This window comes from Halobiforma lacisalsi AJ5 (assembly GCF_000226975.2).
Taxonomy (GTDB): domain Archaea; phylum Halobacteriota; class Halobacteria; order Halobacteriales; family Natrialbaceae; genus Natronobacterium; species Natronobacterium lacisalsi.
This window is the reverse complement of sequence record NZ_CP019285.1, coordinates 3,883,075-3,938,927: the sequence shown is the minus strand read 5'-3', so window position 1 is coordinate 3,938,927 and position 55,853 is coordinate 3,883,075. Positions and strand designations below refer to the sequence as shown.

The window sequence follows — 55,853 nt, the reverse complement described above, 5'->3', positions numbered from 1 at the left end:
GTACGTCCTCGAGGGCAGCAAGCTCTGGATCTCGAACGGCTCGGTCGCCGACACGGTCACGGTGTTCGCCAAGACCGACCCCGAAGCCGGGAACAAGGGTATCTCCTCGTTCGTCGTCCGGCCCGAGGAGGACGACGGGTTCATCGTCGAGAACACGGAGGAGAAACTCGGCGACAAGGGGTGTCCGACCGCCGAACTCCGGTTCGACGACCTTCGGATTCCCGAAGACCGCCTGCTGGGCGCCGAAGGTGACGGCTTCGTCCAGGCACTGAAGACCCTGAACGGCGGCCGCATCACCATCGCGGCCCGCGGCGTCGGCATCGCCCGCGCGGCCTTCGAGAACGCCCGCGACTACGCCAACGAGCGCGAGCAGTTCGGCCAGCCGATCGGCGAGTTCCAGTCGATCAAACACAAGCTCGCGGACATGGACACGAAGATCCAGGCCGCGAAGATGTTGATGCACAAGGCCGCGGACAAGAAGATCCGCGGCGAGAACTACATCAAGGACGCCGCTCAGGCGAAACTGTACGCGAGCGAGGTCAGCCGCGAGGTCGCCAACGAGGGCATCCAGATCCACGGCGGCTACGGCTACACGAAGGACTTCCCGGCGGAGCGGTTCTACCGCGACGCCAAACTCAACGAGATCTACGAGGGCACCAGCGAAGTGCTCCGGAACACGATCGGCGACCAGTTGCTCGAGGAGTGATCGTCCCCGCGTTCGGCTCCGTGAGGTCTACGCGGAGCCGAACGGCGTGACGAACCCTCGAGGGGGCGTTGTGTCCCCCGATCGGAATCGCTTTTTCGACCGCAAGCGGCTATTCTGACCCAGCGTCGTCCTCGAGACAGCCCTGTACCCACTCGTAGTGGTCCTCGACGCGTCGCTGCCCGGCGTCGGTCAGCGCGTACGCGTCGTGGATCCCCTCCGTTCGCTCCTCGACGAACCCCGAATCGACCAGCGCGGACAGCGAGCCGTAGAACGACTTCGGATCGATCCGCTCGTCGTAGTGGGCCTCGAGCCGGGACTTGAGTTGCTGTCCGCGCAGTTCGCCGTCCGCGGCGAGCAGGAAACAGACGTCCCGTCGCCGGCCGCTCTGGAGCCACTTCGTCATAGATAGAGGGCCGTCGCGCAACCCGTCGTTCGTTACGGTTTCCGGGCGGTCACTCGAACTCGAGGGCGAATCCGTCCCGCACGGCGGCGACGACCGTCCAGCCGACCCCGCCCAGCGTCGCGCAAGCGAGGACGAGCGGGGCCCGAACCTCGAGGACGGCGCTCCCGTCGCCACGGAGTTCGTGATAGAAGAGGAACCAGCCGTTCGGATCGCCGAAGGCCACGGTGCCGGACCCGAACGCCAGCGAGGCGAAGACGGCGACGATCGTGACGCCGACGATCGCAGCCAGCGTCCCGACCGCGCCCGCGAGACCTCTCGAGAGTACCGCCACACTCACGCGTCGTTTTCCATCCGAACCGGAGTCGGCCGGTGAACCGTAGATCGCGAACCCCTGCTGGTCGGGAGTGGAGTCGTCCTCGAGTCCGAGTTCCGTCACCTGAACGTCCGCGGGATACTGCAACAGCGTCGCGGCCATCCAGAAGTCACCGATCGAGCCGGCGGCGTTGGCCGCGAGCGGGACGAGCAGTACCGGCGAGGGGTAGACGACCATCGCGCCGAGGCCGATCACCGTGATGCCGGCGAAGGGTGCGAGCAGGACGACGAGCATCTCTCTGCGGGTGAACCGGGTGCCTTCGGTCCCGGCGTAGGCGTACGGCAACACGAAGTGGGAGAGCCCGATCCCGAAGGCAGGGCGGCTCCCGCCGTCGGTCCCATACCGGGCCATACAGAGCCCGTGAAGCAGTTCGTGGAGGACGACGACGGGCGCTACCAGCGCGAGCGCGAGCACGAACAGTTCCGGAAAGAGCGGCGAGGGATCGACGACGATCGGCTCGAGCGCCACCCCCCGGACGGCGGCCAGCACGTGGCCGAACGCGTACGCGAACGCGAAGAAGCCGACGACCGCGGTGACGAGCCACTGGACGGCAACCGCGCGCGTGAGACGGAACTCGGCGAGCGGGCGTCGACCGGACGGCTCCGTTCGGCTCACGACAGTCCGTCCCGCGGGCGGGGAAAAATCGGTATCGGTCTTCCTTCCCTCGAGCGCCCAACCCCACCTGTCTCCCCGGAACCGATAGATTCCCGGTCCTCGATTCCCGAGGTGAGCGTATGACGGCAGACGGTTCCCCCGCCGACGATGCGGACGACGCCGACACGGGTGACGACCGAACCGCAGCAAACGACGGCATCGAGGCCACGTATACGGAAACCGACGAGGAGCGTGTTCTCGAGTTTGTGCGTGCCGGGACCGGGACCGGACCCGGAGCCGAGACCGGCGCCACTACGGCAGCCAGCGCAGCCATCGCCCAGAACATCGAGGGCTACGCCATGCTGAAGGTCCGCCCGACAGCCGAGGGCGACGAACTCGAGCGCTACTACGGGTTCGACATGGCGCTCGACCACGCGGCGGAACTGCTCGGGGTCTCGCCGCACGAACTCCCGGTTCCGGATGCGGCCGAAGACATGGGGATGTAGTGGCGGTACTGCCCTAAACGACCTCCAGATAGGGGGAAAAAGCGGGACGCATAAATACGCGGAGTCGAACGGTTCAGACGAGAATAGCCGTGGCAACAGAGTCGTTCCCCCGTCCGATCGGGACTCACCGACGCTTCTCCGCACTGCTCGCAGCGACCGCGCTCGGCGTGTACCTGCTGTTGATCGTCGGTGCGACGACGTCGATCACGAACGCGACCGCGGCGTGTTCGACGTGGCCGACCTGTCACGCGCCGACCGATCCCCTGAGCCAGACGCAACTCGTGATCGCCTGGGGGCACCGCATCGCCGCGTTCCTGGTCGGCGGGCTCGTCGCGGCGTCGGCGTTCGTCGCCGTCCGGGGCGACGCCGCCGTTCGAGTCCGCTCGACGCTGGTGGTTTCGGCCGCCCTCTACGCCGTCCAGGTGGGCGTCGGTGCCGCAACCGCCACGCTCGGTCCCGCCGCCGTCGCTCCCGGACTCCATCTCGGGCTCGGCGTCGTCATTTTCGGCGGCGTCGTCCTCGCGCTCGCCTGGGACCTCGAGCTCGCGACCGGCGAAGAGGACGACGCGATCGATCTCGAGCCCGACGCGGCACCAGCTTCCGCCCCCGCCACCGCCACCGCCCCCGAACCCGTGGAAGCCGAGAAACGGACGCTGCCCTCGGGGGGACTGGCCCGCGCCAGGCTCACCGCGTTCGCCTATTTCAAGATGATGAAACCGCGGCTGATGTGGCTGCTCTGTCTCGTCGCGGCCGCCGGCATGGCCCTGGCCGCGGGGCCGGCGCTCGACGTCTACACCATCGTCGCCACGCTCGGCGGCGGCGTCCTCTCCATCGGCGCCTCCGGAACGTTCAACCACGTCCTCGAGCGCGACGTCGACCGGAAGATGTCCCGGACGTCGGATCGCCCGCTGGCGACTGACCTGATCCCGGTCCGCAACGCGATGGCGTTCGGCGGGCTGCTGACCGTCGCCTCGATCGGCGTCTTTCTGACCATCAACACGCTCGCGGCAGCGCTGGGTCTCGCGGCGATCCTGTTTTACAGCGTCGTCTACACCCTCTTGCTCAAGCCCAACACGGTCCAAAACACCGTGATCGGCGGCCTGGCGGGCGCGCTCCCGGCGCTGATCGGCTGGGCGGCCGTCACCAACGAGATCGGTCTGCCGGGACTGGCGCTTGCCGGCGTCATCTTCCTGTGGACCCCGGCGCACTTCTACAACCTCGCCCTGGCGTACAAGGACGACTACGCCCGCGGCGGGTTCCCGATGATGCCCGTGGTGCGCGGCGAAACCGAAACTCGCAAACACATCGTCTACTACCTCGCTGCGACGCTCGTGGGGACGGTCGCGCTGGCCTGGATCACCGAACTCGGAGCTATCTACGCGGCGACGGTCGCCATCTTCGGCGCCGTGTTTCTCTGGACCGCCGTCGTGCTTCACTTCGAACAGACCGAGTCTGCGGCGTTCCGGTCGTTCCACGCCTCGAACGCCTTCCTCGGCGCAGTGCTGGTCGCCGTCCTCGTCGACGCGCTCGTGCTCTAACCTGTCCGGCGAGTTGAACAAAACTGTTAATCCAGCCCGTTCGAATGCTCAATTATGAGTCGGTACCGCGGTATGGATTACGCTGCGTTGACCAAGACCGGATTCCTGCTCGGTATCGGGCTGCTCACGCTCGGTGCTGGCGGCGAACTGTTCGGCCAGTTCGTTCTCGGGGGAGTACCAGGCTGGGAGGACCGGCTGTTCACCTACGCCGAAGGACTCGGTATCCTCGTCAGTTTCGTCTCGGTCTGGACGTTCGGCGTGTTCCTCCCACTCACGGAATGACCCGCGAGGGACATCGGAAACGACGGCTCGATGAACGCTATCGCAACCCGAATCGAACCGAACTCTCAGTCGCATCCGGTCCGCTAACGTCCTGATTGCCCGGACGCGCTTTCCCTCTCCTCGAGTCTTCCAGGCGTGTCGACACCGATAACCCCGTTCGAACGCTACGGTGGTCCATGCACCGTCGCTCGTTTCTCGCCGCCGCGGGCGTTTCGTCGGTCGCCCTCGCCGGTTGTGCCACGCTGTTCGATGCTTCGATGCCCGCCGCACTCGAGGACGTCGATCCCGACCGTCAGGTGCCGACGCCGACGCTGGGCGACGGCCAGGTGACCGTCGCAGTGTACGAGGACCTCGGCTGCTCGCACTGTCTGGACTTCGAGACTGACGTGTTCCCGATCCTCGAGGACGAGTACGTCGCGACCGACGAGATCGAGTTCCGCCACTACGACTTTCCCGTGATGGCCGCCGACGAGTCGATTGCGATGGCGAACGCCGCGCGGGCGGTGCAGGACGGGACCCGAGGCGACGGGCAGGACGAGGACGAGGACGGCTCCGGGGATCCGAACGGGCTGTTTTTCGACTACAAGCAGGCGGTGATGACCGGCGACGACGAGGACTGGACCGACGACGGGCTGGTGACGCTTGCGGAATCGCTCGAGAGTGATGCTGCCGGTGGTCCCGACTCCGACCCCGACAACGACCCGGACGCAGTCGCCACCGCCCTCGAGAACGAGACCTACTACCCGACGCTCGCCGCGGACTGGGAACGGGGCGACGAACGGGACGTTACCGGAACGCCGACGGTGTTCGTCGACGGCGAGAGCGTCGACCGGGCGACGGATCCCGACGCGGTCGTCGAGACGATCGAGGACGCGCTGTAATTCGAGCAGGCGGTCGGCGCTACTCGGTATCGGCTCGCGCCGCGTCGATGTGCTCGAACTGCTCGTCGGTCAGGTCGATCTCGACCGCGCCGACGTTTTCCTCGAGTTGCTCCGGTGTCCGCGCGCCGACGATCGGGACGCAGGTAAACCGGTCCTGCTCGATGAGCCAGCGCAGCGAGACCTGGGCCGGCGTCGCGCCGACCTCGTCGGCGACGGATTCGACGGCGTCGAGGACGTCCCAGGCGCGTTCGGTGACGTAGTACTCGTCGAACATGTCGTCGAGGCTACCCCGCGAGCCGTCGGGCGCTTCGAATCCACCCTCGTCGGTTCGCTCGTACTTCCCGGTGAGGAAGCCGCCAGCCAGCGGCGAGTACGGACAGACGGCGACGTCCTGGTCCGCACAGACGTCGAGGTAGTCGCTCACGTCGTCGTACTCGACGGCGTTGACCATCGGCTGGGTGACGTCGAACCGCTCGAGACCCTCGACGTCGCTCGTCCACAGCGCCTTCGTGAGTTTCCAGGCGGCCATCGAACTCGCACCGAGGTAGTGGACCTTCCCCTCGCGGACGAGTTCGGTGAGCACCGAGAGGGTCTCCCTGATCGGCGTGTCGTCGTCCCAGCGGTGGATGTAGTAGAGGTCGAGGTAGTCCGTCCCGAGTCGCTCGAGCGTCCCTTCGACCTGTGCGCGAATGTGCTTGCGGCCGAGTCCGGAGTCGTTCGGCCCGGGTTCGCCCCAGCCGTCGAACGGGAAGTAGACCTTCGAGGCGATCACGAAGTCCTCGCGGTCGTACTCGTCGAGCCACTCGCCGATCCACTCCTCGCTGGTGCCGTCCGGATCGCCGTAGACGTTGGCGGTGTCGATGAAGTTGATGCCGTTCTCCCAGACGGTATCGAGGAGTTCGTGGGCCTCCTCGCGGTCGGTTTCGACGGTGTCGCCGTGTGTCTTCCCGAACCGCCAGGTGCCGAAACAGAGCTTCGAGACGGTCGTCCCGGTGTTACCGAGGGTGGTGTACTCCATGTCGCCGGGTTCGCCCGCGGGACCCAAAACCGATTGGGAAGCGGCCAACGTGTGGGCGACCGGCGGCCCGCTCGTTCGAGCGCCTCGCCTGCGAATGCATCCCCAGCCGTCTTTCCGGCTGGAGGGGTACGGTCCACGATGAACGCGACGAACCCAGCCGTCCGCGAACTCGGCACGGACTCCAGTCCGGACGCGATCGAGTACGAGTACGACGCGGAGACGCCGGCCAGCATCGCCGTCGTCCACGCGATCTGTGCCGTCGCCGACGTCGACCCGCTCGAGGCCCCGACGGCACTCGGCTTCGTCCTCCACGAACACGTCGACCCGGGCGCGATCGACACGCTGCTCGGCGACGGAACTGGCGACGGTAACGTCGTGGTCTCGTTCGATGTGTCGGACGACCAGGGCCAGGTCTACGCGGTCGAAATTTCCGACGACGGCCGGATCGGGGTCCGGGCGCTCGATTCGGCGGGATAACGACCACGTCGCCCGCACACCGCTCGGGCTCACCCCCGCAGCGGATCACTCCACGGTCGGTACCTCGAATGCAAACGAGAGAGCCTCGTCGGTTCGGGCGATCTCGAGGACACGTTCGACGAAGGCAGTCTTCCCCACGGAGTACTCCGTCAGGTCGTCGGTGCCGCCGGCGAGGTCGCGTTTCAGCGCCGCGTACTCCTCGCGAAGGTCGGGACGGGACGCCAGCACGTCCCGTGTGACGACGCTGATCCGCCAGCCGTCGGCCGAGGCAGCGAACACGTGGTCGTTGAACCGCTGGCCGTTCTCCCGCCGGAAGAGCGGGTGCCACTCGTCGCTGTTCTCCATTCTGGTGCCGCCGAGTTCGGTCTCGAGGGTGCGCGACACCGACGCGACCGCGTCGTCGGCGACGACCACGTCCAGGTCCACGATGTCCTTCGCCGGGAGTCCGGGCACGGCCGTCGAGCCGACGTGTTCGACGCGCTCGAGAGCGGACTCGAGGGCCGCGTCGTGCAGCGTCTCGCGAACACGGTCGCGCTCGGCGGCGAAGCGCTCGCGCCAGGCGTCGTGTCCCGACGAAACGAGTTCGATCGGGTCGTCGTTCGGATCGACCATTGTTCGGCGGACTCGCGTCTCCCACTTGAAGCTTCGGCTCCGGTCACCGGAACGACGGCAACACCTCCGCCTCGTAGAACTCGAGCATCCGCTCCTGTTCGGGCCCGATCTGGTGGACGTAGACGTGATCGTAGCCGGCGTCGATCGCCTCCTGGATACTGTCGATGTGGGCCTGGGCGTCCTGCTCCGTCGTCGTCCCCGACTCGGCGACATCCTCGCGCTCGACCATCTCCGCGGCCTGTTCGAAGTGGGCCGGCGTCGGCAGGACCTGGGCGAGTTCTCCCGGCAGCGAGCCGTTGGGCCAGTACTCGTGGACCGTATCGATCGCCTCGTCCTCGCTCTCGGCACAGCAGACGTGCATCTGGGTGAGCATCGGCCCGTCGCCGCCGGCGTCCTCGTATGCGTCGACGACCTCACCCTGCGGGCCGGAACACCAGAGCCCGTCGCCGTGGTCGGCCGCCCACTCGGCGGTCTGAGGGCCGAACGCGCTGGCGACCGTCGTCGGCTGCTCGTCGGGAACCGTGTAGAGACGGGCGTTCTCGACGGTGTAGTGCTCGCCGTGGTGGCTCGTCGTCTCGCCGGTCCACAGTTTCCGCATCACTTCCATCGCCTCCTCGAGCATCTCGAGCCGAACGTCGTGTTCCGGCCAACGCTCGCCCGTGACGTGTTCGTTCAGGTTCTCGCCGGTGCCGACGCCGAACGTGAAGCGGTCGCCGAACATTTCGTCGACCGTCGCGACCGCGTGGGCGACGTTGACCGGGTGGATCCGGATCGTCGGGCAGGTGACGCCGACGCCGACGTCGATCTCGTCCGTCTCGGCCGCGATGCCGCCCAGCGTCGACCAGACGAACGGCGACTCGCCCTGCGCCGACACCCAGGGGTGGAAGTGGTCCGAGATCGAACAGAAGTCGAAGCCGGCGTCTTCGGCACGGGCAGCGTTCGCGACGAGTTCCATCGGGTCGTGCTCCTCGCTTGACAGGGCGTATCCAACGGCGGTCACGGCGGCCGCTACCACGAACGGGTGGATAACGCTCGAGCCTGCGAGTGCGAGCACGGGAGCCCGTCGCCCCAGAGCCCCGGAACCGAACCCCTTACCCGGGACCGGTCGCTACCGAACCTCATGGAAGCCGTAGTCGAAGCGACCGAGCTGCGGAAATCCTACGGCGAGACGACCGCGCTGTCGGGGGCCTCGCTGTCGGTCGACCGCGGTGAAGTCTTCGCACTTATCGGCCCGAACGGGGCCGGCAAGACGACGCTCGTCCGGGCGCTGACCGGGACGACGGAACCCGACGCGGGATCCGCTCGCGTCTTCGGCGAACCGCCGACCGCCGTCGACCGGGACCGGCTCGGCGTACTCCCGCAGGACTTCGCCCCGCCGGACAGGCTCACCGCCCACGAACTGATCGACTACTACGCAGGCCTGTACGACGACGCCAGGGGGCCCGACGAGGTCCTGTCCGACGTCGGGCTCGTCGACGCCGGCGACACGTGGTACGAGAACCTCTCGGGCGGCCAGCAGCGCCGCGTCTGCGTCGGCTCGACGCTGGTCAACGACCCGGACGTGCTCTTTCTGGACGAGCCCACGACCGGGATCGACCCCGCCGGCCGCCGAACCGTCTGGCGGCTGATCGAGGACCTCGCGGCCGGCGGGACGACCGTCGTACTGACCACCCACGACATGGCCGAGGCCGAGCGACTGGCCGATCGGGTCGGCCTGCTCGCCGACGGCTCGCTGATCGCCCAGGGGTCCCCCGACGAGCTCGTCGCCGAGCACGGCGGCGGGAGCCGAGTCCTCGTCGAGACCGACGCCGACCCCGAGGCGTTCGCCGACCTCGAGTATCCGGTCGAGCGGGCGAGTCGCGTCTCCAGCCGTGGTCGCGGGGGCGGAACGCCCGCCGGCGTCGTCGTCCGCGACGTCACGCCCGTCGAGATCGGTACCATCGTCGACTACCTCGAGGATCGCGGCCTCGAGTACACGGGCCTGACCTGGGCCGAACCCGACCTCGAGGACGTCTACCTCGCGCTGGCCGACGAAACCGAGCGGGAACGGACACAACGGGAGCCGATCGATTCGCCGACGGAGACGGACGCGGCGACGCCGGGTGAGACGGCATGAGCCGGTTCGGTCGCGTTCGCTCGGAGGTCGACGCCGGCTGGCGGTCGTTCGTCCGCCGCCGGACCGCGGTCTTCTTCACGTTCTTCTTCCCGGTGATCCTGATCGTCATCTTCGGCGCGCTCGTCCGGACCGACCCCGCAGGCGGCGGGCTGTTCGCCGAGCCGGCAGCCTACTACGTCCCGGGGTACCTGGCCACCGTTGTCCTCTTCACGCCGCTTTCCCGGATGGGCAGCGAGGTCGCCCGCCACCGCGAGGGCAACCGCTTCGAGAAACTCGCGACGACGCCGCTGACCCGAAGCGAGTGGCTTCTGGCCCAGACGGCCGTCAACGCCGTCATCATCGGGCTGGCTGGCCTGCTCATTCTCGGGCTCGTGATCGCGCTGACAGGGGCCGAGATCGTCTTCTCGCCGCTGCTCGTCCCCTACGTCCTCGTCGGCGTGATCGCCTTCTGTGGAATCGGCGCGATGCTCGGCAGCTACACCGGTTCGCGCGACGGTGCCGTCGCGGCCAGCAACACGATCGCGCTCCCCCTGCTTTTCCTCTCGGAGACGTTCATCACGCTCGAGCAACTGCCCGGCTGGTTCGAGCCGCTGGTGAATCTCTCGCCGCTGACGTACTTCGCTCGCGGCGTCCGGGCGGTGGCCTACCCGGCGGCCGAACCGGCGTCGGTCGCCGGAACCGGGATCGACCCCGCGCTGGCGAACCTGGCGATCCTCGCCGTGCTGGCGGTCGTCGCGTTCGCGCTCGGCGCGCGCTCGATCCCGCGGACGGACTGACGGCGCCGATCTATTCGGGATTGCCCATTCGGTCGGAGTAGTCCCAGCCGTAGACGACCGCTGGCTCGATCGCGATCGTCACCTCATCGCGCTCCTCCCGGAGCAGCGTTCGTGCCAGTTGCGAGTCCGTTCCACCCAGGTATTGCTCGAGCAGGTCCCTGAGTACCTCCTTCTCGGGGTCGGGGGCGACGGACGCTGTACCGCGGCCACGGACGCCCCTGTACGGCGGGCGATTCGTCGAGACTTCGAACGCGACCTCGGCCTCGGGATCGGTCGCGGAGCCGTCGTCGCGTTTCAAGTAGTCGACGACGGTCGCGTCCGCCGCGGTGGAACACTCGAGGAGCCAGGGCTCGGACTCCTCGTCGCCATGCAGAAACCGATACCACAGCGACAGCATCCAGAGGTGGCCGGACGGCGTCCGACAGGCGATCCGAACCGGAATATCCCGATCCTCGAGGAAATCGGCCAGTTCCTCACGGGTCAACGCGCCGCGAACGGTCGTGGTCACGGGCGAACCTTGGACGGCCCTCGACATAACGTGTGACCCCGGACCCCGTTCCGCCCCGGTTGCGGCTCTTGGCCCGGTCCCCATTCCAGTTCCAGTTCCAGTTCCAGTTCCAGTTCCAGTTCCAGTTCCAGCCCTGGTCCCGGCCCCGATCCCGGCCAGCCCCGGTTCTGCCGGCTCCCCCACTACAGTCGGTCTTCCCTCGCGTTTTCGATCAGCGACTGCACGTCGATCCGCCGTTTCTCACGGTCCGCCCGGTACGCCGCCTCCGTCAAGGCAGTCACCTGGAGGCCGACGTCGCCGGGGACTTCGGGTTCGGAGTCCCCGGCGATCGTCTCGAGGAAATTCTCTAACTTCGCGCCCGTGAGCGTCGTAAAGTCGGTCGGCGCTTCGATCGTGCTCTCGTAGACCGTCGCGCCGCGTTCCTCGAGCCGGATCCGCTCGCCGTCGAACGTGACCCGGCCGTCGGTCCCCCAGATCGCGTACCCCTCCGACGGCGAGAGGTTGACGCCGTCGCCGCTGACGGTGACGCCCGCGAGTATCGACCGGCCGTCGTCCTGGTTCTCTCCGTCGGCCTCGAGTCGCACCGAGAGCGAACTGTTGACGTCGATCCGGTCGTCTTCGTCCTCGTCGGCGTACTCCATGTGTCCGGCGACGCTCCTCGGCGTCCCGCCCGTGATCCACAGCAAGGCATCGAGCAGGTGTGAACCCGAATCGTACAGCTGTCCGCCCCCCGAAAGGGAGGGATCGACTCGCCAGGTTCCTTCGTGGAGGTCGATCCAGTTCTGCCCCAGGTACGCGTTCGCAGTGTGAACGTCACCGATACGGCCGCTGTCGACCAGCCGTTTGATCTCGGCGAACCCTGGATGGAAGTGGCGCTGGTAGCCGACCTGGATTTCGAGCCCCTCGCGGTCGGCCGTCTCGAGGAGGTCGACCGCGTCCCCGACGTCTGTCACCATCGGTTTCTCGAGGTAGACGTGGGTGCCGGCCTCGAGACAGGTCCGGGCCTGTTCGTAGTGGAGTGTGTGGGGCGTGACGATCACCGCGACGTCGATCTCGTCGCCGTGCGCCTCGAGCAGCGACTCGTGATCGGCGTACGCCGGTGCATCGAACTCCCGTTCGAAGACGTCCCGTGCGTCGGCAGCCACGTCGGCACCGGCGACGAGTTCTACCCCCTCGAGATCGACGAGTACCTCGAGGGCGAGTTGGCCGAGTCCGCCGAGTCCGATCGCCGCAGCGCCGAACTGCATACCCTAACGGCCATGTCCGACCCGAAAAGGGCTTCCCCGTTTTTCGGTTACAGCGACTCTCGCTTCCGGTGGCCGTTCTTTCTTTCCGACCGACGAGAGGCGAGCGCCACCGGAAGCTACTCTCCGCTCGCCGGCGTCCGTATCAGTATGCCTACGTGCCCCGGTTGCAGTCGGCAGTTATCCCACGAGAACTGTATCGAACACTTACGATACTGCAAGTGGGTCTGGAGCGATCGCCCGGAGCAGGAGTCCCGCTGGGGCGAACGCGTCGTTCGGTACGTTCGCGACGGAGAGCGCTAGAACAGCGGGACGATAATCGCCGCGAACTCGTAGTCGTAGACGTGATTGAGCAACACGTAGGTCACGACCCCGAGGACGAGACTCAGGATCCAGGTCGCGGCCGCGATCCGGCCGACTCGAGCGTGTGCCGTCTCGCGCAGTTCCGACGGCGTGTGCGTCAGCCCGAGCAGCAACGCGTAGAGGACGATCGGCACCGCCACGATCGAGAGCACGATGTGGATCGCCAGCATGATCAGATACGCGTAGTAGACCCGTTGCGGGCCGACGAACAGCTTCTCGCCGCCCCCGCCGACCCTGATCAGGTAGACGACCAGGAACAGCAGGATCAGGGAGAACGCGCCGACCATCGCCGCCCGGTGTTTCTCGACGTCGCCCGTACGGATCCAGTACCAGCCGGCGATCAACAGCGCGACCGTGGCCGTGTTGATGACCGCGATCACGTGGGTGAGCAGGTTGATCTGTGCCTGGGTCAGGTCGGGATACAGCGGTACGTCGAGCAGGAACGTCCCGACGACCAGGGCGTACCCGACGATCGTCAACGCCACCGTTGCGCCGATCGGCCGCTCTCGGAGTCGACGTTTCGCGTCCGCAGTTGCCATCGTCGATAGTTAGGAGAGGTCCCGTATCTGTCTTGCCGTTCCGGCCGTCCGGACGGCGTAATCCGCTAGCGAAGGTCGTGTGGTCGACGTGGCGTATGGTGTGGGGTGAGAGGTGTGGGGTGTGGGGCGTTGGGCTGCCGTTACGGTTCGCTCCCCCCGTCCTCGAGCGAGACCGCCCCGCGTTCGTCGACCGTGACCTCGTATCCACAAAATTCGAAAGTGACGGCCCCACCGGGACGGGGTTGCCCGTCGGCGTGACTCGCAAACAGCGAGTCGAGGGCGTCGGGATCGACGACCGCGTGTAACGGTTCGTACTCGGGTGGTCGTAGCTCCTCGGACGAGATCCCTTCCGCGGCCGCGACGGCTTCGACGACCGCCTGACTCGGCTGCTGCCTGACCGTTCCGTCGATACTGTCGCCGCCACCCTTCATGATGTCTCGACCCTTTCGAATCCGGTCGAATAAAGCTGTCCTTGTCGTTCGCCGTTCCGCCGCGTTAGGCTCTGCTTTCCTTCGACATCGAAGGTCGGGGCCGCGACGGAACGGGGTAGACGGGTACGCTCGAGTCGCCCCGGCGTCAGTCGATCCGGATCGCGGGTTTCCCAGGTCTTGCTTTCCCGCCGGCCGCGCCGTCGTCGGCGCGTTGCACCCGCACGTCGGCGTCGAACTCGTCCCGGACGAGCCAGGCCGCCCGCTCGAGCAGCGCGTGCTCGCGGTCGGGGCCGAGAGCGGCCGCCCCGGAGTCGGATCCCGACGAGGACCCGCCTCGAGCGTCCGCCGCGTCGCTTCGCTCGAGGAATCGGGCGATAGCTTCGCGAGTCGGCGTGTCGAGTTCGGGATCGTTCTCGAGGGCGTCGGCGACGCGTTCGACCGCCGACTGCGGGTCATCGCCGGGGCGGTCGCTGTCCGCGTTCGCGTCGCCTTCTCGGAGGAACTCCATCGTCCGGTACTTCCACTCGTCGGCGACGATCAGGTCGATCCGCTCGGGGTCGTCGATCGCGGCGACGTCGACGATGTCCCTGACGTCCTCGAGGGTGGTCTCCACGAGGCGGCGCTCGCGGCGGTAGTCGGGCGCGTGTGCGCTTTCTGTGTCGTCCGCGAACTCGCCGGCGTCCGGCCAGTCGGCCTCGGCCACCAGCCCGTCGCCCCGGAGCTTGTTCCACAGTTCCTCGCCGAGGTGAGGGGCCATCGGGGCGATCAGCGCGGAAAGCGTCAGCAGGCCACGCCGGTTGACCTCCTCGTGGGGAGGACCGAACCCCCGGTAGCGGCGCAACAGCCCCGCGAGTTCCCGAATCTCGGTCGCCGCCCGGTGGAACCGGAACCGCTCGTACTCCTCGGTCGTCGCCGCGATCGTCCGGTCGATCTCCCGGTCGACGTACTCGTCCCGCGGGAGCCGCTCGCTCCGCCCGGACTCGCCCTCGACGAACGCGGTGACCATCCCGTAGAGGGTTTGCTGGAGGTCGTAGGCCCCGCGGACGTCGTTCGCGGTCCACTCGAAGTCCTGTTCGGGGTGGGCCGCCGAGAGGACGAACAGCCGCGTCGTCTCCGCGCCGTACTCCTCGGGAGCGACGGCGTTGCCCTTCGAACTGGACATCTTCTCGCCCTCGTACAGCACCGTCCCCTGACTCTCGAGTTCCCGGAACGGTTCGCGACAGTCCAACAGCCCGATGTCGGTCAGTGCCTTCGCGAAGAACCGGGCGTACAGCAAGTGTAGCGTGGCGTGTTCGTCACCGCCGACGTAGACGTCGACCGGGAGCCACTCCTCGGCCCGATCCGAGTCGAACGGAGCGTCCTCGAGGTCGGGCGAGAGGAATCGCAGGAAGTACCACGAGGAGTCGACGAAGGTGTCCATCGTGTCGGTCTCCCGGCGCGCGGGCCCGCCACACTCCGGACACTCCGTCTCGCGGAAGGAGGCGTGTTCCTCGAGCGGGTTGCCCGTGGTCCGGACGAACTCGGGGAGTTCGACCGGCAGGTCCTCGTCGGGCACGAGGACGGGCCCGCAGTCGTCGCAGTGGACGACCGGGATCGGGGTTCCCCAGTACCGCTGCCGGGAGATCAGCCAGTCCCGCAGCCGGTAGGTGACGTCTTCCTCGAGGGCGTCGTAGTCCTCGAGCAGTCGCTCGCGGGCGGTTTCGGTCCCGATACCGGTGTAGTCGCCGCTCTCAGTCAGGGTACCGTGGCCGGTGTAGGGGGGTTCGCCGTCCGCGTCGTCCGCGTCGTCCGCGTTGCCTCCGTCGCCCCCGTCGTCGGCCGGTTCGATCACCCGCTTGATCGGCAGGTCGTGCTCGCGGGCGAACGCGTAGTCGCGCTCGTTGTGGCCCGGCACGCCCATCACTGCGCCCGTGCCGACGTCCTCGAGGACGTAGCCCGCGACGTAGACGGGCAGGGACTCACCAGTCACGGGATTGATCGCGCTCGCGTCGGTCACGATGCCGGAGTAGCCGACCTCGTCCGGCCCGCGGTCGCGGACCTCGTCGACGTACGCCTGTACGTCCTCGTCCTCCTCCGCGAGGGCTCGCGCCAGGTCGTGACCCGGCGAAACCGCGAGGTAGGTCGCGCCGTGGATCGTCTCGGGCCGGGCGCTGAAGACGTCGACCGCCGTCGTCCCGCCGAGAGCGAGGTCGACCTCGAAGGAGATCCTGGCCCCCTCGCGGCGGCCGATCCAGTTGCGCTGGATCTCCCGGACGCCGTCGGGCCACCCCTCGAGGTCGTCCAGCCCCGCGTCCAGTTCGTCGGCGTAGTCGGTGATGGTGAAGAACCACTGGTCGAGGTCCCGCCGGCCGACGGGCGTCTCGCAGCGCCAGCAGACGCGGTCGCTGGACCCGCCTTCTCCATCGCGTTCGACGACCTGGGCGTCGGCCAGCACCGTCTCGCAGTCCGGACACCAGTCGACCGTCGCGGCGTCGTACTCGACCAGCCCCGCCTCGTGGAAGCGCTTGAACAGCCACTGGTTCCACCGGTAGTACGACGGCTCGCAGGTCGTGATCTCCCGAGACCAGTCGTAGCCGAACCCCAGCGTCTCGAGTTCCTCGCGCATCCGTCGGATGCAGGCCTGCGTCCAGGATTCGGGGTCGCTTGCCCGCTCGTAGGCGGCGTTCTCGGCGGGGAGGCCGAACGCGTCCCACCCCATCGGATGGAGGACGTCGTCGCCGCACATCCGCCGATAGCGAGCGTACGCGTCCGCGATCGCGTAGTTGCGGACGTGGCCCATGTGGAGTGTCCCCGACGTGTAGGGGAACATTCCGAGGACGTAGGTCGGATCCGTCGCGTCGTCCCCGAGTTCGTACACGTCCTCCCGTTCCCAGACGTACTGCCAGAACTCCTGCACCTGCGCGTGATCGTACCCTGTCATTGCGTTCGGTCGTTACTCTCTCTGGGTTGGCGTCTCATATCATTGTTCGGCCCCTTCCCTCTGCCCGGGAGCATTGTTCGGCTCCTTCCCTCTGCCCGGGAGCCCGTCACCGTCGCCGGCGTCGTACCCACTCGAGGGCGGCCGCGCCGCCGGCGACGCTTACGAGGCCAAATCCGGCTGCTGTGCCGGTGAATCCGGGGATCGAGTCGTCCGCGTTCCCCTCCGCCCCGTCGTCTCCGTCGTCAGCGTCCGCCGCCGACTCGTTCCCGTCGTCGTCCCTGTCGACGCCATCGAGGTCGAACGCGTCGGGATCGGTCAGCGATGGCGGGTCCGCCTGCTCGCCGGTTTCGATCGGGAACGTATAGAGCGCGCCCTCGGTCGGCGCGTTGGGGATCGCCTGCGTGCTGCTCGCGACGAAGGTCTCGCCGGGCTCGAGGACGCGTGCGGTCCAGAACCCGGCGACGTGGGGATCGCGCCACGCGGCGAGGCGCTCGGGGTCGTCGGGGTCGCTGACGTCGTGGATCGTCACGCCGCCGCGGTACCAGGCCGCGTAGAGCCGGTCGTTCCGGAGTTCGAAGTTGTGAGCGGTCGTCCACAGGCCGGCGTCGTAGCTCTCGTCGGCCGCCGCGAGGGGCTCGATCGACCCCCGGCTGACGGGATCTTCGGAGTTAGAGACGTCGTAGAGGTCGATCCCGCCCGGCCCGTCGGGCTCCTCGCCGCCGGTCGCCCAGGCTTCCCGGCCGACGGCGAGCAGGTCGCCCGTCTCGTCGACCGTCGCGTAGTGGTCGTTGCCCGGCAGGCCGTGACGGATCTCGAGGTCGTTCTCGACGCTGCGCTGGGACTGGAGGTCCGTCTCGGAGACGTGCGAGATATACTCGGGCTCGGCGGGGTCGGACACGTCAAGCAGGTAGGTGCCCGGGTTCCAGTGGGCGAGATACGCGACGTCGTCGTGGACGGAGACGTCGTGCAGGTAGCGGGCGATCCAGTCGACGTCGGCCCAGCCGGGTTCGTGCTCGAGCAGCGACCAGCGGCCGATCCGTTCGACGCCGTCGGCGACGTCGTAGACGACCACCACGTTGTCCGAGGGATCGTTCCCGACGACGTAGAGGACGTCGTCCTCGAGGGAGCAGTTGTGGATGTGGAAGCCGGTCTCGTAGGGCTCGGCGACGAGTTCGGGGGCGGCGGGATCGGAGACATCGTAGCAACAGAATCCCTCGAATAGCCGGCCCGAGGTGCGGTTCGCCGGGCCGGGGACTACCAGCCGGTCGCCGTCGACCGCGACGTCGAGGATCTCGAGGAACGGATCGCCGTCGACCTCGATATCGTCCTCGAGAAAGAGCAGTTCGGGCTCGGCCGGCTCGCTGACGTCGACCGTCGCGAAGCCGGTCGTGGTCGCCAGGTAGGCGACGTCGTCGTCGCCGACGACCGCCTCGGCGGCCCCCTCGATCTCGAGGCGGCCGAGGGGTTCGTATCCGGATTCGTCCTGACCCGATCCAACTCGCGGGGACGAGCCTGCCGTTGCTCGCGCGGATCGCGTGCCGACTACGGGGAGAGAGAGGGTGGAGGCGACGGCGGCACCGCTCCGCCGGAGGACCGTTCGCCGTTGCATACCAACCACCACGGAGGGGATGGCAAAATACCATCGGGTCGATCCGTGCCGCCGTCTTCCGGCAGGATCGGAGGCGTCGTCAATCCGCGAGCCGTTTCCGGTCGCCCGTCCCCTCGGTCATCGCGCTGGCCAGCGCCCCCTCGAGGACGACGTCGTCCCCGTGGTCGGTCACGCGAATCTCGGGGACGTTGGTCATCACCATCTCGGAGACGCGCTCGCGGATGCGGTCGACGACGAGTTCCTCGTTGTGCAACGCGACCGCGCCGCCGAACGAGACCAGAAGGGGCGCGAACGAGTGGACCACGTTGGTGACGCCGATCGCGTTCCAGTGGGCAAGTTGGTCGATCGCGTAGTCGGCTAGGTCGTCCTCGCCGGCCAACTCGAAGACGTCTTTCGCGGTGAAGTCGGGGTCCTCGAGCGGGAGGTCGGTGTCGATCGTGGGGTCGTCCTCGGCCAGCAACCGCACGAAGTCCGGAATGCCGTTGCCCGAGCAGTACGCCTCCCAGTGGCCGTCGCGCCCGCAGCCACAGGTCAGCCGACCGCGCGGGTCGACGATGGCGTGGCCGACCTCGCCCGCGTTACCGTCCCAGCCGTCGAGGATTTCGCCGTCACAACAGACGCCTGCGCCGATCCCCGAGGAGATCGTGATGTAGACCATATCGTCGGGGTTGCGATCGGCGTGAAACCGCTCGCCGATGACGCCGGCGGTCGTGTCGTTGTGGAGGTAGACCTCCTCGCTGTCGATCAGTTTCTCGATCGGGCCCGTAAGCGGGATGCGGTCGATCGAGTCCGGCAGGTTGGCGGGGTCGATCACCGCGCCCTCCGCGAGGTCGAACGGACCGATCGAGCCGATCCCAGCGGCAGTGATCGCGTCGGGAGCGATCCCGGCGTCGCCACACGCCTCACGGAGCGTTCGCAGGACGCCCTCAGTCACGTCGATGCCCGTCGGACCGCGTGGCGTGGCGTTACGGCTGATACCGATCGTGGTCCCGTCGCCGTCGGCGACGGCCGCCCGCAGGTTCGTCGCGCCGAGGTCGACGCCGGCGTAGTAGACCATCCTGTCTTAGAAACGACCGTCGGCGTACTTAACTACCCAGATTACGACTCGGTCTCGAGTACTCTTCGAAGCCGCGGGTCGCCGCGTTCACTCCATTACGTCCAGATCCCGGAAGTACGTCACCGGACAGGGGGCCTGGAGGATGATGTCCTGTGAGACCGACCCGAGGACGGCCTTCTCCGCCGGCGAGCGGCGGCGACCGCCGACGACGATCCGGTCGGCGTCGACCGCTCGTGCCATGTCGACGACGGCGTCGCCGATCTCGCCGACGGAGCCGCGGATCTCGTAGTCGACGCCCGCCTCCGCGAACCGGTCCGCGAGGTCGCTTACCGGCGCGCGTTCGGCGGCGACCTCGTCGGGATCGACGTCCTCGAGGCGGGCCTCGAGGCCCAGATCCTCGCGGAACTCCTCGTACTCCTGTGCGGTGAACGCGTGTCCGATCACCACTCGTGCCCCGAGCGGGTCCGCGATCTCAAGGACGGTCTCGGCGAGTCCCTCGGCCCGGACCGTGTCCATCGGCCCGACGGCCAGTAGCACTGTATCGATTGCCATGCTAACATGTTCTCCGACCGCCGGGATAAGTATTCAGTTCGGCGCAGTATTCCGTTTCCGTCGCTCGAGCTCGAGGGTGACCGCGCCCAAGTCCCTCTTTCACCTTGGACAAGAGACTTGGTCCCCGCAGAGAGCATCGACGACATGAACCGTCGATCCATGCTGGCCGGCGCCGCCGTCGCCCTCACGGGCGTCGCGGCCGGCTGCGCCGGGAACGGGGACGTGCCGGCGAACTGCCGGCTGTCCCACGAGGTCGTCGACTCGTCGGACGACTACGGCGACCCCCGCGAGAGCTACGAGTACGGTGAGTTGAGCGACGAGGCCAAACAGGTGGTCGACGCAGCCCTCGAGAACGGCAGCCACTCGACGACGGCCGACGACCTGGGCGGTGAACCGCCGGAGTTTCGCTACTGGGATACGACGACCCTCTACGCGGTGACTCGCGACGGCGAGACGTACTACCTGCTGACGTATTCCGGCGAGGGCTGTGAGAACTGAAAACTGAAAACGCGTGAGTTCCGCGAATCGAACGCTCTCGAGACGGTCCTCCGGCCTCACTCCGACGGTCCAGCAGGCGTTCCGGGCGGCATCAGCGTCGAGATCCGCGCGTTCTCCTTCAGTCGGAGCCCGCCGTCGGCGACCGTAAGCGGGATCAGCGGCAGGTGCGAGACCACCTGCATCGACGGGTGCGAGCCGCCGCGAGCGAGCAGTTCGTTCCGGGGCTGGAGCCACAGCGGCTCCTCCGCGTCGGTGAGGAACTCGTTGTGCTGGACGACGTACTGGCCGCCCTCGAGGTCCCACCACCCGTACTCGTCGTCCGGATCGCGGAGGGTGGTCTCGACCGGTTCGAGGTCGGCGTCCTCGAGTTCGTCGCCGCCGAAGTCGATCCGGCCGGGACCGGCGACGCGGTAGATCGCGCTCGCGGTGAGGTCGATCCCGTGCTCGTGGACCTGTACGGGTTCGTACACCAGGTTGTCGACGGAGTCGACCAGCGGGTGTTCGCGTTCGTGTTCGGCGGACATTCGGTCGAAACTGACGACGCCGAGCGTCAAAAAACGTACCGTCCCCGTCCCCGTCCCCGTCGACGCGACGGCGCGGCGCTGCCGCGAGACGAAACGGTATCCGGGGGGAGCGCGAACCCGGGCGTATGAGCACGGATCGAAACGCGGACGGGATCGATAAACCGGTCGCGGTCGACGCGGAGCGCCTCCGCTCCGACCTCGAGCGAAACGCCGAGTTCGGCGCGATCGACGCCGAGGAGGGGCGGGGCCGGACGGTCCTCACCGGTACGGAGCCGAACCGCCGGGCTCGCGACTACCTCGTCGATCGCCTCGAGGACGCGGGCCTCAGCGTCTCGGTCGACGCCGTGGGGAACGTCGTCGGCACCTGGACGCCCGACTCGGCCGACCCCGACTCGGCGCCGGTCGCGGCCGGGAGCCACCTCGACTCGGTGCCCGAAGGCGGCATCTTCGACGGACCGCTGGGCGTCTACGCCGCGCTCGAGGCGGTCCGCATGCTGCAGGAAAGCGACGTCGAACCCGCGCGGCCGGTCGCGGTCGTTTCGTTCACCGAAGAGGAGGGGACCCGGTTCGCCGGCGGAATGCTCGGCTCGTCGGTCGCGACCGGCCATCGCTCCGTCGAGGACGCGCTCGCGGTGACCGACGACGAGGGGACGACCCTCGAGGACGCGCTCGCGGAGATCGGCTATCGCGGGGAGGGTCGGCTCGAGGCCGACCAGTGGGACGGCTTCCTCGAACTCCACGTCGAACAGGACACCCGACTCGAGGAGCGCGGGATTCCGGTCGGCGTCGTCTCGACGATCACGGGCATCGTCCACGCGACTGCGCGGTTCGTCGGGGAAGCCGACCACGCGGGGACGACGGCGATGGCCGACCGGACGGATGCGCTGGCGGCGGCAAGCGAGTTCGTCCTGGACATAGAGCGGGCGGGACGGGAGTTCGCGATGGACGGCAGGGACGGCGAGACCGAAACCGGAACCGCCGTCGCCACCGTCGGCAAGAGCCACGTCACGCCGAACGCGACCAACGTCGTTCCCGGCGCGGTCGAACTGGGCGTCGATCTCCGGGACGTCGAGGCCGCGACGATGGACCGGCTCCTCGAGCGCGCCCGCCGCTGTCTCGCCCGCCTCGAGGCCGACCGCGGCGTCGAGACCGACCTCGAGGTCGAACTCGAGGTGGAGCCGGCCCCGATGAGCGAGCGGTGTCGGGAGGCGGTAGCGGCGGGTGCCGACGCCGCGGGCGTCGACTCGCTCTCGATGCACTCCGGCGCGGCCCACGACGCGATGTACGTCTCGCGGGTCACCGACGCCGGGATGCTCTTCGCGCCGTCCGAAGACGGGCTCTCGCACACACCCCGGGAATGGACCGATTGGGCGGACTGTGCGACCGCGGCGCGCGTGCTGGGCGAGGCGATCGCGCGTCTCGCCGGGGAGTAGGCTCGATTCGTCCCCGAACTTGATGTGCCCGGCCGCGTACCGTCGGACATGGTCGACGTACTTGCCGACGAAATCAAGGCGTTCGTCCGGGCGGTCGGTCCGGAGCCGGACGAGACGCTCGTCGAGATGGACGAGTTCGCCGAGCGCGAGGGGTTTCCCCACGTCGGGCCCGAGGTCGGGGCCGTCCTCCGGTTGCTCGCCCGGCTGACCGACGCCGAGCGGATCTTCGAGTTCGGCTCTGGCTACGGCTACTCGGCCTACTGGCTCGCCGAGGCCCTCCCCGACGACGGCGAGATCGTTCTGACCGAAGTCGACGAGGACGAACTCGAGCTGGCCCGCGAGTACATGGCCGCGGGCGGTTACGACGATCTCGCCCGGTACGAACTCGGGGACGCCCTCGAGACGATCGAGGCCTACGACGGCCCGTTCGACGCCGTGCTGATCGACCACCAGAAGGGCCGGTACGTGGACGCTTTCGAGGCCGTCCGCTCGAAGGTCCCACAGGGGGGCGTCGTCGTCGCGGACAACGCCGTGACTGCCGGGATCATCGAGTTCGACAAACTGCGAGAAATCGTCGAGGAGGACGCCGATCCCGACGCGCTCGAGGCCAACGAACACACCAGGGGGATCGCCGACTACCTGGCGCGGGTGCGGGAAGATCCGGAGTTCGAGACCGTTCTCCTGCCGCTGGGCGAGGGAATCGCGGTCAGCTACCGCGTCGCGTAGTGCCGGTCTCGCCCTCGAGAACCTGCTCTTCGGCGTCGACCTGCGTTCCGGCCGAGGAACCGTATTCCTGGGCGGCGAGGAAGGCGGTCGAACCGCAAGCCGTCAGGAAGGTCCCCCACGTGATCGCGGTCAGCGAGAGGACGAGCGTCCCGGTCGGCCCGGGGACGGCTGCGCCGACCGTCTCGAGACCGACGGCGTGGAGGCCGGCGACACCGAGGAACCCGACCCAGAGGGCGACCGACAGCTGGGCGAGAGTTCGGCGCGAGACGGCCTTCGCGTACAGCGCGAGCAGGTAGACGCCGCCCACCGCCAGCGCCGTCGCTCCGAGCGTCGGAACGATCGCGTCGGTGCTGGCGGTCGCGCCGCCCGCGACGACGAAGGAGGCGAACGATGCGGCGATCGAGAGCCGACCCGTCTCCGAGTCCGAGCCCGAACTGGTGGTGGCGTGGATCACGTCGTGCACCGCCTTGCCGGCAGGTGTAGGCGATCGGATATATAGTTGTTGGTCGGCGGGGTCAGACCTCGTCGGCCGCCGGGAGCGTCACGTAGAACGTCGTTCCCTCGCCGGGTTCCGACTCGACGGCGATCTCGCCGCCGTGGCGCTCGACGATCCGCTTGCACAGCGCCAGCCCGATCCCCGTGCCGGAGCCCCGCCCGGTACCCTCGAGCCGCTGAAATACCTCGAAGATCCGCTCCTGGTCCGCTGGGTCGATCCCCACTCCCTCGTCGCTGACGGCGACGGTCCAGGTCCCCTCGCCGGGGTTTTCCTCCGCGGTGACCTCGATCCGCGGCGGTTCGTCACCGCTGTACTCGACGGCGTTTGACAACAGGTTCTGGAACACCTGCCGGAGTTGATCCGCGTCGCCTCGAACTCGCGGGAGCGAATCGACCTCGACGTCCGCGTCCGCCTCGGCGAGTTGCACCGTCAGATCGTCCCGCACGTCCTCGAGAACGGCGTTCAGGTCGACCTGCTCGAGCGGGTCTCCCCTGGTTTCGACCCGGGAGTACTCCAGCAGGCCGTCGATCATCGCCTTCATCCGCTCGGCGCCGTCGACCGCGTACGCGAGGAACTCCTCGCCGTCCTCGTCGAGGGCGTCGCCGTACCGACGCTCGAGCAACTGCAGGTAGCTCGTCCCCATCCGCAACGGCTCCTGCAGGTCGTGGGAAGCCGCGTACGCGAACTGCTCCAACCGCTCGTTCGACTCTTCGAGCTTGCGCTGGTACTCGTTGCGTTCGGTGACGTCCCGGGCAACGATCATGCCCGCGTCGACCTCCTCGCCGATCCGGACCGGGAGCGTCCGGGCGGACAGCTCCCGGCCGCGGTAGTCGACCTCGAAGGTGCGTTCCTCCCCCTCGAGGGCGGCTCGGAAGTGGGGTTCGATCTCCTCGACGAGTTCCTCGGAATACCGCTCGGGGACGGTCTGTCCGATCACCGTCTCCGGGTCGGTGCCGACTTCCTCGAGCAACCCGCCGCCGGCGGCCGTATACTCGAGGTTCTCGTCGTAGAGCGCGACGATACCGTCCGGGAAGTTCTGCACGAGGGTCCGGTACCGCTGCTCGCTGGCCTCGAGTTGCCGCTCGCGTTCCTTGCGCTCGGTGATATCGCGGACGACGCCGATCCGCTCGCGCTCGCCGTCGATCCGGCGCAGGCTCGTGACCGTCGCTTCGACCGGGACGGAGTCGCCGGACGCGCTCTCGATTTCGGTCTCGATCGTCGACGCGTCGTCGTCGGCCGCGACTTCCCGGGCGTACTCCATGACCGATTCGTTGGCGACCAGGGAGGCGTGCGCGCCGAGCAGCCCCTCGCGGCCGTAGCCGGTGATCTCCGTATAGGCCTCGTTGACGGTCGTGAACCGTTCGTCGCCGCCGAGTACGTAGATGCCGTCTTCGACGGTTTCGACGATCGTCTCGTATCGTCTGAGTTCCCGTTCCCGCTCCTTGCGCTCGGTGACGTTCCGGAAGTACACCGAGAGCCCGGTCTCGGAGGGGTAGACGTTGAACTCGAGCCACGAGTCGAGCGCGTCGACGTACCGCTCGAAGCTGACCGGCCGCTGGGTCCGCATGGCATCGCGGAACCGACGCCGGACGGGATCCGTCTTCCCGGGGTACAGCTCCCACAGGGTCTCGCCGAGGAGGCCGTCCGGTTGCCCGGAGCGGCCGAGAATCTCGGCCGCCCGCTCGTTGGCGTGGGTGAACCGCCAGTCGCTGTCGACGGCGACGAACGCGTCCGAGACGCGGCCCAGGATCTCGCTCAGTTGCGTCTCGAGTTCGCTCTTGCGGCGCTCGAGCCGGCGCTCACGTTGCTTGCGCTCGGTGACGTCCTCCGCGGCGATGACGACGCGTTCGACGGCGCCGTCGGGGTCGGTGACAGGTGCCGCGTTGACGGAGAACCACCGCTGGCGTCCCGTCTCGTCCACGAGGACGAGTTCCTGATCGACGACCGGTTCGCCGGACCGTCTGGCACGGGCCGACGGCGCGTCCACCGCTTCGAGGGGACCGCCCTCGGCGTCGTAAACCTCCCGGTCCCCGGTCACGATCTCTTCGAAGCTCGTTCCCGCCGGCAAGCCGAGCGATTCCGTCGCGTAGCGGTTCGCGAGGACCGTCTCGCCGTCGGCGTCCTCGACGGCGATCCCGACCGGCGCCGTTCGCAGGAGTTCCTCGGTCTGGGCCTGCTCGCGTTGCAGCCGACGTTCGTGTCCGAGTCGATCGAAGATCACCTCGAGGCTCGAGGCGACGATCTTCGAAAGCGAGACCTCCTCGTCGCCGAACGCGTCGGCACGCTCGGAGCCGACGATGAGCACCCCGTGGTTGCCGATCGGGAGGACGATCTCGCTGCGGATCGGCGTCTCGGGGTTGAAGACGTTCGGGGCAGCCCGGACGTCCTCGTAAAGCTCGAGGTCGCCGGTCTCGAAGACCCGCCAGGCGATCCCATCGCCCGCGTCGAACGCGGGCAGGTCGTCGAACAGGTCCTCGGCCCGGTCGGACTTGGCGGTCGGTCGAAGCGTCTCGCCCTCCTCGTCGTAGCGGTAGACGCCGTTGATCTCGAGGCCGAGGACGTCCTGCAGGCTCCGACACGCCCGTTCGGCGACCTCGTCCCAGGTGTCACACTCGAGCCAGTCGCGGACGGCTTCGTTCAGCCGCCGCAACTGCAACGCACGCTGGCGCTGGTCGGTCACGTCGTAGTAGAGCTCCACCCGGCCACCCTCGTAGGGGCCACTCTCGATGGGTTTGCTTCGGTGCTCGAGCCAGCGCACCCCGTCGTCGCTCCCGTCGGTCACCCGGCACTCGAAGCGTTCGACGCTGCTGTTGTCGTCGTACGTCGCGAGAACGGTGTCGACGAACTCGTCGGCGTCCTCGTCGGCGATGCGTTCTCGGATCTGGCCCTCGATGAGGTCCCGTTTGCTCCGCCCGACGACGTCGCCCCGCTCGATGCCGAAGTACCGCTCCGTCGCCTCGTTGAGCCAGGCGACGTCGAAATCGGAGTCGAGAACGAACGCGCCGACGTTCGCCGTCTCGAGGGCCTCCATGATCGGATCGATCGCCGCGGATGCCGTCGGCCCGGCCTCGGCGTCGTCGTCTCGGACCATCGGCCGGACGATGCCGAACCCGCGGCTCTCGTCGGTCTCGTCGGCGCCGCCGTCCGATCGCGGTTCTCGGCCGTCGTTCAGCCGGAGGGTACACGGGATCGGGTCGTCGCGACGAGTCCGAATCGTGATCTCGAGTTCTGTTATGCCGTCCTCGCCGTCGTCGTCGCCGTCGCCGTCCGCGTCTCCCTCTTTTTCCGCCAGTGCCGCCTCGAGAAGCTCGCGGTCTGAGTCCGCCGCCAGGTCGGCGACGGAATTGCCCAGCAATCGGTCGCGGCATCCGTTTCGCTTCGCCTGCTCGGTCGCTTCGGGACCGAGTCCGACCAACTCGGCGAGACTGTCGTCGATCGCGACGATGCGACCGTCGCCGTCGAACTGGAAGACGCCGCCGTCGACGGTCTCGACGAGGGTCCGGAACTGCCGGCGGGACGGGGGTTCCCCGCCGACGACCGGGACCCGTCGCTCGCTCGAGTCACCACGATCGCTCATTGCCGGTTCCAAGATGCTTGGCCGGATAAGTTCACCGCTCGTTGCGGGAGAAAATCCCGCTTGCCGTCGTCGGCTCTCCTCTCGTCGCGTGGCGACGCTCGCGGATACCTATACGGTTTCCTGTAAGTCATTTCCGGCGCAACCGCCGCCCGGGTCGCAGTTGCGCCGATAAATCGTTCCAGTAATCCGTATTACGGGGACTGCGAGACTGGCGGCAACTGGACGTGGTCGAACCAGAACCGCTCGATCAACTCCGCGACTCCCACGTACCCGTCGAGATCCGTCGGCTTCGTGAGATACGCGTTCGCCGACGCCTCGTAACAGCGGCGGACGTCGTCCGCGTCGTCCGAGCCGGTGAGCATGATCACGGGGAGACACCGGAGCTGTGGATCCGCTCTGATTGCCTCGAGCAGTTCGCAGCCGTCCTTTCCCGGCAGCTGTAGATCCACGAGCGCGAGATCGGGGAGCGCATTCGGGTCGGCGTTTCCGGCCCGTTTCAGGTAGTGTAGCGCCTCGTAGCCGTCGTCGGCGACCCGGAGACGAGTGTCCCCCGCCGTCGCTGCGAACGCCTCCTCCACGAGGGTCGCGTCGCCCGGATCGTCTTCGACCAGGAGGACGTCGCACTGAGTATCCGCGGACATTCAGTGACTCGAGCGATACGTGCGGCAACGATCGATGGCCTCGATGACGTCGATGACCTCGATACCGCGGTCGTCCGGTATGGACCCTGCGACGCGGTCGGCCGTTGTCGGCCGGCGGCAGGTCTCCCCGCGGTAGCGACTCGATCCCATTCCGTCGCGGGAACCTGCGGAGACTGCGGCCGGGCTTTTCCCCATCGGTCTACCGGTGCTCCCGTCGCCGTACTGCATGCGTCGTCCCATCGATACGTTTCACCATCTGTATGCGTAATAAATAACTTTTACACCAAATATACATGGTATACTGCATCCTATTAGGATATATTGAGTAAATCTGCAGGCAAATACGTTGAAGATATCCGCAACGTCTTCTGTGGAACGAAGGTCGATCGAAAGGCGTCGATCACTCGTCCGCCACGTCGATCCCGAAGTGGTCGAACGGTTGCACGCGCTCGTTTTTGACGAACCACTCGTCCGCGATCTCACAGCCCAGGTCCTCGAGGTCGCTGGCGATGCCGGTTACGCCGTCGCTGTCCTCCGCGACGGCCTCGACGGCCAGGTTCTCCCGACCCGAGAGAACTTCGACGACCCGAACGACCCCGTCGATGTCGAACGCCTCGTCCGCGAACGTCCGGCGCTCCGAGATCGGGACGGTACAGACGAAAATAACGCGCAACTGGTAGCCCGCCCGTTCGTAGTCGATCTGTGGGTGATATCCCTCGATCACGCCGTGTTCCTCCAGGCGCTCGATCCGGTTCCGGACCGTGTTCGGTGCCACCCCGACCTCCTCGGCGATCGTCGCCGGGGAGTTGTCGCGGGCGTCCTCCTGGAGCAAGTGGAGGATCCCGCGATCCACGTCGTCGAGTTCGAAGGAACTCATCAGGCGGCCCTTTCGGACCCAATTCAAAAGAGGTTCGGTTGTCCCGCATCCGGCGAAACGGCCGCCGGCCCGCGACCCTCCCGTCCGTCCCGGTCACGAACCATCCCTTGGCCGCGGTTCGACGTGGGAATCCGGCAGCAACCCCTCGAGCGGTCGTTCGTCGAGCCACTCGAGTAACGCGACGAGCTGGTCGGTCGCGGCCTCGAACAACTCCGCGCCGACCTCGGGAGTCGCGTCGGTCTGGTCACCGAAGACGCCGTTCGGGCTGTTCTCGACGGCGTCGTAGAACGTCGTCGCGCCGTGGACGCGCTCGGCGTCGTAGTCGAACGTCGCCCCGCCATCGCGGGCGTCCTCGAGGCGGTCCTTCCGGACCAGTTCCTCGGCGATGTGCATGATCATCGCGGTTTCCTTGGGGCCGCCGTGGGGACCGGGAGTCTCGAAGACCTCTTCGATCAGGTCGGGGATCGACTCGTCCCACATCCACTCGATGGCGTAGGCGGTCCCGTCCTCGTGGAGCCGGCGGCCGACCTCCCGGAGGTGGGAAACGTTGCCGCCGTGGGCGTTGACGTAGACGATCCGGTCGATCCCGTGGTACGTGAGGTTCCGCGAGAAGCTCTCGACGAAGTCCCGGAAGACCGGCGGCTCGACCCACATCGTCCCGTGGAACTGCCGGTGGTGGGAGCTCACCCCGATCGGGAGCGGCGGCGTACAGAGGAATCCCGTCCGATCGACCGCCTCCCGCGCGAGTGCCTCGGCGATCAGGTAGTCGGTTCCCTCCGGGAGATGGGGGCCGTGCTGTTCGGTCGACCCCAGCGGCACGACGGCCAGCGACTCCTCGTCGACACGCTCCGCGAGTTCGGGCCAGGTTCGGTGCGGCAGGTACATACCCTCACCTCCCGGCGAAGCCACAAAACGTTGTGCGACGGGGCGTTCGCTCGAGGCCCGCAGCCGTCGTCCGCTCCCTCCTGTGATAGTAAACCTTAATAGTTGACTGCCGTCGAGTTATTATATGGCAGTCGTAAGCGTCTCGATGCCGGACGAACTCCTCGAACGGCTGGACCAGTTCGCCGAAGAACACGGCTACACCGGCCGCAGCGAAGTCGTCCGGGAGGCCTCCCGGAACCTGCTCGGCGAGTTCGAGGACACCCGACTCGAGGACCGCGAACTCATGGGGATCGTCACCGTCCTGTTCGACTACGAGACCACGAGCGTCGAGGAGCGGATGATGCACCTGCGACACGAACACGAGGACCTCGTGGCCTCGAACTTCCACAGCCACGTCGGCGACCACTACTGTATGGAACTGTTCGTGCTGGAGGGCGAACTCGAGGATATCTCGACGTTCGTCGGGAAGATCCGGGCGACCCAGGACGCGCTGACGGTCGACTATTCCGTGATCCCGGTCGACGACTTCGATCCGATCGCACAGGATCACTGAGACGGATCGTTGTAGCGGTTTACCGGTGATCGCTCCGACGGGACGACGATTACCGGTACCGAACTACAACAGACCGTCCGATCCGTTCGGTCGGCTCCGACCGCAACACTGACGCCGACACCGACACCGACACCGACAATACGTGCCGCTGTGCGCGCAATTTTACCGTCCTCCCCTCGAAGCGGACGACATGAGCTACCGGAAGGTCAACTACGAGGACGTCGACCAGGTCTCGAGCGCGATGCACTTCCTGTCGGACCCGCTCGAGACCGAACAGGTGGGGGTCACCGTCGCTCGCTGTGACCCGGGCTGGAACAGCAAACCCCACGACCACACGGACAACGACCACGAGGAGGTGTACGTACTCATCGAGGGCGAGGCGACGGTCGTCGTCGACGACGAACCGGTCGAGATGGAGACCGGTGACGCCCTCTGGATCCCACCGGAGTCGACGCGCCAGATCCGCAACGGGGACGCCGAGAGCGCGTTCGTGCTCGTAAGCGCGCCGAGCATCGGGGACGACGAGGGTGGCGACGACGAGTGGCTGCTCTCCGGGTTCGCCGGCTGAGACGGACCGATCGAACTGACGCGGTGACCCAGCGGACGGAGGCTAAGCCGGGACGTCCCGAGCCCGCAGGCGTGCAAGACGGCGGGACCGTTTAGTGACTCGCCGTCATCTACCCGGCCGGGTGAGTACCGATCTACTCGAAACACCACGCCGTCGTCTCCCTGGTCGTGTCTCTGGCGGTCGTAGCCGTTCTGCCCCCGGTTTCGCCCTTCGGATACGCCGTCCCAGCCGCGGCGCTCGTCGCCTACGGCACCGCGATCGGCGTCCTGATCGACCTCGACCACTTCCTCATTGCCCGTCTCAAGACGGGTGGCTGGGACGCCGTGCGGTTCTGTCTGTCCAATCCCGCCGCGGCGGTCGCGGACCAGAGTCGCATCTTCGACCGTGGCGACGTCGGCGTGCTCTCGCGGCTCCTGAGTCACCTCGTCCTGATCGGGTTGCTGGTCGCGTTGCTCGCACTTGCGAGCGTCCCGCTCGCCGTGCTGACCGCCGCCGTCCTGTACGTCCACCTGCTCACCGACGTCGCCTGGGACGCCAGCCGGCTGGATCGGCAGATCGAGGCCTCCGCCGACGATGAGGAACTGGTGCAGGCGCTGCGGTGACGGCGGTCGCTCGCCCGAACCCGCGAGCCGCGGCCCCTGATCCCATCCAATGGAGGCCGCGGCTATATTCCGCCGGCCGTGGTCGAGGGCGTATGGAACCGCTCGACGACAGCATCGTCCCGGAGCACGCCCGCGAGATCAAGGCGGAAGCCGCGGAGTTCGCCCGCGAACACATCGAACCGAACGCCCAGGAGTACTTCCAGTCCGGCGAGTACCCCCACGAAATCCTCGAGGCCGGGCAGGAGGCCGGCCTCGTCGCCCAGGACATCCCCGAGGAGTGGGGGGGCCGCGGGCTCGATCTCCCGCAGTTGCTCGCAGTCACCGAGGAGTTCTACCGGGCCGACGCGGGGATCGCGCTCACCCTCCAGCTGGCGAGTTTCGGCTGCGAGATTACCTACGAGTACGGCTCCGACGAGCAGTGCGAGGAGTACATCCGACCGGTCGCGGAGGGCGACCAGCTCTCCGGGCTGGCCGTTTCGGAACCCGAGACGGGCAGCGACCTCGCGGGGATGGAAACGACGGCCGAGAAGGACGGCGACGAGTGGGTCATCGACGGCGAGAAGTACTGGATCGGCAACGGCGTCGAGGCCGACTGGATCACCCTCTACGCGAAGACCGGCGACGAGGACAATCGGTACGGGAACCACTCGATGTTCATCGTCCCGACCGACGCCGACGGCTACGACGCCGAACACATCCCCGAGAAGATGGCCATGCGCGCCTCCAAGCAGGCTCACATCGAGTTCGACGGCTGCCGGATCCCCGAGGAGAACCTGATCGGCACCGAGGGCGCGGGCTTCTGGATGCTCGCGGAGTTCTTCAACCACGGCCGGGTGATCGTCGCCGGCCACGGTCTCGGGATCGCGGCCGCCGCCCTCGAGGAGGCCTGGGCGTTCACCCACGACCGCGAGGAGTTCGGCCGGACGATCAGCGAGTTCCAGTCGGTCCAGCACGGACTGGCGGACATGCTCCTCGAGTTCGAGAGCGCGCGGGCGCTGACCTGGCGAGCCTGCGAGAAGGTTCAGAGCGGCGAGAACGCCGGCTACTGGGCCGCGATGGCGAAGACGAAGGCGACCGAGACGGCCGTCGACGTCACCGAGCAGGGAATGCAGTTCCACGGTGGCCGGTCGATCCTGGACGAGCGTCGGATCGCCCGGGCGTATCGGGACGCCCGGATCCCCGTCATCTACGAGGGGGCAAACGAGATCCAGCGGAACCTGATCTACGGGCAGGCCCCCTAGCCCTGGCGGTCCGACCCGACGCCCGCGCCCGTTCCTGGCCGAAAGAACGATCCGTGTCGAGAGAAAGGCTACGGGCAGATGCGATCCGTCCGCGACCACACGGACGATAGTGATTCGGCCGACACTGAGGCGGCCGCGACGCGGCCTCGTGTCCTCTGTGTCAGTAGCGACCGCTCCACGCGGGCCGCCGTCGCTCTCGCGCTGACGGACGATCCGGTGGACGTGACCGTCGCGGAGTCCGCCCGGAAAGCCGCCGCGAGACTCGAGCGCGACTCCATCGACGGGATCGTCCTCGACGCGCGGACGCTGGCCGGCACGACGAAGGGGAACACAGATTCCCGCGGCGGAGACCGTGCCGTGGCCGACGCGTCGCTGCTCGAGGCCCTCGAGTCCGAGGCCCGAGAAGCCCCGACGATCGTTCACTGGGGACTCGAGAGCGAGGACGTGTCGGAGCGGGATCCCGCGGTGCCGTCCACCGACGACCTCCGCCGGCTCGAGAGCCGTATCACGGTGTTGACCGAGAGCGATCGACCGTCGACCGACGACGCCGCGACCGTCGCGGCGCACCTCGCGCGGGCGGTGGTGGAACAGGTGTACGACGGCTCCTCCGAGCACGAGGATTCCGACCGCGAAGAGGGGAGCGATACGAGTCCGGACCGACCGAACCCGACGGCCGACCTCGAGTCGATCGTCGCCGCCGTCAGGCGGCGGCTGGTCGACGCTACCTCGCCGCTGTCCGTCGAGGCGAGCCTGCGCGAGGAGTTCACCGACAGCGATCGGTTCGCGTTCGCCTGGGTCGGCGAGTACGACCGGGGCGAAAGCGAGATCGTCCCCTGGATCACCGACTCGTCGGAACTCGAGTGGCCGCTCCAGCGAACGTTCGGAGTCGGCGCCGAGGGAACCGTGCTTCACCGGGCTGTTCGCAGCCACGAACTGCAGGTCGTCGACCTCGAGGACCTCGAGCGCGATCCCGGCGCGGTCCCGTTCGGCGAGCAGGCCGCGGACCGGGGCGTCGAGGCAGTTGCCGCCGCGCCGCTGGTCGCGACCGAGCGGCGTCCGGCGACCGAGGCGATCGGCGACCTGTACGGCGTCTTCGTCGTTTACGCCACCGACGGGCTCACGGACGCGGATCGGGACGCGATCCGGGAGGTCGCTCGCGTCGCCTCCCACGTCCTCGAGACGATCGCCGTTCGCGGACGACTCGATCAGCAGGAACGGGTCCTCGAACGGTACGAACGGCTCGTCGAGACCGCGGGCGACGGCATGTGCGTGCTCGACGAGCAGGGACATTTCATGACCGTCAACGAAGCGCTGACGGAGATGACCGGCTACAGCCGCGAGGGGCTGCTCGGGGAACACGTCTCGATCCTGTTCGGCGGCGACGACGTCGACGCCGGTGAAGCCACGGTACGATCGCTGCTCGCGTCCGACGAGAGCACCGACACCGTCGAACTGACCCTCGAGCGAAAGGACGGCCGGACGATCCCCTGTGAGGGACAGGTCGCGGTCCTCGGCGGCGGGGACGACCTCGAGGGGATCGTCGGCGTGGTCCGGGACATCACCGAGCGAAAGCGAAGCGAGCGCAAACTCCGCGAGCAGAACGAACGCCTCGACGCGTTCGCCCGGGTCGTCAGCCACGACCTCCGGAACCCGCTTAGCGTCTCCCAGGGGTATCTCGACCTCATCGAAGAGACCGGATCGCTCGAGCACGTCGAGCAGATCCGCGACGGTCTCGATCGGATGGAGGGGATCATCGACGACGTCCTCTCGATCGCCCGCGGCGGCGACTGGGCGGCCGAACCCGAACCCGTCACGCTCGAGGACGTCGCCGCGGAGGCGTGGGACCACGTCTCGACGCCGTCGGCGTCGTTCGTCGTCCACGAGTCGTCGGTCCGTCCCGGCGGCGAGACGCCGTTCGAGGCCGACAGGGGGCGGCTCCTGCGGCTGTTCGAGAACCTCTTCCGGAACAGCGTCGAACACGGCGGCAGCGACGTCACCGTCCGTACGGGGCCGCTCGAGGCCGACGGCACCGTCACCGGCTTCTTCGTCGCCGACGATGGCTCCGGCCTGCCGGAGGAACTGCGCGAGCGCGAGAACGTGTTCGATCCCTCCGTATCGTCGTCCTCGGAGGGGCTGGGAATCGGTCTCTGGGTCGTCCGCGAGGTCGCGACCGGCCACGGCTGGGCCGTGACGGCGACCGAGAGCCGATCGGGCGGCGCGCGATTCGAGTTCCGGTTCGAGTTCGCAGCGGACCGAGCGGAGCGGGACTCGAGCTATAGTAACCGTTAGAGCTTTTTACTCGAATAGTGTGGGAGTATGTAGTGGATCATCTCGACGAGATCTCTGTCGAGGAATTACAAGATGCCCTCGACAATGTGGAAGGAAAGAAGCCGACACAACGACTCTTAGCGGCAATAGCGTACAAAAATGGTCTCACGCAGACTGAGCTAGCTGAGTGGTACGACGTTCAGCGACGGACAATCTATAGCTGGCTCAAGCGACTCGACACTGACGAGTCGCTTGAGCATGCTGTTACTGATGCTCATCGATCTGGGAGAAATCGAAAACTCTCAGAAAAAGAGCAACAAGAGTTCGAAGAAACAGTCCACGAATCTCCTGAAGAAGTTGGGTTCGACGCGCCGGCGTGGACGCCGGCGCTCGTCCAGCAGTATCTCGACGAGACGTACGATGTCGAGTACTCAATCCCGAGCTGTCGGCGGTTGCTCAAAGAAGCGGGATTGAGCTATCAAAAACCACGCCGTACAGCCGCCGAATCTGAGGCTGAGGAACAAGAGGCGTTCCGTGAGGAACTCAAAAAAAGCAGCGGGAAATGGACGCCACAGTAGTCTGTATCGACCAAACCAAGAAATCCGTCCAAGTCGAGCCGCGTGCCGCGTGGTTTCCTCGCGGCACGCGACCGTCTGTTGAATTGTCCGGACAACGCGATTGGACGTGTCTCTTAGGCGCGATCACCGAGAACGGTGATCGCTTTTTCTCTCGATTCGAAGAGTATGTAACGGCTGATCACGCAAAACATTTCATTCTCGCGTTATGCAAAGAGTTCGAAGGTGACCTGATCATTGTGTTCGATGGAGCGCCGTATTTCCGGGCGTCGGCCGTCACGGACCTGGCGGCCCGTGACGACCTCGCCTTCGTGACATTGCCGGCGTACTCGCCAGAGCTAAATCCCGTCGAAGAGTGTTGGAGACAACTCCAATCGGCACTCAGCAACCGCTTCTTTGACTCACTCAGTGAGCTCACAACAGCGATTGATACAGCTATTGATCGAATATCTGTGCCAGAGGTGAGCAATTATTTCTAACGCCTACTATAGTGGCGGTCCAAGCCTGAACTGATGGGTCGAATCCGCTCGCGCGGGCCGATTCGACCCATCAGTCGACGGTTGGAACGGTACTCGATCCGCAGAGCAAGGACTGTCGAACGGCGAAAAACGCGTGCGAGCAGGGATGGGTGACGGTGGACGAGGGACGGGACTTCGTCGTCGCTCGACGACGGTCGGCTTCGGTCGGGTGGGCCGGTCAGTTCTCCGACTGCAGGTTCTGGAACGCGCCGACGAACTCGTCGTGGGAGGTCATCTGCGAGACCGCGTCGTCGACGCGGTCCTCGAGTTCGGCGACCCGGTCGCAAAGCTCCTGATACTCCTCGTTCTCCGCGAGTTTGCGGTCGGGTTTTTCGGACTCGAGGAGCGCCTTCTTCGAGACCAGCGCGTAGTACTCCTGGATCTCCGACTCGTAATCGGAGCGATCCGAGACGGTGTCGACCATCTCGAGGAGTTCGTCCTTGGAGACGGGCTTGACGAGGTAGTCGTCGAACCCCATCTCGATGATGTCGAAGTCCGGATCGACCGCCGTTACCATGACGACCCGGGCGTCGTACCCTTTCTCGCGGATCCGCTCGAGGACTTCGTCGCCGGAGAGGCCCGGCATGCGACGGTCCAGAAGGACGACCTCGACGGAGTCGGCCATCTTCTCGAGGGCCTCCTCGCCGTCGTAGGCTGTCTCGACGGACCAGTCGGTCTGGAGCCATGCGGCGAACAGGTCCGCAAGTCGGGTCTCGTCGTCAACGACGAGGACGTCCGGCTCGTCACCCATCGAATCCCCTTCCGTGCTCGTCATCGGTTACGGCCACGCGTCAGTCATGGTCCCTATGGGTCATAAATCTCGCGACCGTACAGGTCGATCAGCCGGATCGTTCAGCACGGTTTTATTATTCTGAATTATCGAACCGCCGCCCGGGAAGGCGACTCGGGCCGTCGTCTCTCGTTCGCTTACTTCCCTTCGAACTCCGGCTCACCGTCGCCCATGAAGGCCGTGATCCCCTCCATCAGGTCGTCGGTCGCCATCAGGTGCCCGAACGCGGAGGCCTCGTACTCGAGGCCGGCGTCGGTGTCGTCGCGGCCGGCGAGGAACGCGCGCTTGGTGTACTTCTGGGCGATCGGCGGCCCGCCCGCCAGGTCGGTCGCCAACTCGAGCGCGCGGTCCGCGAGTTCGTCGTTGGCGACGACCTCGTTGACGAAGCCGTACCCTTCCATCGCCTCGGCCTCGTAGCGCTCGGCGGTGAGGATGATCTCTTTCGCGCGGCCCTCGCCGACGATATGCTTGAGCCGCTGGGTGCCGCCCCAGCCCGGCAGCAGTCCGAGGTCGAGTTCGGGCTGGCCGAACTCGGAGCGTTCGCTGGCGACACGCATGTCCGCACAGGTCGCAAGCTCCATGCCGCCGCCGAGACAGTAGCCGTCGATGCCCGCGACGACGGGCACGTCGGCGGCCTCGAGTTTGCCGAACGTCTCCTGGCCCTTCCGTGAGAGCTCCTGGGCCTCGATCGGGTCGGCACCGCTACCGGCCATGCTCTGGACGTCCGCGCCCGCGGAGAAGGCCTTCTCGCCCTCGCCGGTGAGCAGGATGGCCCGCACCTCGTCGTCGTCCTCGAGGATGTCGATCGCCTCGGAGAGTTCGTCCAGCAACTCGCCGCTGATGGTGTTCATCCGGTGGGGCCGGTCGAGCACGACGTGGCCGACCATGTCGCCGGGGTACTCGAGGCGGATCGTGTCGAAGTCGACGCCCTCCCCTTCGGCGTCGGTCTCGTAGAAGCCGCCCTCCTCGGCCCGCTCCGCGAGGAAATCAGCGGGCGCGTAGCGTTCGTGGCCGGTCTCCTCGTAGGCCTCCTCGAGCGTCTCGAGGAGTTCGTCGAGGCCGTACTCATCGACCTGTTTGACGGGGCCGTCGGGGAAGCCGGCACCCAGCTGGACGGCCTCGTCGATCGCTTCGGGCGGGGCGACGTCGTTGCCGATCAGCTTCGCGACCTCGTTGGCCATCGAGGCCAGCAGCCGCTTCTCGACGAGTTCCGACTGCTCGTCGGTCGGGATGTCGACGCCCTCTCCGTCCTCGTAGTCGTAGAAGCCCTTGCCCGTCTTCTTGCCGAGTTCCTCGTTTTCGACCTTCTCCTCAAGCAGCGGCGCGGGTTCGTAGGCGTCGCCGAGCACCTCGTGCATGTACTCGAGGACGTGGTAGCTGACGTCGTTGCCGACCTGGTCGCCGAGTTCGAAACTCCCCATCGGCAGTCCCATGCCGTACTTCGTGGTCGAGTCGACCTCGGCGATGGTCGCCTGGTCCTCGCTGACGAGCCAGGAGGCCTCGTTCATCAGGGGAACGAGGATGCGGTTGACGATGAAGCCCGGGGAGTCCTTGTGGACGCGGACGGGCGTCTTGCCGAAGTCCTCCGCGAGATCCTCGGTGAGCTCGAGGGTCTCCTCGGCGGTGTCCGCCCCGGAGATGACCTCGACGAGCTGCATCCGGACCGGCGGGTTGAAGAAGTGCATCCCGCAGAACTGCTCGGGACGGTCCGTCACCTCGGCCAGTTCGGTGATCGAGAGGCTCGAGGTGTTCGTCGCGAAGACGGCGTGGTCGGGTGCGTACTCCTCGACCTCGCCGTAGACGTCCTTCTTGATTTCCATCTTCTCCGGGACCGCCTCGATGATGAAGTCGGCGTCGCCGACGGCCTCCTCCATGTCCACGAGCGGCGTCACGCGCTCCAAGGCGGCATCAGCTTCCTCCTCGGAGAGCTGGTCGTTCTCGGCGAGTTTTCCGAGCGACCACTCGATCTGGTCGTAGCCGTTTTCCACGAACTCCTCTTTGATGTCGCGCATGCACACGTCGTAGCCGGCCATCGCGGCGACCTCCGCGATGCCGTGGCCCATGTTTCCTGCGCCGAGAACTGCGATGGTGTTGATATCTTCCAGCTCCATGGGCTAACATGCAATGGGTGGGCGTTTCAACGTTTCCCTATTTCGTAAAGGAAACTACAATTTAGTTTATATCTGGTTACAAAGGTCTTTATCGGTCGGTCGGTAACTATTGTCTATGGAATTCGGTCTCACCGAAGAGCAGCAACAGATCCGCGAGGAAGTCCAGCGGTTCGCCGAGAACGAAATCGTCCCCGTGGCCGGAGAGTACGACGAGGAGGAGAAGTACCCCCACGAGGTCGTCGACAAGGCCGCCGAGATGGGGCTTACCGGCCCGTACATCCCGATGGAGTACGGTGGTGCCGGCTACTCGATCCTCGATACGTCGATCATCACCGAGGAACTGTTCTCGTACGACCCCGGTATCGCACTGTCGATCGTCTCCACCTCGTTCGGCTGTGAGGCGATCATGAACTTCGGCACCGAGGACCAGAAAGAGCGGTACCTCGAGCCCATCGCGAAAGGCGAGAAGATCTCGGGAGCCGCCATCTCCGAACCCGACACCGGCTCGGACGTGTCCTCGGTCTCGACCCGCGCCGAGAAGGACGGCGACGAGTGGGTGATCAACGGCAACAAGATGTGGATCACCAACGGGACGGTCGGCGACTTCTTCGTCGTCCTCTGTGAAACCAACCCCGACGCCGAGGGCCGGTACAACGGCTTCAGCCAGATCGTCGTCGAATCCGACCGCGACGGCTTCTCCGCCGAGAAGATCACCGGTAAACTGGGTATTCGCGCCTCGGACACCGCCGAACTCGTCTTCGACAACGTCCGCGTTCCCGAGGAGAACCTCATCGGCACCCGGGACGCTGCCTTCATGCAGCAGATGCAGTTCTTCGACGAGACCCGGACCGCCGTCGCCGCCCAGGGCGTCGGTATCGCCAAAGGTGCCACGCGTGCAGCCCTCGAGTACGCTCAGGACCGCGAGCAGTTCGGGCAGTCGATCTCGGAGTTCCAGGCCATCCAGCACAAGCTGGCCGAGATGGCGACCGACACCGAGGCCGCCCGCAACCTGACCTACAAGTCCGCCTGGAAGGTCGACCAGGGCGAGGACATCACCAAGCTCGCCTCGATGGCCAAGGAGTACGCCTCCCGCGTCGCCGTCGACGTCGCCGACGAAGCCGTTCAGATCCACGGTGGGGCCGGCTACGTCGACGACTTCCCGGTCGAGCGGTTCTACCGCGACGCCAAGATCACCCAGATCTACGAGGGAACCAGCGAGATTCAGAAGAACGTCATCGCCCGCGAGATGCTCGGCAAAGGCTTCTAACCCCTAGCCGATCCCGTCGGTCCGTCACATCGCGACGAGTTCCGTCCCCTCTTAGACCGCGTCGACGAATACCGGTCCCTCCACCCAGGAACGGTCCCTCTCTACCCCTCCCTCGAGTTCGCCTGGTCGTTCGAGACCGATCCGCAGAACGACACGAACGGCGAGATCAAGGGCCCGATCGCGACGTACGACGGCGCGGCCGTCGTCGGATCGTAGGACGGGCGAATCTACCGCGTCGATCTCGAGGATGGCACCGAGGACTTGGCCTTCGATACGGGACGGTCGGCAATGACCGGTCCAGGAATTGACCCGACGCTCGACGCCGTTTTCGCCGGTAGTCACGACGGAAACACGTACGCCCTGGACGCGGAGACGGGCGAAGAAGCCCCGCGGTTCGAAACCCACTGGCGGATCCCCAACTCCCCGACGATCCGTGCGGACAGGCTGGTCTTCGGTTCGGACGATCGGACGCTATACGCGGTCGAGAAACGAACTGGTGAAGCGGTCCGACACGTCGATTCCGACGGCCAGGTCTCGAGCACGCCCCTGGTCCACGACGGGGCGATCTCCGTCGCCGAACGCGCCCCAGCACCGCCGGATCCCGAGGCCGAGGACCGGGACGGGTCCGAGATCGACACCGACGGTGGCGGCTACAAGTTCGTCGCCGCAGACTACCGCCAGCCGCACTTCACTTGCGTTTCGGGACGACGGACTCGTACTCCACTGTGACAGAAGAGAACGGGAGCGATCGCTCGAGGGCTGACACGATGGTCTCGAGAACCCGACACCGACTCAGTCGCCGCCCGAACTCGGCGCCGCCGGATCAGGATCGGGGTTTGGATCCGGGTCCTGGCCGGTCGTTCCCTCGCTTTCCTCGCTCGAGACGGCATCGAACAGCGGGCTCTGTTCACCGGGGACCAGGGTGTTGAGCACGAGCGCCGACAGCGCGGTCAGGATGACCGGCTCGCCGAAGAACGTTCGAGCCGCGCTCGGCAGGCCCGCGATGGCGTCGGGCGTGGTCGCGATGCCGAGCCCGAGGCCCAGCGAGACGGCCACGATGACCATGTTCCGCCGGTTCAGTTCCGTGTGGAGGACGATCAGCCGGACGCCACTCGCTGCAACCATGCCGACCATCAACAGCACTGCGCCGCCGAAGACCGCGCTCGGGATCGTCGTCACCACGGCACCGACCTTCGGACTCAGGCCGAGCACCGCGAGGATGACCCCACTGATGCCGACGACGTGGCGGCTCATCACGCCGGTGAAGTTGACGATGCCGACGTTCTGGGAGAACGACGTGACCGGGAACGCGGCGAACAGCGAGCCCAGCGAACTCATCAACCCGTCGGTGAACAGCCCGCCGCGGAACTCCCCGTCGGTCGGGTTCCGGCCCTCGGCGGCCGTGATCCCGGACATGTCGCCGACGGTCTCCATCGCGGAGACGAGAAACAGGAAGGCGAAGACGAGGATCGCGATCGGTTCGAACTCGAGGCCGAAGTGGGTCGGCGACGGTACGGCGACCCAGTCGGCCTCCCCGATCGGCGAGAAGTCGACGAGGCCGGCGGCGACCGCGGCGGCGTAGCCGGCCGCGATCGCGACGAGGATGCTCAGCAGCCGTGTGACTCCGCTCGTAAACATGTTGAGCCCGACTGCGATGGCCAGTACGAGCGCCGCGAGTCCGATGTGTTGGACCGCACCGAACTCGCCCGCCTCCTGTGCGGCGGCCCCGCCGGCAGCGTAGTCCATGCCGACCGGGATCAAGTAGAGACCGATGATGACGACGACCAGGCCCGTGACCAGCGGCGGGAAGAACGGCTCGATCCGTTTGAACTGCCAGCCGATGAGACCTTCGACGACGAAGCCGGTGACCAGTATCGCGCCGAAGACGGCGGCCATCCCGAAGTCGGCGCCGATCGTCGTCGCCGCGCCGACGAAGGTGAAACTGGTTCCCATCACGATCGGTAGTTTCGCGCCGACAGGTCCGACGGTGTAGGCCTGGACGATCGTCGCCAGGCCGGAGAACAGCAACACCATCTGGACGATGTAGGCCGTGTCCGCCGCGCCGAGCCCGACGCCGCCGCCGACGATGTAGGCGACCGCGGTCGCGGGCACGATCATCACTGCGACGTGCTGGAGCCCAAGCAGGATCGACTTCGGCCACGGCGGCTGTTCGTCGAGTTCGTACTCGAGTTGAATGCCATCCCCGGGTTCGTTCGCCATCTATGGAAGCCACGTTACGAACGAGGGGGTAAAAAATTTCGTATACGAGCCCAGATATTCGCTTCTTTCGCCCCAATATATACAGATATGTGTATACAAATCGGCGCACCCACTCGCTCGAGTCGAGTCAGGCAGTGCCGTCCGGAAGGGTGTGACCGCCGCGGATACGAGTCCCGCGGCTACCGGTTGAACCGACGGACAACTCGAGAACAGGGGACGACCGTCCCGGTCTGACTCCGTTCAGTGAACCGTCACTTCGCCGTCTTCGACCGTGATGTCGATGAGACTCGTCGCCTCGAACTCCGTCTCGTCGAGCGCGGAGGGGCCGACCTTTCGCATGACGACGACGATGTCCCGGATCTCCGCGCCGATGTCGTCGAGTGCGGTACAGATCGACGCCAGGGTGCCGCCCGTCGAGAGCATGTCGTCGATGATCGCGACGCGGTCGCCGGGTTCGACGTCGTTGATGTACATTTCCGACTCGGAGTAGCCCGTCTCCTGGTGGAGGGAGACCTCGCCCTCGAGGCCGTACTCCCGCTTGCGGATCACGACCAGCGGGATATCCGTCTGCAGGGAGACCGCGGTCGCGAGGTGGATCCCCATCGCCTCGGGCGCGACGATCTTGTCGACATCCAGGTCGGCGGTTCGCATGACCTCGACGACGACCTCGCGCAACAGCGCGGGATCGAGCATCGGAACGCCGTTGCTGATCGGATGTACGAGGTACTCGTAGCCGTCCTTGTCGATGATCGGCGCGTCGTCGAGGGACTCGAGGAGTCGATCCATGGCGTCGGTTGGACCAATCACGGCAAAAACGGTTCGTTCTCGGTTGGGAACCGGTCTCGACTCGAGGAAACCGCCGTCCATCGAACTGTCGGTCGCATCCGGTCGATCGCATTCGAGTGACCGGCCCGGATCCCGTCAGTTCGACGGGATTCCCTCAGCCACTGTGATCCGTGTCGGTATCTCCGTCGTCGGAATCGGTGTCCGAATCGGTGTCGGAGTCGGAGTCGATGTCGGTATCCGAATCAGGATCGGCCCCGTCGCTATCGTCACCGAGGCTTGCGTCAGTACTCACCTCCGGATGCGTCCCGTCACCGACCGGATCGTCGATCGAACGATCGTCCCGCCGCTTTCGTTCCGTGCGACCGCCCAACGGATCAGCAGGCCCCGATTCGACGTCCCTGGAGTCGCGGATCGATGGGCCACCTCGCCCCCTTTTACCGACGTACAGCCCGATGGGCGGCAGGACGTAGCTACCGATCGCGAGCACCGTGAACAACGGGTCGACGAAGATCAACAGCCCGAAGATAGTCAGGGCTGCCATCGTGGCGGTGTGGATCGTTGTCTCCGTATATGCCCGGTAGAAGGTCCAAAAATCCCGGAGACGTGATCCCGCGGCCGCCGTCTGTACCGGAACAGTCATCGATACTTCTACGGTGCCCATCGGGAAGTCATTTGCCGCGTGAGCCCCTTCACCTAGGTAATGAGAGAGTTCGTCTTCGCCCTCGAGTACGAATCGGGCACGAACCCGGTCGCCGACGTGCTCGCGGACCATCCCGAGACGTCGATCCGATCGCTCTCGTGTCACGCCAGCGCCGACAGCCTCTGGCGCGTCGACCACGCCGAGGGGACGGCGGAAGGGCTCGAGGCCCTCGAGCGCGCGTACGGGAACGACGACTACTTCGCCGACTGTCTGGTCAACGACGGCTGCGGAACTAGCTGCGACGTGCAGGAGCTGGACCGCTCGAGCGACGAACTCGTCGTCTACACCTACTGGGAGCGGACCGACGTCTGTACGTCGGTGCCCCACGTCGCCCTCGAGCACCTGGGCGATGGGCTGTTGTTCGAGACCTACCGCGAGGGCCGACGGTATCGCTGGCGGATCGTCCTCGACGACACCGCGCCGGTCCACGAGTTCTTCGACGCGCTGGGCGACGAGGTCGGCGGCTGTACCGGGATCGAGATGCTACGACTGACCGAACTCGATCCCGAGCGGACCCCGCTCGATCCCGACGCGGACCGATCGCTCCCCAACGAACAGCGCGAGGCGCTGCGTGCTGCCGTCGAACACGGCTACTACGAGACGCCACGCCGGATCGACCTCTCGGACCTCGCCGATCGGCTCGGGATTCCGCGATCGACGCTGTCCTACCGGCTTCGCCGGGCGGAAGCCGAACTCGCGACGGCGTTCGCCGCGGCCGACGCCGAGACCGACGACGTGCTCGAAGAAATCACGACTCGACTGTAGCGGCCGTCTCGTCCCGCGCCGACCCCCGAGTTGGCGCACGCCAAATAACCTGTTTATCCGTTCCGTGACTACAACGACGTGATGACCGAGTCGTCTTCCACCTCGACCCCATCCGGTTCCGCGCCCGACTCGAGCGCGACGCGTCGCCTCGAGTTGCGCGTTCCGGAGATGGACTGCCCGTCCTGTGCGGGCAAAGTGACGAACAGCGTCGAGACTCTCCAGGGGATCGACGGGATCGATCCGCGGGTGACCAGCGGCCAGCTAATCGTCGACTACGATCCGACCGTCACCGAGCCCGAGGAAATCCGCGAACGCGTCCGGGCCGCCGGCTACACGATCGAGGACGAGGACGCCGAACTCGCCCTGTCGGTCCCCGAGATGGACTGTCCCTCCTGTGCGGGGAAGGTCGAGAACGCGCTCGAGGACGTCGACGGCGTCGACCGGATCGAGACGCGACCGGCCTCGGGGCGCGTAACCGTGACTGTCGACGAGGGGACCGGGCCGGACGAGATCGTCGAGGCCGTCGAAGGCGCGGGATACGACGCGACCCCGCTGTCGGACGGCACGGATCCGCTCTCGGAGGAACGCGCCGTCTGGCGGAGCCGACGCGCCGTCGGCACCGGGATCGCGGCCGTCCTCGTCGCCGCGGGAATGGCCCTCGAGTTCGTCCTCCCCGGACTCGACCCCGCAGTGGGTACGGTGGCCGGCCGGACGTACGAACTCTCGCACCTGCTTTTCATCCTCGCGGCGGCGGTCGGCGGCGCGCCGATTCTGCGCAACGGCTACTACTCGGCGCGCAACCGGAGCCTCGACATCGACTTCCTGATGAGCGTCGGCATCGTCGCCTCGGTCGCGGCCCACCACCCCTTCGAGGGGGCGATGCTGGCCGTGCTGTTCTCGATCGCCGAGTTGCTCGAGCAGTTCTCGATGGATCGGGCCCGGGACTCGCTGCGGGAACTGATGGACCTCTCGCCCGACGTCGCGACCGTCAAGACCGGGGACGGCGAGGAGACGATCCCGGCGGACGACCTCGCGGTCGGCGACGTGGTCGTCGTTCGCCCCGGCGAGAAGATCCCCGCGGACGGCGTCGTCCGCGAGGGGGAAAGCGCGGTCGACCAGTCGCCGATCACCGGCGAGAGCGTCCCCGAGGACAAGTCCACGGGCGACGAGGTCTACGCCGGGACGATCGCCGAGTCGGGCTACCTCGAGGTCGAGGTCGAACGCGCCGCCGCCGACTCGACGCTTTCGCGGATCGTCCGGATGGTCGAGGACGCCGAGCGCGAGAAGACCGAGCGCGAGCAGTTCGTCGACCGGTTCGCGAGCGTCTACACGCCGATCGTCGTGGTTCTCGCGCTCGCAGTGGCAGCGCTCCCGCCGCTGCTGGTCGGGGCGTCCTGGAACACCTGGTTCCTCCGCGGACTGACGCTGCTCGTCATCGCCTGTCCGTGCGCGTTCGTCATCTCGACGCCGGTCAGCGTCGTCTCGGGTGTCACGAGTGCCGCCCGTAACGGCGTCCTCATCAAAGGCGGCCGTCATCTCGAGGCCGTCGACGAGAGCGACGTTCTCGCGGTGGACAAGACGGGAACGCTGACAGAGGGCGACCTCTCAGTGACCGACGTGATCCCGCTCGAGGGGGCCGACGAGGCGGACGTCCTCCGCCGGGCGAGCGCCGCCGAACGCCGCAGCGAACACCCCATCGCCCAGTCGATCGTCGGCTACGCCGAGGAGCGGGGGATCGATCCCGACGACCCCGACGTCGCCGAGTTCGAGGCCCTGACCGGCAAGGGCGTGCGGGCCGAGATCGACGGCGAAACGCTCTACGTCGGCAAGCCGGACCTGTTCGAGGGGCTCGCCGACCTCGAGCACGTCCACGCGACGACCGACGGCGGTGTCGACCTCGCGTCGGAGGGGTACGACAGCGACTCGCAGTGCGACCGACCGGGCTGTCTCGACGTGCTCACCGACCTCGTCCCCGAACTCGAGTCCGAGGGGAAGACCGTCGTGATCGTCGGCACCGAGGACGGGCCCGTCGGCGTGATCGCGGTCGCGGACCGGGTCCGTCCGGAAGCCGAGTGGGCGGTCTCGCGGCTGCAAGAGCAGGGGGTCCGCGTCGTGATGCTCACCGGTGACAACGAGGGGACGGCCCGTGCGATCGCCGAACAGGTGGGGATCGACGAGTACCACGCGGAACTGCTGCCCGACGAGAAACTCGAGTGGATCGACCGGCTGGAAGGCGAGAGCGAGGGCACGGATGCAAACGGGAGTGCGGACGGAGGAGGCGTCGCCATGGTCGGCGACGGCATCAACGACGCGCCCGCGCTGGCGACCGCCTCCGTCGGCATCGCGATGGGTGCCGCGGGAACCGACACCGCGCTCGAGACGGCCGACGTCGCGCTGATGAGCGACGACCTCACCCGCCTGCCGTACCTCTACGAACTCTCCGGGAAGGCAAACGGCGTCATCCGGCAGAACATCTGGGCGAGCCTGGCCGTGAAGGCGGTCCTCGCGGCCGGTGCGCCCTTCGGCATCGTGACGGTGATCCACGCCGTCGTTATCGGAGACATGGGGATGAGCCTCGGCGTGACGAGCAACGCGATGCGACTCGCCGGCGTCGAACCGGAGACGCCGACCGGACTCGAGGACGGCGACGACGCGCGGTAGTCGGTGTCGGGGTCCGCCGCCCGATCACTCCTCTCGATCGTAGGCCGTCTCCCGGTCGGCGTCGAGCACGAACGGGCCCTCCTCCGGCGTCAGTTTCGTCACCGTCGCGGCACGGAGGACGTACGACGTGAGCACCGCGTAGGGTGCGAGCGCGATGGTGTACGCGAAGCTGATGAAGACGGTCAGCGGCGTATACCCGAACAGCGAGACGTCGGGGAAGAGCCCGCTGTCGAGGGCGAGCAGCACGTACGTAATGAAAACGATAATCGGTAGCGAGACCGTCAACAGCGTCGTCGTGAGGTCCGAGAGCTCGAGTTTGTAGTAGAGTGTCTTGAAGTACTCGCGACAGACCATCAGTTTGTGAAGCGTGTCCATGATGTCCTCGATCACCGCTCGTTCCTCGGCGGTGAGTCGGTCGTCGTACTTCGTGAGGATCCGACGCGACTGGTGTAGTTGCCACGAGGAGTCGTAGTTCAGGCCGGTGAGGAGTTCGTCCGTCGAGCCGTTGGGAACCCGGGAGAGGGTGGTCAACACCTCCTCGGTGTTCTTCCGGATGTCGCCCTGGAGACGGTCGACCTCGTGGCGGTACTCCGCGCCGGCGTTTCCGTCGAGTTCCTGCAGTTCGTGGGCGCGCTGTTTGATCGACCGGAGGACGACTGCGGTGAACTTGCCCGGACGTGCCGGACTGACGTCCACGATGCCGTGATCCTCGATCTCGGCCTGGAAGTCGATGGTCGTATCGACCCGTTCGGACTGGTCGCCGAGCGACGTGAGTTCCTGGGAGATGCCGACCGCGGCGATCGAGACGACGATCGAAACGAGCAGGATCGTCCCGCTCAGCAGGGTGTCGAACATCGTCTGGACCATCGTCGTTTCGCTCAACAGCTCCTGGTATTCGATCGGCCAGAGTCCGCCCATGACGAGCAGGAGAACGAACACGGCCGCGAGCAATCCGGTCGCGACCCGCTCGCGGTTGCCGTCGAAGAGGACCCACTCCTTGATCCGGTTCTCGCCCGAGCGATCGATCCGTCGCTCCGACGTGCCGAACTGATTTCGGGCGGAGCGAAGCAGGGATTCGCCGTCGACCATCGGTGGTCGAACAGCCCCGACGTGCAAAAAGCTACTACCGGAACACGACCAGTCCCCGAGACGTTTATCCGCTCAGGGCCCGAGCTACCGCCTCGAGCCCCGGTTTTCCGTCGACCCACCACAGTCCGATACCCGCGACGAGCACGACCGCCTCGAGCCACAGCGTCATGACGGTCACCTCGAGGCCCGGTACCGTCGCGAGCGATTTCGTCCCGCTGTACGGCGGCATCGGCGTGATCGGCCAGAGGAGGAAGCCGAGTTCGTGGACGTCTCCCGCGAGGACGTGCCAGGGGACGTCGGTCCCGACGTGGGAGAGGTATCCGACAGCGAACGCGACCGCGAGGACCTCCCGGTCGCTCGAGCGTGCGTGCAGTCCGAGAGCGACGAGCAGCGGGAGCGCGAACAGCAGCGAGTGGCCGATCGTCCGCCCGACGTCGACGATGCCGACGAGCCAGATCGGCTTGTCCAGGAGGTCCGGAAGGGCAGCGCCGAGGATCGCGGCGATCGCCGCCCCGTCGTGGGGGATAGCGTCGCGTCGTCGGCGCGTGTATAGTGCGTAACAGACGTAGCCGACGGCCAGGTGGACGACCGGTTGCATCCGTCCGGGGCTTCCGTCTCGAGCGGAGTAAGCGTGGGGGGAAGGGAGGGGGTGGCCGCTGCCCTTGATCTGGAAATAGAGCCACTATACGACAAGGATACGGGGGCTACGTCGTTTGGGTCTCTCCCTAAACCCGCTCGGCACTGAGGTTACATCGATGACAGAACCATCCGCTGACGACCGTCGAACTGCCGACGGCGATGCGCGACGACCGGCGGACAGCGGTCGCGACGCCGGGGTTGCGAACCGAATCGAACACGGGGAGGGTCCCTCGTCGGCGGACGGCCTCGAGTACGACGTCGTCTCCGTCCCAGTACTCGTGATCGGGGCGGGCGCGGCCGGTGCCCGGGTCGCCATCGAACTCGCCGAGTCCGGCGTCGAACCGCTGGTGATCGGCAAGCGCGACCACGGCGACGCACACACGACGTGGGCCGCGGGCGGGATCAACGCCGCCCTCGGCTCGCTCGACGACGAGGACGACTGGACGATCCACGCCGCGGACACGCTGAACGAGGGCCACCACCTGAACGACCCCACGGCCGTCGAACTCACGGCCCGCGAGATGCCGGACCGGATCCGCGAACTCGTGGACTGGGGGATGCCATTCGACCGTACCCAGGACGGTGCGATCAACCAGCGGTACTTCGGCGCACAGTCGTACCGCCGCACGTGTTTCGTCGGCGACCGTACCGGCGAAGCCATGCTCGAGGCGCTCATCGATCGGGCGCAGGAACTCGAGGTACCCTACCGCGAGAACGTCATGATCACCCGCTTGCTCTCGGACGGCCAGCGGGTCTCCGGGGCCGTCGGGTTCGACATGGAGTCCGGCCGAGGGCTCGTCTTTCGCTCGAACCACGTCGTCCTCGCCGCGGGCGGGTTCTCCGCGATCTTCGAGCGCCACTCCTCGCGGGATGACGAGAACAACGGCGACGCACAGGCGCTGGCGCTCGAGGCCGGTGCTCGACTGCTCGACCTCGAGTTCGTCCAGTTCCACCCGACGGGCATGGTCGGCGAGCGCTACGGCGAGGAGTGGGACGGCCGCCTCGTCACCGAGGCGGTCCGCGGCGAGGGCGGCCGACTCTACAACACCGAGGGCGAGCGGTTCATGGAACGGTACTCGCCCGATCAGATGGAACTCGACGCCCGCGACGTCGTCGCCCGCGCGATCGCACGCGAACTCGAGGAGGGACGGGGCTCCGAGAACGGCGGCGTCTTCCTCGACATCTCCCACCGCGACGACGACTACGTCCGCGATCGGCTGCCGCGGATGGTCGAGCGGTTCGAGTCCCTGGGTGTCGACATCACCGAGGAACCGATCGAGGTCGCGCCGACAGCCCACTACACGATGGGGGGCGTCGACGTCGACTTCGAGACCGGCGAGACCGGTGTCGAGGGACTCTACGCGGTCGGCGAGACCGTCGCGGGCGTCCACGGCGCGAACCGTCTCGGAGGCAACTCGCTCGCCGAGACCGTCGCGATCGGGAAGCTCGTGGGCGAACACGTCGCGAGCGAGGTGACAGCCGAGGACGAATCACCGACCGTGACCGACGAGACGCGTGCGCTCGCACAACGGGAGTTCGCCAGCCTCGAGACGCTGGCAGCCGCCGACGGCCACGTCGAACCGACCGAACTGCTCGCCGATCTGCGGGCTTTGATGTGGCGTCACGCCGGCATTCTCCGCGACGAGAAGGGACTGCGCGAGGCGCTCGCGAAACTCGAGGCCGTGCGCGAGCGGACGACCGATCTCCGCGTCGAGGGGGGTCCGACGTCGCCGTCCTTCGAGTTCGCCGTCGACCTCTCGTTCAGCCTCATCGTCGCCGAGACGGCCCTTCGTGCTGCCCTCGAGCGGACCGAGTCCCGCGGTGCCCACTACCGGTCCGACTACCCCGAGATGAACGAGGACTGGCGGGTCAACCTCGTCGTCTCGATCGATGGCGGCGAACGCTCGATCGACCGGCGCGGGGTCGGCGAGCCCAGCCCCGCCGTCCGTGAGGCGCTCGAGGAGGGGTACGAACTGGATTACCACCACCTCGAATGACCTCTCGACGACGGGGTGGGTTCGTGGCGTACTCGAGGCGGAACGTGGAACCCGGACCGAGACGCATATGCCGCCGCGGTCCCGTGAACGGACACGACGAATGTTCGAAGAGGCTCACCCCGTTCTTCGCGAGGATCCCGTTATGGCGGATCTCCTCGACCGTCACGACCCGTACGTCGAACCCGACTGGACCGAGTACGAACGGCTCTGTATCTCGATCATCAACCAACAGCTCTCGACGGCAAGTGCCATGGCCGTCCGCGAGCGGGTGTTCGACGTCCTGGACGACGAGATCACGCCCGATCGAGTCCTCGCCGCCGACGACGGGGCGCTGCGTGACGCGGGACTCTCTCGCAGCAAGATCGAGTACATGCGAAACGCCGCCCGCGCGTTCCAGGAGCGGGACTACACGCGGGCCGGACTCGCCGACCACGACAACGACGAGGTGATCGACCGTCTCACCGAAATCAAGGGTGTCGGCGAGTGGACCGCGCGGATGTACCTCCTGTTCGTCCTCGAGCGGCCCGACGTGCTTCCGCTGGGCGATCTCGCGGTTCGGCGGGGCATCGAGCAGTTGTACGCAAACGGGGAGGACCTGACCCGCGGGGAAATGCGCGAGATCGCCGAGGCGTGGCGTCCGTATCGCAGCGTCGCGACGCGATACATCTGGGCGGAGTACGAGTCCGACTCGTGACCGCGGCGTTCGGCCGCTAGGCGAAAGCCGACTCCGAGGGAGTAACCCGCTCTACACGGAGTCGGCCGGTGGTTTCACGACCGAACGGCTTCCCCGGATACGCCCATCTCGGCACGCGGGAAAGCCAGAATGATGAGCGCCAAACAGTCGGATAAGGATGGGGCTTGCACACGCAGCTATCGATCGGTAATACGCGGACAATAGTCGTCAAAAGTCGCTTATTCCGCGTTCGACGATCCCTTTCTCCACTCACGAGACCGACCGTCGACCTCGACCCGAGGTCTCGGGTCCCGCCAGCGGAGAACCGCCAGGACGTCCGCCGGGACCGCAACCGGGTACCCGTCACCCACACCTCGAGAGCCCGAAATTTCCTCGCGCAACTCCCGTTTCCGAAATTACGTATTTGCTGTCTGGCGACTCGAGTCGATCACGAAAACGCCGCGTTTCGCTGAGTCGAGAGAGTCGATGCGAGCCTCTCATACCGTTATCTCGGCTTTTTTCGGAATTAACCCGCGAAACGGTCGCGTTGAGGTCCGAAACGGACTGTCTGCTTTATGCACGCTATCGGCCAATTCCCCTTGCCCTCAGGGGCATGAGAGATATGAGCGAGGAAGATCAGTTCGACAGTGGAGATTCGCGTCGTTCGTTTATGAAAAAGGGAACACTTGCGGCGACCGCGCTCGCGGTCGGTGCCGGTACCACCGCGAGTACGGCGGCTGCACAGCAAGACGATGACGGCGAAGTCGTCCTCACTGGCAGTGACTACTACCCGGACGTCGACGCCGACGTCCTCGCCGAACTCGAGACGGGGACGCGAGATACGATCCTCGAGAACTTCGAGGGAACGTTCGACCCCGTCGACGACTGGGACCTGTACATCGTCCAGTTCGACATCGGTTCGGGGACCGTGCTGGGTCACCTCTTCGTCGACGAGGACGAAGCCGACGTCAGCGAAGGGGACACGGTGACGCTCTCTGGCGACGCCTCCTTCCGTGACGCAGAGGCGAACCTGCTCGAGGTCAGTACCGGAGGAGGGGGCGCTAGCGACGACGAGGATGAGGACGAAGACGAAGAAGAGGACGAAGACATGGGATCCGACGATACTGAAGACAACGGCGTAGGCGACGACACTGAAGACGACGACATGGGCGACGACGAAAGCGACGGAGCGTAGCGGCACGCTCCCCGCAGCAATTGACTTTTACCGGCTCTCTGCGGATAAAATCGCTCGTTTTCCGCGGAAACAGTCCTTTCGTTCGACGGGACGGTGGTCGCTCGATCAGTTGCTTTCGACGCGGCCGCTTTCGGCGGTCTTTCAGCCATCCGATCGGCCGTTTCCATAACTGCTCGAGACGAACAGCGCACGGACAGGTGTCGACGACGGTCGGCCGGTTCCCCGTTCGGCGTCTCGTAGCCTCGCGGTCCCGACGCCGGGCGTGTAGCGTAACTAGTTCCGGTATTACCAGCCGAAACAGTCGCATGGCCGACGAAACGGACGAGTCGCTTTATACGTGCCATCGGCCAACTTCGCTTGCCCCCAGGGGCATGAGAGACATGAGCGAGGAAGATCAGTTCGACAGTGGCGATTCGCGTCGTTCGTTTATGAAAAAAGGGACACTGGCGGCGACCGCGCTCGCGGTCGGTGCCGGGGCCAGCACGAGCACGGCGGCCGCCCAGGAAGACGACGGTGACGGCGACGGGGAGGTCGTCATCACCGGGAGGGACTACTACCCGGACGTCGACGCCGACGTTCTCGCCGAGTTGCAGACCTCCAATCGGGATAGCGTTCTGGAGAACTTCGAGGAAGCGTTCGATCCCGTCGACGACTGGGACGTCTACATCGTCCAGTTCGACATCGGCGCGGGGACCGTGCTGGGGCATCTCATCGTCGACGAAGACGAGGCCGAGGTCAGCGAAGGGGATACGGTGACGCTGGCCAGCGACGCCTCCTTCCGCGACGCAGAGGCGAACCTGCTCGAGGTCGACGTCAGCCTTGGGGGAGGAGAGACCGAAGACGAGGAGGAACCGGCCGAAGAGGAGGAACAGGCTGAAGAGGAGGAACAGGCTGAAGAGGAGGAACCGGCCGAAGAGGAGGAACCGGCCGAAGAGGAGGAACAGGCTGAGGAAGAACCACCCGAAGAAGAGCAGCCCGAAGAAGAGGAGGAAGAAGACGACGACGACGGCATATTCGGATAGTCCGTTCTTTCCTCTTCCGCCGAAGTTCATCCATCGTCTCGCGTGCGTCTGTGAGGAGTACGGCATCAGTCTCGAAGTCGAGTCAGAAGCGTGGACGAGTCATAGGTGTCCCGAATGTGGCGACCATGAAGAGACAGTTCGCCACGGAGATACACTGACGTGTCCGTGTGGATTCGAGGGTCACGCCGACCTCACAGCCTCAGAGACGTTCCTTCGAGAACACAGCGATACAGAAGTCAGGCCGATGGCACGGCCCGTGCGATTCGAGTGGGACGACCACGAATGGTCGGGGAAACCACACCCTCACGAAAGTCCCAAAGAAGTGCGCACAAACCCGCAAGTTGCCTCCGTGGAATCGGCATAGCCCGAACCCCAACGGAGGAATCCTCGCGCTTCAGCGCGGGGAGGATGTCAATCGAGGTCGAAGCGGTCGGCCTGCATCACGTGGCTCCACGCGTCGACGAAGTCCTCGACGAACTGTGCTTCGCCGTCTTCGGCCGCGTAGGCTTCCGCGATGGCGCGGAGCCGGGCGTGCGAACCGAAGATCAGATCCACGCGGCTGCCTCGCCACTCGACCTCGCCGGTCTCGCGGTCGACCAGTTCGTAGACTTCCTCGCCCTCCGAGACCTGTTCCCACTCGTAGTCCAAGTCGAGGACGGTCTCGAAGAAGTCGTTGGTGAGCGTCTCGGGCTCGTCCGTGAAGACACCAAGGTCCGTGTCCTGGTAGGTCGCGCCCAGCGTGCGCAGACCGCCGACCAGCACCGTCATCTCGTCGGCCGTCAGGTCGAGCAGGTCGGCCCTGTTGACTAGGGCCTCCTCGGCCGGGTAGTCGAGTTCGTCCGAGGCGTAGTTACGGAACCCGTCCGCGTCGGGTTTGAGCGCCTCGAACGAGTCGACGTCGGTCTGTTCCTGCGTCGCGTCGGTACGGCCCGGTTCGAACGGTACCTCGACGTCGTAGCCGGCGTCCGCCGCGGCCTGCTCGACGGCCGCGTTGCCGCCCAGGACGATCAGGTCCGCGAGCGAGACGCGCACGTCGTCCGATCGAGAGGCGTTGAACTCCTCCTGGATCTCCTCGTAGGTCGACAGGACCGTCTCGAGTTCGTCGGGTTCGTTGACTTCCCAGCTACGCTGGGGTTCGAGGCGGATGCGGGCACCGTTGGCGCCGCCGCGCTTGTCGCTGTCGCGGTAGGTCGACGCCGCCGCCCAGGCAGTCTTGACCAGCTGGGAGACCGAGAGATCGGACGCGAGGATCTCCTCTTTGAGTTCGGCGACCTCCTCGTCCCCGATCAGGTCGTAGTCGGCGTCGGGGAGCGGGTCCTGCCAGAGCATCTCCTCGTCGGGGACCTCCGGACCGAGGAACCGCTCCGGCGGACCCATGTCACGGTGGGTCAGCTTGTACCAGGCCTTCGCGAAGGCCATTCCGAACTCCATGGGGTTCTCCTGGAAGCGCTCGAGGATCTCCCGGTAGTCGGGGTCGCGCTTCAGGGCGACGTCCGTCGTCAGCATCATGACGTCCTCCCGCTCGGAGGGGTCGTCGACGCCCGGCGCGGCCTCGTCGAGTTCGCCGCTCTTGGTGGTCCACTGCCACGCGCCGCCGGGACCTTTCTCGGGCTCCCACTCGTAGTCGAGCAGGTTGTCGATGTAGCTCGTGTCCCACTGGGTCGGCGTGGTGTTCCACGGCCCCTCTATCCCGCTGGTGATCGTGTCGGGACCCTTGCCCTCGCCGTACTCGTTCTCCCAGCCGAAGCCCTGCTGTTCGATGGGGGCCGCTTCGGGTTCGGGGCCGACGTGTTCGTCGGGGTCGTCGGCACCGTGGACCTTCCCGAAGGTGTGGCCGCCGGCGATGAGCGCGGCCGTCTCCTCGTCGTTCATGGCCATACGGCCGAACGACTCCCGGATCCGCTCGGCGGAGGCCTCCGGGTCAGGTTTGCCGTCCGGGCCCTCCGGGTTCACGTAAATGAGACCCATGACGGTGGCGCCCAGGGGTTCCTCGAGTTCACCCTCGTCGCTGAACCGGTCGGACTCCTCCATCTTGTTCTCGGGGCCCCAGTAGACGGACTTGTCGGGCTTGAACTCGTCCTCGCGTCCGCCCGCGAAGCCGAACGTCTCGAAGCCCATCGACTCGAGGGCGACGTTCCCGGCCAGGATCATCAGGTCGGCCCACGAGAGTTTGCGGCCGTACTTCTGCTTGACGGGCCAGAGCAGGCGTCGGGCCTTGTCGAGGTTCGCGTTGTCGGGCCAGCTGTTGAGCGGGGGAAAGCGCTGTCGACCGCCGTCGGCGCCACCGCGGCCGTCGACGGTGCGGTACGTGCCGGCGCTGTGCCACGCCATCCGGATCATCAGCGGGCCGTAGTGACCGTAGTCCGCCGGCCACCACTCGCGGGACGTCGTCAGGACGTCTTCGATGTCTGCTTTTACTTCCTCGAGGTCGAGTTTTTCGAACTCCTCGGC

Annotated in this window: 53 protein-coding genes and 1 pseudogene (2 of these 54 only partly in view); 26 read left to right on the top strand and 28 right to left on the bottom strand. The window is 66.6% G+C overall.

All coding sequences use genetic code 11. The annotated features are described in order from the left end of the window. Positions 1-706, top strand: the 3' portion of a protein-coding gene (locus CHINAEXTREME_RS19185; protein WP_007140615.1) for an acyl-CoA dehydrogenase. The gene continues 440 nt to the left of window position 1, outside the view; the window shows 706 of its 1,146 coding nt (coding positions 441-1,146); its start codon lies off the left edge, out of view; the stop codon is at positions 704-706. Between the two features lie 109 nt (positions 707-815). Here CHINAEXTREME_RS19185 and CHINAEXTREME_RS19180 read toward each other — a convergent pair whose 3' ends face one another. Next, the gene (locus CHINAEXTREME_RS19180; protein WP_007140616.1) at positions 816-1,109 is read right to left on the bottom strand and encodes a helix-turn-helix transcriptional regulator; all 294 of its coding nucleotides are present in this window, start codon (positions 1,107-1,109) and stop codon (positions 816-818) included. Between the two features lie 49 nt (positions 1,110-1,158). After that, complete coding sequence (locus tag CHINAEXTREME_RS19175; protein ID WP_007140617.1) at positions 1,159-2,097, bottom strand: DUF3267 domain-containing protein; 939 nt, start codon at positions 2,095-2,097, stop codon at positions 1,159-1,161. A 119-nt stretch (positions 2,098-2,216) separates the two neighbouring features. Between CHINAEXTREME_RS19175 and CHINAEXTREME_RS19170 the strand changes: the two genes are divergently transcribed. The 4 genes from CHINAEXTREME_RS19170 (at position 2,217) to CHINAEXTREME_RS19155 (ending at position 5,283) form a co-directional block, all read left to right on the top strand. Beyond that, entirely contained in the window at positions 2,217-2,582 is a 366-nt protein-coding gene (locus CHINAEXTREME_RS19170; RefSeq protein WP_007140618.1) for a DUF7111 family protein, read from the top strand. Between the two features lie 89 nt (positions 2,583-2,671). Then, entirely contained in the window at positions 2,672-4,120 is a 1,449-nt protein-coding gene (locus CHINAEXTREME_RS19165) for a heme o synthase (RefSeq protein ID WP_007140619.1), read from the top strand. A gap of 54 nt (positions 4,121-4,174) precedes the next feature. Further along, complete coding sequence (locus tag CHINAEXTREME_RS19160) at positions 4,175-4,402, top strand: DUF7860 family protein (RefSeq protein ID WP_007140620.1); 228 nt, start codon at positions 4,175-4,177, stop codon at positions 4,400-4,402. 176 nt (positions 4,403-4,578) lie between these two features. Then, positions 4,579-5,283, top strand: coding sequence for a DsbA family protein (locus tag CHINAEXTREME_RS19155; protein WP_007140621.1), 705 nt, complete (start codon positions 4,579-4,581; stop codon positions 5,281-5,283). Between the two features lie 19 nt (positions 5,284-5,302). Here the strand turns inward: CHINAEXTREME_RS19155 and CHINAEXTREME_RS19150 are convergent, their stop codons facing one another. After that, the gene (locus CHINAEXTREME_RS19150; protein WP_007140622.1) at positions 5,303-6,301 is read right to left on the bottom strand and encodes an aldo/keto reductase; all 999 of its coding nucleotides are present in this window, start codon (positions 6,299-6,301) and stop codon (positions 5,303-5,305) included. Between the two features lie 138 nt (positions 6,302-6,439). On the opposite strand from CHINAEXTREME_RS19150, the gene CHINAEXTREME_RS19145 reads away from it, so the two are divergent. Beyond that, positions 6,440-6,778: a HalOD1 output domain-containing protein gene (locus CHINAEXTREME_RS19145; protein WP_007140623.1), complete on the top strand. Its 339-nt coding sequence runs from the start codon at positions 6,440-6,442 to the stop codon at positions 6,776-6,778. 45 nt (positions 6,779-6,823) lie between these two features. On the opposite strand, the gene CHINAEXTREME_RS19140 is transcribed toward CHINAEXTREME_RS19145, so the two are convergent. Together CHINAEXTREME_RS19140 and CHINAEXTREME_RS19135 are read right to left on the bottom strand one after the other, a co-directional pair. Beyond that, positions 6,824-7,390, bottom strand: coding sequence for a GrpB family protein (locus CHINAEXTREME_RS19140; RefSeq protein WP_007140624.1), 567 nt, complete (start codon positions 7,388-7,390; stop codon positions 6,824-6,826). A gap of 43 nt (positions 7,391-7,433) precedes the next feature. Next, positions 7,434-8,390: a TIGR03557 family F420-dependent LLM class oxidoreductase gene (locus tag CHINAEXTREME_RS19135; protein WP_049918401.1), complete on the bottom strand. Its 957-nt coding sequence runs from the start codon at positions 8,388-8,390 to the stop codon at positions 7,434-7,436. A 120-nt stretch (positions 8,391-8,510) separates the two neighbouring features. On the opposite strand from CHINAEXTREME_RS19135, the gene CHINAEXTREME_RS19130 reads away from it, so the two are divergent. Both CHINAEXTREME_RS19130 and CHINAEXTREME_RS19125 read left to right on the top strand, forming a co-directional pair. Then, positions 8,511-9,506: an ABC transporter ATP-binding protein gene (locus CHINAEXTREME_RS19130; protein ID WP_007140626.1), complete on the top strand. Its 996-nt coding sequence runs from the start codon at positions 8,511-8,513 to the stop codon at positions 9,504-9,506. Next, the gene (locus tag CHINAEXTREME_RS19125; RefSeq protein ID WP_007140627.1) at positions 9,503-10,282 is read left to right on the top strand and encodes an ABC transporter permease; all 780 of its coding nucleotides are present in this window, start codon (positions 9,503-9,505) and stop codon (positions 10,280-10,282) included. Before CHINAEXTREME_RS19130 ends, CHINAEXTREME_RS19125 begins: the two co-directional genes overlap by 4 nt. Before the next feature lie 10 nt (positions 10,283-10,292). On the opposite strand, the gene CHINAEXTREME_RS19120 is transcribed toward CHINAEXTREME_RS19125, so the two are convergent. From CHINAEXTREME_RS19120 to CHINAEXTREME_RS19085, 8 genes are all read right to left on the bottom strand, one after another. Then, a complete protein-coding gene (locus CHINAEXTREME_RS19120) occupies positions 10,293-10,817 on the bottom strand; it encodes a pyridoxamine 5'-phosphate oxidase family protein (protein ID WP_193790368.1) in 525 nt (174 codons plus the stop codon). Between the two features lie 155 nt (positions 10,818-10,972). After that, complete coding sequence (locus CHINAEXTREME_RS19115) at positions 10,973-12,037, bottom strand: Gfo/Idh/MocA family protein (protein WP_007140629.1); 1,065 nt, start codon at positions 12,035-12,037, stop codon at positions 10,973-10,975. Between the two features lie 296 nt (positions 12,038-12,333). After that, positions 12,334-12,936 (bottom strand): DUF420 domain-containing protein, encoded by a 603-nt coding sequence (locus tag CHINAEXTREME_RS19110; RefSeq protein WP_007140630.1) that lies wholly within the window; start codon positions 12,934-12,936, stop codon positions 12,334-12,336. 140 nt (positions 12,937-13,076) lie between these two features. Beyond that, a complete protein-coding gene (locus CHINAEXTREME_RS19105) occupies positions 13,077-13,367 on the bottom strand; it encodes a HalOD1 output domain-containing protein (protein ID WP_007140631.1) in 291 nt (96 codons plus the stop codon). A gap of 145 nt (positions 13,368-13,512) precedes the next feature. Beyond that, complete coding sequence (gene leuS, locus CHINAEXTREME_RS19100) at positions 13,513-16,287, bottom strand: leucine--tRNA ligase (protein WP_007140632.1); 2,775 nt, start codon at positions 16,285-16,287, stop codon at positions 13,513-13,515. 106 nt (positions 16,288-16,393) lie between these two features. Then, complete coding sequence (locus CHINAEXTREME_RS19095) at positions 16,394-17,896, bottom strand: LVIVD repeat-containing protein (protein ID WP_007140633.1); 1,503 nt, start codon at positions 17,894-17,896, stop codon at positions 16,394-16,396. A 79-nt stretch (positions 17,897-17,975) separates the two neighbouring features. Beyond that, positions 17,976-18,953 carry an ROK family protein gene (locus tag CHINAEXTREME_RS19090; protein WP_007140634.1) on the bottom strand — a complete coding sequence of 326 codons (978 nt, stop codon included), beginning with the start codon at positions 18,951-18,953 and terminating at the stop codon, positions 17,976-17,978. Between the two features lie 87 nt (positions 18,954-19,040). After that, positions 19,041-19,505 carry a universal stress protein gene (locus CHINAEXTREME_RS19085; protein ID WP_029601597.1) on the bottom strand — a complete coding sequence of 155 codons (465 nt, stop codon included), beginning with the start codon at positions 19,503-19,505 and terminating at the stop codon, positions 19,041-19,043. Positions 19,506-19,649: 144 nt separating this feature from the next. Here CHINAEXTREME_RS19085 and CHINAEXTREME_RS19080 point away from each other — a divergent pair, with 144 nt between their 5' ends. Next, on the top strand, positions 19,650-20,003 hold the full coding sequence (locus CHINAEXTREME_RS19080) for a hypothetical protein (protein ID WP_238593320.1): 354 nt from the start codon (positions 19,650-19,652) through the stop codon (positions 20,001-20,003). Between the two features lie 56 nt (positions 20,004-20,059). On the opposite strand, the gene CHINAEXTREME_RS19075 is transcribed toward CHINAEXTREME_RS19080, so the two are convergent. Further along, positions 20,060-20,527 carry a dCTP deaminase/dUTPase family protein gene (locus CHINAEXTREME_RS19075; RefSeq protein ID WP_029601596.1) on the bottom strand — a complete coding sequence of 156 codons (468 nt, stop codon included), beginning with the start codon at positions 20,525-20,527 and terminating at the stop codon, positions 20,060-20,062. A 125-nt stretch (positions 20,528-20,652) separates the two neighbouring features. Here CHINAEXTREME_RS19075 and CHINAEXTREME_RS19070 point away from each other — a divergent pair, with 125 nt between their 5' ends. Together CHINAEXTREME_RS19070 and CHINAEXTREME_RS19065 are read left to right on the top strand one after the other, a co-directional pair. Continuing rightward, on the top strand, positions 20,653-21,960 hold the full coding sequence (locus tag CHINAEXTREME_RS19070) for a M20 family metallo-hydrolase (RefSeq protein ID WP_007140638.1): 1,308 nt from the start codon (positions 20,653-20,655) through the stop codon (positions 21,958-21,960). A 48-nt stretch (positions 21,961-22,008) separates the two neighbouring features. Then, on the top strand, positions 22,009-22,686 hold the full coding sequence (locus CHINAEXTREME_RS19065; protein ID WP_007140639.1) for an O-methyltransferase: 678 nt from the start codon (positions 22,009-22,011) through the stop codon (positions 22,684-22,686). Here CHINAEXTREME_RS19065 and CHINAEXTREME_RS19060 read toward each other — a convergent pair. From CHINAEXTREME_RS19060 to CHINAEXTREME_RS19035, 6 genes are all read right to left on the bottom strand, one after another. Further along, entirely contained in the window at positions 22,667-23,149 is a 483-nt protein-coding gene (locus tag CHINAEXTREME_RS19060; protein ID WP_007140640.1) for a hypothetical protein, read from the bottom strand. The genes CHINAEXTREME_RS19065 and CHINAEXTREME_RS19060 overlap by 20 nt on opposite strands. Positions 23,150-23,201: 52 nt before the next feature. After that, entirely contained in the window at positions 23,202-26,759 is a 3,558-nt protein-coding gene (locus CHINAEXTREME_RS19055; protein ID WP_076738770.1) for a PAS domain S-box protein, read from the bottom strand. Between the two features lie 191 nt (positions 26,760-26,950). After that, a complete protein-coding gene (locus CHINAEXTREME_RS19050) occupies positions 26,951-27,400 on the bottom strand; it encodes a response regulator (RefSeq protein ID WP_007140642.1) in 450 nt (149 codons plus the stop codon). Beyond that, entirely contained in the window at positions 27,401-27,640 is a 240-nt protein-coding gene (locus CHINAEXTREME_RS19045; protein ID WP_238593319.1) for a hypothetical protein, read from the bottom strand. A gap of 160 nt (positions 27,641-27,800) precedes the next feature. Then, positions 27,801-28,277, bottom strand: a complete 477-nt coding sequence (locus CHINAEXTREME_RS19040; protein WP_007140644.1) for an Lrp/AsnC family transcriptional regulator — start codon at positions 28,275-28,277, stop codon at positions 27,801-27,803. 93 nt (positions 28,278-28,370) lie between these two features. Beyond that, entirely contained in the window at positions 28,371-29,162 is a 792-nt protein-coding gene (locus CHINAEXTREME_RS19035; protein WP_007140645.1) for a creatininase family protein, read from the bottom strand. A gap of 124 nt (positions 29,163-29,286) precedes the next feature. Here CHINAEXTREME_RS19035 and nikR point away from each other — a divergent pair, with 124 nt between their 5' ends. The 6 genes from nikR (at position 29,287) to CHINAEXTREME_RS21300 (ending at position 35,448) form a co-directional block, all read left to right on the top strand. Then, positions 29,287-29,715, top strand: a complete 429-nt coding sequence (nikR, locus tag CHINAEXTREME_RS19030; protein ID WP_007140646.1) for a nickel-responsive transcriptional regulator NikR — start codon at positions 29,287-29,289, stop codon at positions 29,713-29,715. A 190-nt stretch (positions 29,716-29,905) separates the two neighbouring features. Continuing rightward, on the top strand, positions 29,906-30,283 hold the full coding sequence (locus tag CHINAEXTREME_RS19025) for a cupin domain-containing protein (protein ID WP_007140647.1): 378 nt from the start codon (positions 29,906-29,908) through the stop codon (positions 30,281-30,283). 167 nt (positions 30,284-30,450) lie between these two features. Further along, positions 30,451-30,885, top strand: coding sequence for a hypothetical protein (locus CHINAEXTREME_RS19020; protein ID WP_007140648.1), 435 nt, complete (start codon positions 30,451-30,453; stop codon positions 30,883-30,885). A 92-nt stretch (positions 30,886-30,977) separates the two neighbouring features. After that, positions 30,978-32,126, top strand: a complete 1,149-nt coding sequence (locus CHINAEXTREME_RS19015; protein WP_007140649.1) for an acyl-CoA dehydrogenase family protein — start codon at positions 30,978-30,980, stop codon at positions 32,124-32,126. 78 nt (positions 32,127-32,204) lie between these two features. Further along, positions 32,205-34,415 (top strand): two-component system sensor histidine kinase NtrB, encoded by a 2,211-nt coding sequence (locus CHINAEXTREME_RS19010; RefSeq protein ID WP_007140650.1) that lies wholly within the window; start codon positions 32,205-32,207, stop codon positions 34,413-34,415. Positions 34,416-34,447: 32 nt separating this feature from the next. Continuing rightward, positions 34,448-35,448, top strand: a protein-coding gene (locus CHINAEXTREME_RS21300) for an IS630 family transposase (protein ID WP_085946394.1) whose coding sequence is annotated in 2 segments (ribosomal slippage) — positions 34,448-34,940 and positions 34,940-35,448 — 1,002 coding nt in all. Because the reading frame shifts where the segments join, the coding sequence is not laid out codon by codon here. 217 nt (positions 35,449-35,665) lie between these two features. Here CHINAEXTREME_RS21300 and CHINAEXTREME_RS18995 read toward each other — a convergent pair. Next, on the bottom strand, positions 35,666-36,238 hold the full coding sequence (locus CHINAEXTREME_RS18995) for a HalX domain-containing protein (RefSeq protein ID WP_007140653.1): 573 nt from the start codon (positions 36,236-36,238) through the stop codon (positions 35,666-35,668). Positions 36,239-36,414: 176 nt separating this feature from the next. Further along, positions 36,415-38,388: a 3-hydroxyacyl-CoA dehydrogenase/enoyl-CoA hydratase family protein gene (locus tag CHINAEXTREME_RS18990; RefSeq protein ID WP_007140654.1), complete on the bottom strand. Its 1,974-nt coding sequence runs from the start codon at positions 38,386-38,388 to the stop codon at positions 36,415-36,417. A gap of 115 nt (positions 38,389-38,503) precedes the next feature. Here CHINAEXTREME_RS18990 and CHINAEXTREME_RS18985 point away from each other — a divergent pair, with 115 nt between their 5' ends. Further along, a complete protein-coding gene (locus tag CHINAEXTREME_RS18985; protein ID WP_007140655.1) occupies positions 38,504-39,655 on the top strand; it encodes an acyl-CoA dehydrogenase family protein in 1,152 nt (383 codons plus the stop codon). A 225-nt stretch (positions 39,656-39,880) separates the two neighbouring features. Then, the gene (locus CHINAEXTREME_RS18980) at positions 39,881-40,384 is read left to right on the top strand and encodes an outer membrane protein assembly factor BamB family protein (RefSeq protein WP_076738769.1); all 504 of its coding nucleotides are present in this window, start codon (positions 39,881-39,883) and stop codon (positions 40,382-40,384) included. A 63-nt stretch (positions 40,385-40,447) separates the two neighbouring features. Here CHINAEXTREME_RS18980 and CHINAEXTREME_RS18975 read toward each other — a convergent pair whose 3' ends face one another. From CHINAEXTREME_RS18975 to CHINAEXTREME_RS18965, 3 genes are all read right to left on the bottom strand, one after another. Beyond that, positions 40,448-41,875, bottom strand: a complete 1,428-nt coding sequence (locus CHINAEXTREME_RS18975; RefSeq protein ID WP_007140657.1) for a uracil-xanthine permease family protein — start codon at positions 41,873-41,875, stop codon at positions 40,448-40,450. A 240-nt stretch (positions 41,876-42,115) separates the two neighbouring features. Beyond that, positions 42,116-42,661: a hypoxanthine/guanine phosphoribosyltransferase gene (gene hpt / locus CHINAEXTREME_RS18970; protein ID WP_007140658.1), complete on the bottom strand. Its 546-nt coding sequence runs from the start codon at positions 42,659-42,661 to the stop codon at positions 42,116-42,118. Between the two features lie 154 nt (positions 42,662-42,815). Then, positions 42,816-43,301, bottom strand: coding sequence for a hypothetical protein (locus CHINAEXTREME_RS18965; RefSeq protein ID WP_238593318.1), 486 nt, complete (start codon positions 43,299-43,301; stop codon positions 42,816-42,818). 60 nt (positions 43,302-43,361) lie between these two features. On the opposite strand from CHINAEXTREME_RS18965, the gene CHINAEXTREME_RS18960 reads away from it, so the two are divergent. Beyond that, on the top strand, positions 43,362-44,126 hold the full coding sequence (locus CHINAEXTREME_RS18960; RefSeq protein WP_007140660.1) for a helix-turn-helix domain-containing protein: 765 nt from the start codon (positions 43,362-43,364) through the stop codon (positions 44,124-44,126). 81 nt (positions 44,127-44,207) lie between these two features. Then, positions 44,208-46,787, top strand: coding sequence for a heavy metal translocating P-type ATPase (locus tag CHINAEXTREME_RS18955; protein WP_007140661.1), 2,580 nt, complete (start codon positions 44,208-44,210; stop codon positions 46,785-46,787). Between the two features lie 24 nt (positions 46,788-46,811). On the opposite strand, the gene CHINAEXTREME_RS18950 is transcribed toward CHINAEXTREME_RS18955, so the two are convergent. Further along, on the bottom strand, positions 46,812-47,876 hold the full coding sequence (locus tag CHINAEXTREME_RS18950; protein ID WP_007140662.1) for a hypothetical protein: 1,065 nt from the start codon (positions 47,874-47,876) through the stop codon (positions 46,812-46,814). 64 nt (positions 47,877-47,940) lie between these two features. Continuing rightward, entirely contained in the window at positions 47,941-48,474 is a 534-nt protein-coding gene (locus CHINAEXTREME_RS18945; protein WP_007140663.1) for a metal-dependent hydrolase, read from the bottom strand. A 157-nt stretch (positions 48,475-48,631) separates the two neighbouring features. Between CHINAEXTREME_RS18945 and CHINAEXTREME_RS18940 the strand changes: the two genes are divergently transcribed. The 5 genes and pseudogenes from CHINAEXTREME_RS18940 to CHINAEXTREME_RS18920 all read left to right on the top strand — a co-directional run. Continuing rightward, positions 48,632-50,512 carry an L-aspartate oxidase gene (locus CHINAEXTREME_RS18940; RefSeq protein WP_007140664.1) on the top strand — a complete coding sequence of 627 codons (1,881 nt, stop codon included), beginning with the start codon at positions 48,632-48,634 and terminating at the stop codon, positions 50,510-50,512. A gap of 100 nt (positions 50,513-50,612) precedes the next feature. After that, positions 50,613-51,206 (top strand): DNA-3-methyladenine glycosylase family protein, encoded by a 594-nt coding sequence (locus CHINAEXTREME_RS18935; RefSeq protein ID WP_007140665.1) that lies wholly within the window; start codon positions 50,613-50,615, stop codon positions 51,204-51,206. 649 nt (positions 51,207-51,855) lie between these two features. Continuing rightward, complete coding sequence (locus CHINAEXTREME_RS18930; RefSeq protein ID WP_010546692.1) at positions 51,856-52,380, top strand: hypothetical protein; 525 nt, start codon at positions 51,856-51,858, stop codon at positions 52,378-52,380. A 428-nt stretch (positions 52,381-52,808) separates the two neighbouring features. Then, complete coding sequence (locus CHINAEXTREME_RS18925) at positions 52,809-53,402, top strand: calcium-binding protein (RefSeq protein WP_238593398.1); 594 nt, start codon at positions 52,809-52,811, stop codon at positions 53,400-53,402. A gap of 16 nt (positions 53,403-53,418) precedes the next feature. Beyond that, positions 53,419-53,766, top strand: a pseudogene (locus tag CHINAEXTREME_RS18920) (zinc ribbon domain-containing protein); the annotation flags it as partial. A gap of 47 nt (positions 53,767-53,813) precedes the next feature. Here the strand turns inward: CHINAEXTREME_RS18920 and katG are convergent. Continuing rightward, on the bottom strand, positions 53,814-55,853 hold the 3' portion of the coding sequence (katG, locus tag CHINAEXTREME_RS18915; protein ID WP_007140668.1) for a catalase/peroxidase HPI. Its footprint extends 102 nt past the window's final position; only the last 2,040 of its 2,142 coding nucleotides appear in the window; its start codon lies off the right edge, out of view — the gene reads right to left on this strand; its stop codon occupies positions 53,814-53,816.

Coding starts and splice junctions, on each gene's coding strand:
- CHINAEXTREME_RS19180 (WP_007140616.1), bottom strand. CDS start 1,109: ATGACGAAGTGGCTCCAGAGCGGCCGGCGACGGGACGTCTGTTTCCTG.
- CHINAEXTREME_RS19170 (WP_007140618.1), top strand. CDS start 2,217: ATGACGGCAGACGGTTCCCCCGCCGACGATGCGGACGACGCCGACACG.
- CHINAEXTREME_RS19160 (WP_007140620.1), top strand. CDS start 4,175: ATGAGTCGGTACCGCGGTATGGATTACGCTGCGTTGACCAAGACCGGA.
- CHINAEXTREME_RS19155 (WP_007140621.1), top strand. CDS start 4,579: ATGCACCGTCGCTCGTTTCTCGCCGCCGCGGGCGTTTCGTCGGTCGCC.
- CHINAEXTREME_RS19150 (WP_007140622.1), bottom strand. CDS start 6,301: ATGGAGTACACCACCCTCGGTAACACCGGGACGACCGTCTCGAAGCTC.
- CHINAEXTREME_RS19145 (WP_007140623.1), top strand. CDS start 6,440: ATGAACGCGACGAACCCAGCCGTCCGCGAACTCGGCACGGACTCCAGT.
- CHINAEXTREME_RS19140 (WP_007140624.1), bottom strand. CDS start 7,390: ATGGTCGATCCGAACGACGACCCGATCGAACTCGTTTCGTCGGGACAC.
- CHINAEXTREME_RS19130 (WP_007140626.1), top strand. CDS start 8,511: ATGGAAGCCGTAGTCGAAGCGACCGAGCTGCGGAAATCCTACGGCGAG.
- CHINAEXTREME_RS19125 (WP_007140627.1), top strand. CDS start 9,503: ATGAGCCGGTTCGGTCGCGTTCGCTCGGAGGTCGACGCCGGCTGGCGG.
- CHINAEXTREME_RS19120 (WP_193790368.1), bottom strand. CDS start 10,817: ATGTCGAGGGCCGTCCAAGGTTCGCCCGTGACCACGACCGTTCGCGGC.
- CHINAEXTREME_RS19115 (WP_007140629.1), bottom strand. CDS start 12,037: ATGCAGTTCGGCGCTGCGGCGATCGGACTCGGCGGACTCGGCCAACTC.
- CHINAEXTREME_RS19110 (WP_007140630.1), bottom strand. CDS start 12,936: ATGGCAACTGCGGACGCGAAACGTCGACTCCGAGAGCGGCCGATCGGC.
- CHINAEXTREME_RS19105 (WP_007140631.1), bottom strand. CDS start 13,367: ATGAAGGGTGGCGGCGACAGTATCGACGGAACGGTCAGGCAGCAGCCG.
- leuS (WP_007140632.1), bottom strand. CDS start 16,287: ATGACAGGGTACGATCACGCGCAGGTGCAGGAGTTCTGGCAGTACGTC.
- CHINAEXTREME_RS19095 (WP_007140633.1), bottom strand. CDS start 17,896: ATGCAACGGCGAACGGTCCTCCGGCGGAGCGGTGCCGCCGTCGCCTCC.
- CHINAEXTREME_RS19090 (WP_007140634.1), bottom strand. CDS start 18,953: ATGGTCTACTACGCCGGCGTCGACCTCGGCGCGACGAACCTGCGGGCG.
- CHINAEXTREME_RS19085 (WP_029601597.1), bottom strand. CDS start 19,505: ATGGCAATCGATACAGTGCTACTGGCCGTCGGGCCGATGGACACGGTC.
- CHINAEXTREME_RS19080 (WP_238593320.1), top strand. CDS start 19,650: ATGAACCGTCGATCCATGCTGGCCGGCGCCGCCGTCGCCCTCACGGGC.
- CHINAEXTREME_RS19075 (WP_029601596.1), bottom strand. CDS start 20,527: ATGTCCGCCGAACACGAACGCGAACACCCGCTGGTCGACTCCGTCGAC.
- CHINAEXTREME_RS19070 (WP_007140638.1), top strand. CDS start 20,653: ATGAGCACGGATCGAAACGCGGACGGGATCGATAAACCGGTCGCGGTC.
- CHINAEXTREME_RS19065 (WP_007140639.1), top strand. CDS start 22,009: ATGGTCGACGTACTTGCCGACGAAATCAAGGCGTTCGTCCGGGCGGTC.
- CHINAEXTREME_RS19055 (WP_076738770.1), bottom strand. CDS start 26,759: ATGAGCGATCGTGGTGACTCGAGCGAGCGACGGGTCCCGGTCGTCGGC.
- CHINAEXTREME_RS19050 (WP_007140642.1), bottom strand. CDS start 27,400: ATGTCCGCGGATACTCAGTGCGACGTCCTCCTGGTCGAAGACGATCCG.
- CHINAEXTREME_RS19045 (WP_238593319.1), bottom strand. CDS start 27,640: ATGGGACGACGCATGCAGTACGGCGACGGGAGCACCGGTAGACCGATG.
- CHINAEXTREME_RS19040 (WP_007140644.1), bottom strand. CDS start 28,277: ATGAGTTCCTTCGAACTCGACGACGTGGATCGCGGGATCCTCCACTTG.
- CHINAEXTREME_RS19035 (WP_007140645.1), bottom strand. CDS start 29,162: ATGTACCTGCCGCACCGAACCTGGCCCGAACTCGCGGAGCGTGTCGAC.
- nikR (WP_007140646.1), top strand. CDS start 29,287: ATGGCAGTCGTAAGCGTCTCGATGCCGGACGAACTCCTCGAACGGCTG.
- CHINAEXTREME_RS19025 (WP_007140647.1), top strand. CDS start 29,906: ATGAGCTACCGGAAGGTCAACTACGAGGACGTCGACCAGGTCTCGAGC.
- CHINAEXTREME_RS19015 (WP_007140649.1), top strand. CDS start 30,978: ATGGAACCGCTCGACGACAGCATCGTCCCGGAGCACGCCCGCGAGATC.
- CHINAEXTREME_RS19010 (WP_007140650.1), top strand. CDS start 32,205: ATGCGATCCGTCCGCGACCACACGGACGATAGTGATTCGGCCGACACT.
- CHINAEXTREME_RS18995 (WP_007140653.1), bottom strand. CDS start 36,238: ATGGGTGACGAGCCGGACGTCCTCGTCGTTGACGACGAGACCCGACTT.
- CHINAEXTREME_RS18990 (WP_007140654.1), bottom strand. CDS start 38,388: ATGGAGCTGGAAGATATCAACACCATCGCAGTTCTCGGCGCAGGAAAC.
- CHINAEXTREME_RS18985 (WP_007140655.1), top strand. CDS start 38,504: ATGGAATTCGGTCTCACCGAAGAGCAGCAACAGATCCGCGAGGAAGTC.
- CHINAEXTREME_RS18975 (WP_007140657.1), bottom strand. CDS start 41,875: ATGGCGAACGAACCCGGGGATGGCATTCAACTCGAGTACGAACTCGAC.
- hpt (WP_007140658.1), bottom strand. CDS start 42,661: ATGGATCGACTCCTCGAGTCCCTCGACGACGCGCCGATCATCGACAAG.
- CHINAEXTREME_RS18965 (WP_238593318.1), bottom strand. CDS start 43,301: ATGACTGTTCCGGTACAGACGGCGGCCGCGGGATCACGTCTCCGGGAT.
- CHINAEXTREME_RS18960 (WP_007140660.1), top strand. CDS start 43,362: ATGAGAGAGTTCGTCTTCGCCCTCGAGTACGAATCGGGCACGAACCCG.
- CHINAEXTREME_RS18955 (WP_007140661.1), top strand. CDS start 44,208: ATGACCGAGTCGTCTTCCACCTCGACCCCATCCGGTTCCGCGCCCGAC.
- CHINAEXTREME_RS18950 (WP_007140662.1), bottom strand. CDS start 47,876: ATGGTCGACGGCGAATCCCTGCTTCGCTCCGCCCGAAATCAGTTCGGC.
- CHINAEXTREME_RS18945 (WP_007140663.1), bottom strand. CDS start 48,474: ATGCAACCGGTCGTCCACCTGGCCGTCGGCTACGTCTGTTACGCACTA.
- CHINAEXTREME_RS18940 (WP_007140664.1), top strand. CDS start 48,632: ATGACAGAACCATCCGCTGACGACCGTCGAACTGCCGACGGCGATGCG.
- CHINAEXTREME_RS18935 (WP_007140665.1), top strand. CDS start 50,613: ATGTTCGAAGAGGCTCACCCCGTTCTTCGCGAGGATCCCGTTATGGCG.
- CHINAEXTREME_RS18930 (WP_010546692.1), top strand. CDS start 51,856: ATGAAAAAGGGAACACTTGCGGCGACCGCGCTCGCGGTCGGTGCCGGT.
- CHINAEXTREME_RS18925 (WP_238593398.1), top strand. CDS start 52,809: ATGAAAAAAGGGACACTGGCGGCGACCGCGCTCGCGGTCGGTGCCGGG.